The organism is Pseudomonas sp. AC463 (assembly GCF_979253585.1).
Genome location: NZ_CEEDDZ010000012.1, coordinates 114,031 through 171,701 on the forward strand (window position 1 = coordinate 114,031; position 57,671 = coordinate 171,701).

The 57,671-nt window shown below is 61.8% G+C and carries 47 protein-coding genes (1 of these 47 running past the window's edge); 14 read left to right on the top strand and 33 right to left on the bottom strand.

Annotated elements, in window-relative coordinates:
* From AC0IYH_RS16795 to AC0IYH_RS16825, 7 genes are all read left to right on the top strand, one after another.
* Positions 1 to 175: the 3' portion of a tetratricopeptide repeat protein gene (locus AC0IYH_RS16795; protein ID WP_471835235.1), read on the top strand. The gene continues 1,562 nt to the left of window position 1, outside the view; 175 of the gene's 1,737 nt are visible here — the last part of the coding sequence; the start codon falls outside the window, past its left edge; its stop codon occupies positions 173 to 175.
* Positions 172 to 1,812, top strand: coding sequence for a BatD family protein (locus tag AC0IYH_RS16800; RefSeq protein WP_116628991.1), 1,641 nt, complete (start codon positions 172 to 174; stop codon positions 1,810 to 1,812). The genes AC0IYH_RS16795 and AC0IYH_RS16800 overlap by 4 nt, the downstream gene beginning before the upstream one ends.
* A gap of 143 nt (positions 1,813 to 1,955) precedes the next feature.
* Positions 1,956 to 4,331 carry a YncE family protein gene (locus AC0IYH_RS16805; protein WP_471835237.1) on the top strand — a complete coding sequence of 792 codons (2,376 nt, stop codon included), beginning with the start codon at positions 1,956 to 1,958 and terminating at the stop codon, positions 4,329 to 4,331.
* A 364-nt stretch (positions 4,332 to 4,695) separates the two neighbouring features.
* Positions 4,696 to 4,965 carry a DUF6124 family protein gene (locus tag AC0IYH_RS16810; RefSeq protein ID WP_206222685.1) on the top strand — a complete coding sequence of 90 codons (270 nt, stop codon included), beginning with the start codon at positions 4,696 to 4,698 and terminating at the stop codon, positions 4,963 to 4,965.
* A gap of 59 nt (positions 4,966 to 5,024) precedes the next feature.
* Entirely contained in the window at positions 5,025 to 6,266 is a 1,242-nt protein-coding gene (locus AC0IYH_RS16815) for an exonuclease SbcCD subunit D C-terminal domain-containing protein (protein ID WP_122771958.1), read from the top strand.
* The gene (locus AC0IYH_RS16820) at positions 6,263 to 9,904 is read left to right on the top strand and encodes an AAA family ATPase (protein WP_471835240.1); all 3,642 of its coding nucleotides are present in this window, start codon (positions 6,263 to 6,265) and stop codon (positions 9,902 to 9,904) included. Before AC0IYH_RS16815 ends, AC0IYH_RS16820 begins: the two co-directional genes overlap by 4 nt.
* The gene (locus tag AC0IYH_RS16825) at positions 9,901 to 10,494 is read left to right on the top strand and encodes a glutathione S-transferase (RefSeq protein WP_471835242.1); all 594 of its coding nucleotides are present in this window, start codon (positions 9,901 to 9,903) and stop codon (positions 10,492 to 10,494) included. The genes AC0IYH_RS16820 and AC0IYH_RS16825 overlap by 4 nt, the downstream gene beginning before the upstream one ends.
* On the opposite strand, the gene AC0IYH_RS16830 is transcribed toward AC0IYH_RS16825, so the two are convergent.
* The 6 genes from AC0IYH_RS16830 to AC0IYH_RS16855 all read right to left on the bottom strand — a co-directional run bounded on the left by AC0IYH_RS16830 (position 10,491) and on the right by AC0IYH_RS16855 (position 16,086).
* The gene (locus tag AC0IYH_RS16830; protein ID WP_471835244.1) at positions 10,491 to 10,616 is read right to left on the bottom strand and encodes a hypothetical protein; all 126 of its coding nucleotides are present in this window, start codon (positions 10,614 to 10,616) and stop codon (positions 10,491 to 10,493) included. The genes AC0IYH_RS16825 and AC0IYH_RS16830 overlap by 4 nt on opposite strands.
* 170 nt (positions 10,617 to 10,786) lie before the next feature.
* Entirely contained in the window at positions 10,787 to 10,966 is a 180-nt protein-coding gene (locus tag AC0IYH_RS16835) for a hypothetical protein (RefSeq protein ID WP_145166200.1), read from the bottom strand.
* A gap of 156 nt (positions 10,967 to 11,122) precedes the next feature.
* Positions 11,123 to 12,298, bottom strand: coding sequence for a lactonase family protein (locus AC0IYH_RS16840; RefSeq protein ID WP_471835247.1), 1,176 nt, complete (start codon positions 12,296 to 12,298; stop codon positions 11,123 to 11,125).
* Complete coding sequence (locus AC0IYH_RS16845) at positions 12,285 to 12,581, bottom strand: DUF5629 family protein (protein WP_116628984.1); 297 nt, start codon at positions 12,579 to 12,581, stop codon at positions 12,285 to 12,287. The genes AC0IYH_RS16840 and AC0IYH_RS16845 overlap by 14 nt, the downstream gene beginning before the upstream one ends.
* A gap of 79 nt (positions 12,582 to 12,660) precedes the next feature.
* Positions 12,661 to 15,036, bottom strand: a complete 2,376-nt coding sequence (locus AC0IYH_RS16850) for an efflux RND transporter permease subunit (RefSeq protein ID WP_116628983.1) — start codon at positions 15,034 to 15,036, stop codon at positions 12,661 to 12,663.
* A gap of 15 nt (positions 15,037 to 15,051) precedes the next feature.
* Positions 15,052 to 16,086 (bottom strand): WD40/YVTN/BNR-like repeat-containing protein, encoded by a 1,035-nt coding sequence (locus AC0IYH_RS16855; protein WP_471835353.1) that lies wholly within the window; start codon positions 16,084 to 16,086, stop codon positions 15,052 to 15,054.
* Positions 16,087 to 16,388: 302 nt separating this feature from the next.
* Here AC0IYH_RS16855 and AC0IYH_RS16860 point away from each other — a divergent pair, with 302 nt between their 5' ends.
* Positions 16,389 to 17,504, top strand: a complete 1,116-nt coding sequence (locus AC0IYH_RS16860; RefSeq protein ID WP_471835249.1) for a Gfo/Idh/MocA family protein — start codon at positions 16,389 to 16,391, stop codon at positions 17,502 to 17,504.
* Between the two features lie 116 nt (positions 17,505 to 17,620).
* On the opposite strand, the gene AC0IYH_RS16865 is transcribed toward AC0IYH_RS16860, so the two are convergent.
* From AC0IYH_RS16865 to AC0IYH_RS16885, 5 genes are all read right to left on the bottom strand, one after another.
* Positions 17,621 to 19,324 carry an AMP-binding protein gene (locus AC0IYH_RS16865; protein ID WP_471835251.1) on the bottom strand — a complete coding sequence of 568 codons (1,704 nt, stop codon included), beginning with the start codon at positions 19,322 to 19,324 and terminating at the stop codon, positions 17,621 to 17,623.
* Positions 19,325 to 19,355: 31 nt separating this feature from the next.
* Positions 19,356 to 20,654, bottom strand: coding sequence for an acetyl-CoA C-acetyltransferase (locus AC0IYH_RS16870; protein WP_471835253.1), 1,299 nt, complete (start codon positions 20,652 to 20,654; stop codon positions 19,356 to 19,358).
* Positions 20,651 to 21,541: a MaoC/PaaZ C-terminal domain-containing protein gene (locus tag AC0IYH_RS16875; protein WP_122771951.1), complete on the bottom strand. Its 891-nt coding sequence runs from the start codon at positions 21,539 to 21,541 to the stop codon at positions 20,651 to 20,653. Before AC0IYH_RS16875 ends, AC0IYH_RS16870 begins: the two co-directional genes overlap by 4 nt.
* Positions 21,542 to 21,545: 4 nt before the next feature.
* Positions 21,546 to 22,889 carry a 3-oxoacyl-ACP reductase gene (locus AC0IYH_RS16880; RefSeq protein WP_122771950.1) on the bottom strand — a complete coding sequence of 448 codons (1,344 nt, stop codon included), beginning with the start codon at positions 22,887 to 22,889 and terminating at the stop codon, positions 21,546 to 21,548.
* 136 nt (positions 22,890 to 23,025) lie between these two features.
* Positions 23,026 to 25,551, bottom strand: a complete 2,526-nt coding sequence (locus AC0IYH_RS16885) for an acyl-CoA dehydrogenase (RefSeq protein WP_471835255.1) — start codon at positions 25,549 to 25,551, stop codon at positions 23,026 to 23,028.
* A 26-nt stretch (positions 25,552 to 25,577) separates the two neighbouring features.
* On the opposite strand from AC0IYH_RS16885, the gene AC0IYH_RS16890 reads away from it, so the two are divergent.
* A complete protein-coding gene (locus AC0IYH_RS16890; protein ID WP_471835257.1) occupies positions 25,578 to 25,817 on the top strand; it encodes a hypothetical protein in 240 nt (79 codons plus the stop codon).
* 2 nt (positions 25,818 to 25,819) lie between these two features.
* Here AC0IYH_RS16890 and AC0IYH_RS16895 read toward each other — a convergent pair whose 3' ends face one another.
* The 5 genes from AC0IYH_RS16895 to AC0IYH_RS16915 all read right to left on the bottom strand — a co-directional run bounded on the left by AC0IYH_RS16895 (position 25,820) and on the right by AC0IYH_RS16915 (position 31,386).
* Entirely contained in the window at positions 25,820 to 27,274 is a 1,455-nt protein-coding gene (locus AC0IYH_RS16895; protein ID WP_471835259.1) for an outer membrane protein transport protein, read from the bottom strand.
* Positions 27,275 to 27,512: 238 nt separating this feature from the next.
* A complete protein-coding gene (praB, locus tag AC0IYH_RS16900; RefSeq protein WP_116628974.1) occupies positions 27,513 to 28,040 on the bottom strand; it encodes an alkane oxidation protein activator PraB in 528 nt (175 codons plus the stop codon).
* A gap of 134 nt (positions 28,041 to 28,174) precedes the next feature.
* Positions 28,175 to 28,669, bottom strand: a complete 495-nt coding sequence (gene praA, locus AC0IYH_RS16905) for an alkane oxidation protein activator PraA (protein WP_116628973.1) — start codon at positions 28,667 to 28,669, stop codon at positions 28,175 to 28,177.
* Positions 28,670 to 28,800: 131 nt separating this feature from the next.
* Complete coding sequence (locus AC0IYH_RS16910) at positions 28,801 to 30,081, bottom strand: alkane 1-monooxygenase (protein ID WP_471835261.1); 1,281 nt, start codon at positions 30,079 to 30,081, stop codon at positions 28,801 to 28,803.
* Positions 30,082 to 30,387: 306 nt separating this feature from the next.
* Positions 30,388 to 31,386, bottom strand: coding sequence for an alpha/beta fold hydrolase (locus AC0IYH_RS16915; protein WP_471835263.1), 999 nt, complete (start codon positions 31,384 to 31,386; stop codon positions 30,388 to 30,390).
* A gap of 256 nt (positions 31,387 to 31,642) precedes the next feature.
* Here AC0IYH_RS16915 and AC0IYH_RS16920 point away from each other — a divergent pair, with 256 nt between their 5' ends.
* Genes AC0IYH_RS16920 through AC0IYH_RS16930 form a run of 3 tightly spaced genes read left to right on the top strand, consistent with a single transcriptional unit; the run spans position 31,643 to position 34,908 of the window.
* Positions 31,643 to 33,172 (top strand): flavin-containing monooxygenase, encoded by a 1,530-nt coding sequence (locus AC0IYH_RS16920; protein WP_471835265.1) that lies wholly within the window; start codon positions 31,643 to 31,645, stop codon positions 33,170 to 33,172.
* Positions 33,169 to 34,059, top strand: a complete 891-nt coding sequence (locus AC0IYH_RS16925; RefSeq protein ID WP_471835267.1) for an SDR family NAD(P)-dependent oxidoreductase — start codon at positions 33,169 to 33,171, stop codon at positions 34,057 to 34,059. Before AC0IYH_RS16920 ends, AC0IYH_RS16925 begins: the two co-directional genes overlap by 4 nt.
* A 15-nt stretch (positions 34,060 to 34,074) precedes the next feature.
* A complete protein-coding gene (locus AC0IYH_RS16930) occupies positions 34,075 to 34,908 on the top strand; it encodes a metal-dependent hydrolase (RefSeq protein ID WP_471835269.1) in 834 nt (277 codons plus the stop codon).
* Here AC0IYH_RS16930 and AC0IYH_RS16935 read toward each other — a convergent pair.
* The gene (locus AC0IYH_RS16935; protein ID WP_471835271.1) at positions 34,905 to 36,980 is read right to left on the bottom strand and encodes a PTS sugar transporter subunit IIC/EAL domain-containing protein; all 2,076 of its coding nucleotides are present in this window, start codon (positions 36,978 to 36,980) and stop codon (positions 34,905 to 34,907) included. The genes AC0IYH_RS16930 and AC0IYH_RS16935 overlap by 4 nt on opposite strands.
* 271 nt (positions 36,981 to 37,251) lie before the next feature.
* On the opposite strand from AC0IYH_RS16935, the gene AC0IYH_RS16940 reads away from it, so the two are divergent.
* Both AC0IYH_RS16940 and AC0IYH_RS16945 read left to right on the top strand, forming a co-directional pair.
* The gene (locus AC0IYH_RS16940; RefSeq protein ID WP_277420871.1) at positions 37,252 to 37,386 is read left to right on the top strand and encodes a hypothetical protein; all 135 of its coding nucleotides are present in this window, start codon (positions 37,252 to 37,254) and stop codon (positions 37,384 to 37,386) included.
* Positions 37,387 to 37,410: 24 nt separating this feature from the next.
* Positions 37,411 to 37,740: a DUF6388 family protein gene (locus AC0IYH_RS16945; RefSeq protein WP_116628966.1), complete on the top strand. Its 330-nt coding sequence runs from the start codon at positions 37,411 to 37,413 to the stop codon at positions 37,738 to 37,740.
* A gap of 8 nt (positions 37,741 to 37,748) precedes the next feature.
* On the opposite strand, the gene AC0IYH_RS16950 is transcribed toward AC0IYH_RS16945, so the two are convergent.
* Genes AC0IYH_RS16950 through tssA form a run of 16 tightly spaced genes read right to left on the bottom strand, consistent with a single transcriptional unit; the run spans position 37,749 to position 57,518 of the window.
* Positions 37,749 to 38,591 (bottom strand): serine/threonine-protein kinase, encoded by an 843-nt coding sequence (locus AC0IYH_RS16950; protein ID WP_471835355.1) that lies wholly within the window; start codon positions 38,589 to 38,591, stop codon positions 37,749 to 37,751.
* A gap of 23 nt (positions 38,592 to 38,614) precedes the next feature.
* Positions 38,615 to 39,343 carry a PP2C family protein-serine/threonine phosphatase gene (locus AC0IYH_RS16955; RefSeq protein WP_241092247.1) on the bottom strand — a complete coding sequence of 243 codons (729 nt, stop codon included), beginning with the start codon at positions 39,341 to 39,343 and terminating at the stop codon, positions 38,615 to 38,617.
* Positions 39,340 to 42,726, bottom strand: coding sequence for a type VI secretion system membrane subunit TssM (tssM, locus tag AC0IYH_RS16960; RefSeq protein ID WP_471835272.1), 3,387 nt, complete (start codon positions 42,724 to 42,726; stop codon positions 39,340 to 39,342). The genes AC0IYH_RS16955 and tssM overlap by 4 nt, the downstream gene beginning before the upstream one ends.
* Positions 42,727 to 42,741: 15 nt before the next feature.
* Positions 42,742 to 43,605: a type IVB secretion system protein IcmH/DotU gene (icmH, locus tag AC0IYH_RS16965; RefSeq protein WP_471835274.1), complete on the bottom strand. Its 864-nt coding sequence runs from the start codon at positions 43,603 to 43,605 to the stop codon at positions 42,742 to 42,744.
* A gap of 5 nt (positions 43,606 to 43,610) precedes the next feature.
* Complete coding sequence (gene tssK, locus AC0IYH_RS16970) at positions 43,611 to 44,939, bottom strand: type VI secretion system baseplate subunit TssK (protein ID WP_116628962.1); 1,329 nt, start codon at positions 44,937 to 44,939, stop codon at positions 43,611 to 43,613.
* A gap of 1 nt (position 44,940) precedes the next feature.
* A complete protein-coding gene (gene tssJ / locus AC0IYH_RS16975) occupies positions 44,941 to 45,426 on the bottom strand; it encodes a type VI secretion system lipoprotein TssJ (protein ID WP_116628961.1) in 486 nt (161 codons plus the stop codon).
* Positions 45,427 to 45,431: 5 nt separating this feature from the next.
* A complete protein-coding gene (gene tagH / locus AC0IYH_RS16980; protein WP_471835277.1) occupies positions 45,432 to 46,604 on the bottom strand; it encodes a type VI secretion system-associated FHA domain protein TagH in 1,173 nt (390 codons plus the stop codon).
* Between the two features lie 16 nt (positions 46,605 to 46,620).
* Positions 46,621 to 46,752 (bottom strand): type VI secretion protein, encoded by a 132-nt coding sequence (locus AC0IYH_RS16985; protein WP_116628959.1) that lies wholly within the window; start codon positions 46,750 to 46,752, stop codon positions 46,621 to 46,623.
* Positions 46,753 to 46,794: 42 nt separating this feature from the next.
* On the bottom strand, positions 46,795 to 48,327 hold the full coding sequence (locus tag AC0IYH_RS16990; protein WP_471835279.1) for a sigma-54 interaction domain-containing protein: 1,533 nt from the start codon (positions 48,325 to 48,327) through the stop codon (positions 46,795 to 46,797).
* Positions 48,324 to 50,756 carry an AAA family ATPase gene (locus tag AC0IYH_RS16995; protein WP_471835281.1) on the bottom strand — a complete coding sequence of 811 codons (2,433 nt, stop codon included), beginning with the start codon at positions 50,754 to 50,756 and terminating at the stop codon, positions 48,324 to 48,326. Before AC0IYH_RS16995 ends, AC0IYH_RS16990 begins: the two co-directional genes overlap by 4 nt.
* Before the next feature lie 6 nt (positions 50,757 to 50,762).
* Positions 50,763 to 51,776 carry a type VI secretion system baseplate subunit TssG gene (gene tssG, locus AC0IYH_RS17000; protein WP_116628956.1) on the bottom strand — a complete coding sequence of 338 codons (1,014 nt, stop codon included), beginning with the start codon at positions 51,774 to 51,776 and terminating at the stop codon, positions 50,763 to 50,765.
* Positions 51,740 to 53,527 carry a type VI secretion system baseplate subunit TssF gene (gene tssF / locus AC0IYH_RS17005; protein WP_471835282.1) on the bottom strand — a complete coding sequence of 596 codons (1,788 nt, stop codon included), beginning with the start codon at positions 53,525 to 53,527 and terminating at the stop codon, positions 51,740 to 51,742. Before tssF ends, tssG begins: the two co-directional genes overlap by 37 nt.
* Positions 53,517 to 53,918 (bottom strand): type VI secretion system baseplate subunit TssE, encoded by a 402-nt coding sequence (tssE, locus tag AC0IYH_RS17010; RefSeq protein ID WP_471835284.1) that lies wholly within the window; start codon positions 53,916 to 53,918, stop codon positions 53,517 to 53,519. The genes tssF and tssE overlap by 11 nt, the downstream gene beginning before the upstream one ends.
* A 14-nt stretch (positions 53,919 to 53,932) precedes the next feature.
* Complete coding sequence (gene tssC, locus AC0IYH_RS17015; RefSeq protein ID WP_116628953.1) at positions 53,933 to 55,408, bottom strand: type VI secretion system contractile sheath large subunit; 1,476 nt, start codon at positions 55,406 to 55,408, stop codon at positions 53,933 to 53,935.
* A 27-nt stretch (positions 55,409 to 55,435) separates the two neighbouring features.
* Positions 55,436 to 55,933, bottom strand: a complete 498-nt coding sequence (tssB, locus tag AC0IYH_RS17020) for a type VI secretion system contractile sheath small subunit (protein WP_116629037.1) — start codon at positions 55,931 to 55,933, stop codon at positions 55,436 to 55,438.
* Between the two features lie 31 nt (positions 55,934 to 55,964).
* Complete coding sequence (gene tssA / locus AC0IYH_RS17025) at positions 55,965 to 57,518, bottom strand: type VI secretion system protein TssA (protein WP_471835287.1); 1,554 nt, start codon at positions 57,516 to 57,518, stop codon at positions 55,965 to 55,967.
* Positions 57,519 to 57,671: the final 153 nt, after the last annotated feature.

Below are 57,671 nucleotides of genomic sequence, written 5' to 3' on the forward strand. Positions count from 1 at the left end.
ATTGGGCGATGAGCAAACCACCACCCCGCCGCTGCGGCCCACCGACGCCAGCCTCGACGGTGAACATCGCCAGGCCCTGGAACAATGGCTGCGGGAGATCCCGGACAACCCCGGCGAGCTGCTGCGCCGCAAATTCTGGTACGAACAGCAACAACATCAGGACAAGACTCGATGAGCCGCCGCACCTCCCTACTGCTTCTGCTCGCGTTGTCGGCAGGCCACGCCCAGGCGGCGAACCTGGTGGCCAGTGTCGACCGCAGCCGCCTCAATTCCGGCGAAACGGTAGAGCTGACGGTGGAATCCAGCGACGTCACCCAGTTCGGCAAGCCCGATCTGTCGCCCCTGGACGCGCAGTTCGAAGTCAGCGGCACGCGCCAGCTCAACCAGCTCACCACCCTGGGCGGCGACAACCACGCCACCACGCGCTGGATCATCACCTTGTTGCCCAAGCAGAACGGCACCGTGGTGATCCCGCCCCTGCAAGTGGGCGAGTACCAGACCCAGCCCATCAGCCTGCAAGTGGTGGAAACCACCAGCCAGAACACCAGCGCGGAGCTGGCGCCGGTGTTTGTCGAGGCCAACCTCGACCAGACCAACGTGTACGTGCAGGCCCAGGCCCTGTTGACCGTGCGCGTGTACCACTCAGTGTCGCTCTATGACGACAGCAGCCTCACACCGCTGCAAATCGCCGACGCCCGCGTCGAGCAATTGGGCGAGTCGCGCACCTACGAGAAAGTTATCAACAGCATTCGCCATGGCGTGATCGAAACCCGCTACGCGATCTACCCGCAGCACAGTGGCAGCCTGGAAATCCCCGCGCAGACCTTCAGCGCCACGCTGGTCGAGTCGCGCCCGCCGCAGGAAAACACCCTGCAAGGCACCAAGCCGGGCAAGCTGATTCATGTCAGCTCCGGCGCCCTGCAACTGAGCGTCAAACCCAAGCCCGAACTGTACCCCGCCGACGCCGCCTGGCTGCCGGCGCGCAGCCTGACCCTGAGCGAGAACTGGAACCCGGCACCCGACCATGTGCAGGTCGGCGATTCACTGACCCGCAGCCTCACTGTAAAGGCCGAGGGCCTGTCCAGCGCGCAACTGCCGGCCCTGCCCAGCACCGAGATCAGCGGCCTGCGCCGTTACCCGGACCAGCCGGTGCTCGGCAACCAGAGCAATGACCGTGGTTTGATCGGCAGCCGTGAAGACCGCGAAGCGCTGGTGCCCAACCGCGTCGGTGCGCTGGAACTGCCCGCCGTGGAAGTGGTGTGGTGGAACACCCACGAAGACCACCTGGAGCGCACCAGCCTGCCGGCCCGCACCCTGCAAGTGGCCAATAACCCGAGCCTGGTGGTCGACACCCCTGCCACGCCAACCATCATCACCGCGCCCGACGACAGCCGCCTGTGGCTGTGGCAACTCAGCACCCTGCTGCTGGCCTGCACCACCCTGCTGGGTTTTGGCCTATGGTGGCGTGCACGCCGCCAACCGGCGGTCATGCGTGCCGCGCAAACCGGCCCCAGCCCACGCACCCTGCTCGACGACCTCAAGCGCGCCACCCAGGCCAACGACCCCCAGGCCACCCGCCAGGCGCTGGATGCCTGGGCGCGCCAGCAGCCGGAAACCCTGGCCGACATGGCCGCGCGCTTCGTGCCGTTGTCAGATGCGCTTGATGGTTTGAACGGCGCGCTCTATAGCGAGAGCGGCCAGTACTGGCTGGGCGAAGACCTGTGGCGCGCGATCAAGGCCATCCCCATGGCTGAGCGCGAGCAAGACCCGGCAGCCGACAGCACCAGCTTGCCGCCGCTGTATCCCAAATAGCCTGGCCTTCTAATCAGAAGGCTGGCGGCTACCGCCTGTCGCAACTGTCAATTCTGACAGTAGATCAAACAAATCCCTCAAGCGCTTCATTGACCTTGCCCGTCGCGCGGCCCACGTGCGCCCCTACCTGCAAGGTGAAGGTTATGTCTACAGTGCCTGTTCCCTTTGATTTACTTACTGACCGTCCCCAACCTGACCCCGACCCTATCCCGCTGGGCAGCGCCCAATACCCTGAGAGGGCCAGTTGGGGTATGGGTACGAAGCATGTAAGCCCGAATTTCCGGGCTTCCCAAGAGGCTTGGTTTAATAGATCTGTCGGCGACGACTACAATATCTTCGTGGGGAACCTGACCATACCGCTGGTCAGGAGCGCCGTCAGCGGGCTGGCTGATCGTTACTTTTGGACCACCCCAGGGGTGAATGTCCCGCGGGGCGAAGTCCAGATGTTTGCCGAAGTCCGGCGCGTCGGCAGTGGCCAGGTAAGCCGCTCGGACATCGACACCTACCTGATCAAGACCGACGTGCCAGGCGGCCTCGACCCCATCGCCGGGAACACCTGGCACGATGGTTTGTCGATGTCGATTCAAGGCAAACCCCAGAATTCAGTGATCACCCCGGCCGTTGCCGCGGCCGGGATGACGGCCTTGATCAACAAATACGCGAACATCCGCGCCAACGACCTGATTGAAATTTCCGTGGGCGGCCCTAGTGTCTTCTATACCGTGAGCCCCACCGATGCCGCCGGGCCCGGGCCGATTCCGGTGTACATCCCCCCGAATATCTTCCCCCTGATCACTCAATCCGGCGCGGTAAAAATCAACTTCACCGTCACTGACGTGGTGGAAAACGTCTCTGGACCCGGCGGCATAAAAGCCCTGTATTCCACACCCTATGTGCTCAACAGTGAACTGGACCCCAGCCTGCTCGCAAGCCCAGTGTTTTACGCGGACAATACCGAGGCCCCCGTGGTGGACCTCGACACCCAAAGCCGGTCTGCCTTCACCGTGCTGGTCCCAACCCTTCGCACGCCGACCACGCCTGTTCCGCCCAATCGAATCGTAGTGATTTTGACGATTACTGCACCAGACGGTGCCATCCGAACCGTGCGTTTGCCCGCGGTTAACGACAACAACCGGTTCACGGAAATCGTTCCTGTGCCCAATGATTTGATTACGCCACTGACCGGCGGGTCGTTTCGTGTGTCGTTCGAATTGCAAAACGCCTCCGGAGTACTGCTGCGCCGCTCGGGCAGCTACTCGGTCCAGGTGATTGGCACCCCGGTAGTCGCGCCGCAAGTGCGGCCACTGATCAACGCAGTCGCCGACAACGGCACGCTGGATCTCTCTACTTTCTCAGGCGATGGCTACCTCTCCCTGGATAGATGGCCTTCGGCCGCCGCTGGACAACGGGTATGGATAAGGTGCAGCAGTGCTGGCGTACCGGACCTGGTGCTGTGGAACGGCGTGGCGATCACGGCGAGTCAGGCGATCACCGGGCTGGCAAACATACCTGTGCCTCGCACATGGCTGGAGCAGGCCACGAACAGAATCATCGTCACCGCCAGTTTCACACCCAACGGCAGTACCGATGAAGCAACGGCGATTGCGTTCCTGCCGACGACCTATAGCCTTCTCAGGGCACCTAGAGTAATCCAAACCATTGCGGTAGGCGCACAACCGCACTGGATGGTGATCACCCGCGATGGTCGCACTGCCTACCTCACCAACCACGGCAGCCACACCGTCTCGGTGATTGATATTGCCCAACGCAGAGTGGTCAACACCATTAGTGGTTTCAACCGACCGTTCCGCATCGCCATGCACCCGGATGAGTCGCGGCTGTATGTGGGCAACCTGGGTTCGCAAAGCATCTCGGTGGTCAATCTCAGCAACAACACGCTGATCCAGACCATCCCAAGCTTCCAGTACATTTGGGGGCTCTGCCTGAACCGGGCCGGCACACGGCTGTTTGTCAGCAGCAGTATCGACAACCGGGTAGCCACCTATGATGCGCTGACCGGCACACTCCTGAGCACCACCGGCGTCACCAACCCGTTCGGGTGCGCGCTCAATCACCTGGAGTCAAGGTTCTATGTCGCCGGGCCGTCTCAGGTGAACCTGCTGAATCCATCGGGTGCCTCGGGAGTGATCGGCGCAATTGCAGGCATCAATACCAATCCGGCCGGCTCTGACATCGCGTTCAATCCGTTCGATATTCCGCGGGAACGTGCGTATGTAACCGGCACAAATGCGGTGTACATCATTAACCCGCCGACCAATACCATTGCCAAAACGCTGGGCGGCTTCAGCTATGCCTACGGTGTGGCTATGAACAACCGTGTTCGGGAGTGCTATGTCACCTCCTTCAACACATTCACAGTGATCAATACCGACACAGAGACCGTGAAGCATACCCTCTACGGCTTTGCCAACCCAGCAGGCGTCGCCGTTACACCCGACGGTTCGATTGCCCTTGTGGCCAACCAGGCGAACGGGACGCTGGCTTTCATCGCGCTTTAGTTGCAGAAAACACAACGGGACTCAGTAGCCGTGGGTCCCGTTTTTTTGCGCCTGGGTAAAGGCCAGCAATCCATATCTCTTTAATTTGCGGGAAGTTTCCTAGACAATCCCACGGCCTTGCGCCTGCTCATTTCACTGGCTAGCCTTCGTTCCGTCGCTGCATATCAGCGATCGGGTGTGGAAACCTGGGAACTAGTAGGCGTCATGATCGTATGCAAACGCTCAATGGCGGCTGTACGCGGGCAGACTTCGGTCTGGCCGAGTCCTACTACTCGGTTTTCCACCCCGCGTATGGCTGCCACCTAATCTGCCGTGTGGAAACGGCACAGGATGGCTCCCCCACTTATTAGTAGGAGTTTCATTCATGAACAAAATCGTCCCCGACCCACCCCGCGAAATCTTCGAACGCGCCCTCAGCCATTACCTGAAACCCGACTCACAACCACCCTTCACCGTCGACCCAGATCTGAGCTTCGAAGATGCCCTCGCCGAAATCTGCGACCTGCTGCGCTGTGCAGCCGCCACAGCAGCCGCCAGTGGCGATAACGTCCCGATGGCCGGCGCGACCGCGCATTTGATCGATATGGCCAACACCCTGGCCAACCGCGCCCTGGATTGCCTGCACACCCCATAACCCCCTCCCACATTTACGGGTAAACTCCCCTCCTTTTCATCTCTTCCACGGAGTTCGCCTTGCGTCTGTTTCACACCTCCGACTGGCACCTCGGCCAAAACCTGCATGGCCAGGAACGCGACTTCGAACACGCCTGTTTCCTCGAGTGGCTGTTGGGCCAATTAAAAGCCCAGCAGCCCGATGTGCTGCTGATCGCCGGCGATATCTTCGACACGGTCAACCCGCCGCTCAAGGCCCAGGAGCGCCTGTATGACTTCATCATCAGCGCCCACGAACAAAACCCGCACCTGACGATTGTGATGATCGCCGGTAACCACGACTCCGGCTCGCGCATCGAACTGCCCGCGCCGTTGATGCGTCGTTTGCGCACCCACGCCCTCGGCCGCGTGCTGTGGCTGGACGACGGCCAACTGGACGCCGAGCGCCTGCTGATCCCGCTGCCCGACGCCAAAGGCAAGATCGCCGGCTGGTGCCTGGCGCTGCCGTTTCTGCGTCCGGCGGAAGTCACCGGCGCGCACCTGGGTGACGACTACCTGCGCGGTATCGGCCAAGTGCACGAATGGCTGATCGCTGCCGCCAATGCCAAGCGCAAAAAAGGCCAGGCGCTGATCGCCATCAGCCATGCGCACATGGCCGGGGGTTCGGTGTCGGAAGATTCCGAGCGCAGCCTGATCATCGGCAATGCCGAGGCGCTGCCCGCCAGCCTGTTCGACAAAAGTGTCGGTTATGTGGCCCTCGGCCATTTGCACAAGCCGCAAAAGGTCAATGGCGAGGAGCGCATTCGCTATAGCGGCTCGCCAATTCCACTGTCGTTTTCCGAAATCGGCTACAAGCACCAGATTCTCGATGTGACCTTCCAGGGCCAATGCCTGGTCAGTGTCGAACCGCTGCTGATCCCCCGCTCGGTCGACCTGCAACGCCTGGAAGCCGCACCGCTGGCGGATATTCTCCAGCAACTGGCCGAGTTGCCTGACGTCGACCTGCTCGCCGAAACCCAGCGCCATCCGTGGCTGGAAGTGCGCGTGCGCCTTGACGAGCCGCAGCCCGACCTGCGCCAGCAAATCGAAAGCGCGCTGCAAGGCAAAGCCGTGCGCCTGGTACGCATCGCCGCCGAATACGCCGGCACCGGCAGCCGTGAAAACGGCGACGAAGACCGCCTGATCGAGCTGGACCAGCTCACGCCCCACGAGCTGTTCAGCCGCGCCTGGCAAGACAGCTACGGCAGTGACGTGGATGAACAGACCTTGAAGGACTTCGCCGTGCTGCTCCAGGAAGTGCAACAGGAGGAGGAACAGCCATGAAGATTCTCGCCATCCGCCTGAAAAACCTCGCCTCTCTGGCCGGCCCGTTTGAAATCGACTTCACCGCCGAGCCCCTCGCCAGCGCCGGCTTGTTCGCGATTACCGGGCCCACCGGCGCCGGTAAAAGCACCCTGCTCGATGCACTGTGCCTGGCGTTGTTTGGCACCGTGCCGCGCCTGAACAACACTGGCCGCGATGCCAAGGTGCCCGACGCCGACGGCGAAATCGCCACCGGCGACCCGCGCACCTTGCTGCGCCGTGGCACCGGCGAAGGCTATGCCGAAGTGGATTTTGTCGGCATCGACGGGCGCCGCTATCGCGCGCGCTGGGAAGCCAATCGCGCCCGCGAGAAAGCTGGCGCCAAGCTGCAGGCCAGTCGCCAGAGCCTGCGCGATATCGACCAGAACCAATTGCTCGCCAGCCAGAAAGGCGAATACAAGACCCAGCTCGAAGCCGCGCTGGGCCTGAACTTCGAACAATTCACCCGCGCCGTGTTGCTGGCGCAAAGCGAGTTCAGTGCGTTTCTCAAGGCGGACGACAACGACCGCAGCGAGTTACTCGAGAAACTCACCGACACCGCCCTCTACACCCGCCTCGGCCGCCGCGCATTCGACAAGACCAAAGAGGCGCGCGAAGCCCTCAAACTCTTGCAAAGCCAGGCCACCGGCGTGACGCCGCTGGCGCCTGAAGCCCGCGCGGAACTGGATGAACGTTTCAACGTCGCCCAGCAGCAGCTCAAGGTGCAGCAGGCCCAGCTTAAGCAGCTGGAGCAGCAACACGGTTGGCTCAAGGACCTGCGCCTGTTGCAGGACGCGCAACAGGCCGCTGCCGAACAACTGCACGGCGCGCAACAGCAATGGCAGGCACTGAGCAACGAACGCGTGACGCGCTTGCGCCTCGAGCAGCTCGGCCCGCACCGGCACCTGTTTGCGCGCAAAACCGAACTCGACGCCTTGCTCACGCCATTGGCGGCGCAGATTGCCGCACACACCCAGCAACAGGTCGAACTGACCGAGCGCCAGGTGCATCTCGAACAGCAGTTGCAGGTAGCGAAAACCGCTCTCGGCGATGCCCAACTGCGCCTGACCGACAGCGCGCCGCTGCTGCGCCAGGCATTCGACGAACAGAGCAGCCTCGCCCGCCTGGCCAAAGACGCCACCCTCAGCGCCCAGGCCAAACAGCAGGCGCAACAGGCCAGCAGCGAAGGCCAAGCGGCCATTCAGGCCTTGCTGGACAAACAGGCCGCCGTCGCCGAACGCTTGCAGCGCATCGCCGCCGAGCTTGAACACAGCCAGCACCTGGCCCCCTTGAGCGATGCCTGGACGATCTACCGCGACCGCCTGCAACAGCTGATGCTGATCGGTAATCGCTTGAACAAGGGCCAGGCCGAACTGGCCGCCCTTGAGCAAACCGCCAGCGCCAGCGCCGAAGCGTTCGCCACCCAAACGCAGCAGTTGGAAGTGTTGTTCAAGGAAGCCGGCGCCGAGCCGGATGCGGTCGCCGAACAGATCGGCATCCTCGGCAACCTACTGCAGGACAACCGCAAACACCTGCGCGCCATCGAAGACCTGGCGCGCCTGTGGGCCAGCCAACAGGATCTGGACACGCGCAGCGCCGAGCTGCAACAACGCCAACTCGGCGCCCAACAGGCGCGCGAACGGCTGACCCAGGACGGCGTGAACACCAAGGCTGAACTGGCCGTCGCCGAGCAAACCTTGAGCGTCACCCGCGAACTGCTCGAACGCCAGCGGCTGGCGCGCAGTGCGAGTGTCGAAGAATTGCGCGCGCAGTTGCAGGACGACCAGCCCTGCCCGGTGTGTGGCAGCAGCGAGCATCCATACCATCAGCCCGAGGCATTGCTGCAAAGCCTCGGCCGCCATGATGAGAGCGAGCAAGCCAACGCCCAGCAGGTGGTCGATCAGCTCAAGGAAAAACTCACCGAGCTGCGCGCCGAGGTCAGTGGCGTCATCGTTCAGCAAAAAGAACTGCTGCAACAGCAAGAACAGTTGGCCACCCAGCAACACGCGCTGACGCCGAGCCTCACTGCGCACCCCCACGCCGAACAGCTGCTGAACCAGGACGCCGACAAGCGCGACGCCTGGCTGAGCCGGCAAACCGAGCAGTTGAACCAGAGCCTCACCCAGGACGAACAGCGTCAACGCGCCCTGCTCACCCTGCAACAGGACGCCGCGCGCCTGACCCAGCAACTGCGCCAGGCCGAAGCCGCCCAGCAACAGGCCGCGCAGCACCTGAGCAACCAGCAGCGTGAACTGAGCAGCGACCGTCAACGCCTCGATGAAGAACTCAGTGCCTTCGCGACGGTATTGCCCCAGGACACCCTGGAAGCCTTGCGCCTTGAGCCAGCGGCGACGTTTATGCAACTCGACCGCCAGATCGCCGAGCGTCTGGCGCACGTCGACCAGCAAAAGGAAGAACTCGGCGAGCAGCAGCAACGCCAGCAAACCCTGGAAAAAGAACAGGATCGCCAGCAAACCCGTCTGCAGCAATCGCAGGCGGCCGAACAGCAGTTCAATGCGCTGGCCGAGCAACAACACAGCAGCCAGGTCAAACTCGCCGAGTTGCTCGGCGAACACAGCAGCGCCGAGCACTGGCAGCAGCAACTGGAACAGGCCGTGGAGCACGCGCGCAGCGCTGAAGCCGGCACGGCCCAGGCCCTGCAAAGCGCGCACACCCAACAGGTACAAATCCGCGCTGAACTGCAGGCGCAGCAAGACCGCCTGCAGGCGCTGGAACGTGAAAACATTGAGCTGGCGGGTAAAGTCGCCGACTGGCGCGGCCAGCATCCGGAATTGGATGACGCCGGCCTCGACGCGCTGCTGGGCATCGACGACGGGCAATTCACCGCGTTGCGCGAGCGCTTGCAGCACAACGAAACCGCCATCGAACAGGCCAAGGTGCTGCTGCAGGAGCGTGAGCAACGCCTGCTTGATCATCAGGCGCAACACAACGGCAACCTCGATGCCGAGCAACTCGCCAGCGCCCTGGCAGACCTGCAGAACCAGTTCGCCGCCAGCGAACAGCAGTGCGCCGAGCTACGCGCCGAACAGGTCGAAGACCAACGCCGCCACAACGCCAACCAGGCGCTGGCCGAGCAAATCACCGAAGCCAACACCGAATACCAGCGCTGGGCAAGGCTTGACGCATTGATCGGCTCAGCCAGCGGCGACAAATTCCGCAAGATCGCCCAGGCCTACAACCTCGACCTGCTGGTGCACCACGCCAACGTGCAGTTGCGCCAGCTGGTGCGCCGCTACCGCCTCAAGCGCGGCGGCAGCATGCTCGGGCTGCTGGTGATGGACACGGAAATGGGTGATGAGCTGCGCTCGGTGCATTCGCTGTCGGGCGGCGAGACGTTCCTGGTGTCGTTGGCGCTGGCCTTGGGCCTGGCATCGATGGCCTCGAGTACGCTGAAGATCGAGTCGCTGTTTATCGACGAAGGTTTCGGCAGCCTCGACCCCGAATCCCTGCAATTGGCCATGGACGCCCTGGACGGCCTCCAGGCCCAGGGGCGCAAAGTCGCGGTGATCTCCCACGTACAGGAAATGCATGAGCGCATCCCGGTGCAGATCCAGGTCAAGCGTCAGGGCAACGGCTTGAGCACCCTGGAGGTCAAGTGAGCGAGGCGCTGCTGTATTCGTTCCGGCGCTGCCCGTACGCCATGCGCGCGCGGTTGGCGTTGCGCTATGCCGGGGTGCCGGTACGGATTATCGAGGTGAGCCTCAAGGCCAAGCCGGCCGAGATGCTCAGCCTGTCGCCCAAGGGCACGGTGCCGGTGCTGAGTGTGGACGGCGCGGTGATCGATGAAAGCCTGGCGATCATGCAATGGGCCCTGGCCCAGCATGATCCGGAGGATTGGTTACTGGGCGGCGATCCAACGGTACTGGCACTGATTGCGGAAAACGACCAGGGCTTCAAACATCACTTGAATCGATACAAGTACGCCGAACGCTACCCGGAGCAGCCGATGGAACAGTATCGGGCCGAGGGTGAGGTGTTCTTGCAGAAGCTGGACGGGTTGCTGGCCGGACGTAGCTATTTACTCGCTGATCACCCAAGCCTGGCGGACATGGCCGTGCTGCCGTTCGTGCGGCAGTTTGCGCATGTGGATCGGCAGTGGTTTGCGAGCACGCCTTACCCCCGGTTGCAGCAGTGGCTCGAGGCATTCCTGCAATCAACGCTGTTCATCGGTGTGATGGCTAAGGCTTAGCCTTGAGCCAGGTTTAATAATCGCTCGCGCGCAATCTCCGGCTCGCCGTCCGCCAGTTGCACGGAAGACAGGATCGGGGCGGAATAGAGGAACAGGATTGCTGCGGCGATTCGAAGTGCCATGCTGTCGATTCCATGAAATAAGGCGCCAATATTTGAGCGTCAAATTTAAACACATGGCAATGTGACATTACACTTCTTTATTTCCTCCAGACGCACAAACGCCAAACCACTGCAACGAATCACGCTTCGTTTCAGTGGTTTGGCGTTTAAGTGCGGGGGTTAAGTGACGCTCAGTGCTGGGTTTTGTGGTCCAGGGCAGCGTAGAAGTTAGCGCTTTGTTGCAGGTATTTCTGGGTGTAGGCACTGGTGCTGGATTTTTTACCGCTGACTTCAACGCTGGCGGCAGCAGGCAAGGCAACAGTGGCGGAAACAGCGGAAGCGGCGATGATGGAGAAGAGATTCAAGTTCATGTCGGTAACCCTTGTGTTCGTTTGGTTGAGTGGCCGGGGAAGGCCTTGGAACCAAACTTACGCCCGAGGGCTGAACCTTAGAAATGCTTTGAAACAGTAGCCGCTATTAATACAATTAATACACCAGGTCAGGCCCCGCACTGCGGGGCCTGTGGCTTATTGACGCACCAGGAACTTGAGGTCGCTGGGGGCATCGATCGGCAATTTCTGCACGGTTTTACCCAGCAGGCCGGTCTTGGGGTCGCGTTCGACCACCACAATTTCGTTGCTCTTCTGGTTGGCGATCAGCAGGAACTTGCCACTCGGGTCGAGGCTGAATTCCCGCGGGTGGTCGCCTTCCACCGAGCGACGCTGCAGTTCCTTGAGGTGCGCGGTGGCCGGGTCGATGCTGAACACCAGCATCTGGTTGGCCGTGCCACGGTTGCTCACGTAGAGGAACTTGCCATCGCTGGAGGCATGCAGCGCAGCACCGGCCTTGTCGGACACGGGTTGCCCGGCAGCAAAGTCCACCAGCTGGGTTTGGGTGAGCTTGCCATCGTTGTAATCGAACACCGCGACCTGGGCGCTCATCTCGGTGGTCAGCCACGCATGTTTGCCATCGGCGCTGAACAGCAGGTGACGCGGGCCACTGCCCGGCGGCAATTGCACAGACGCCGGATCGGCCGGGGTCAACGGCAGTTCGTGGTTGGCCTTGGGGTCGTAATGGTAGGCAAACACCTTGTCGGCGCCCAGGTCCTGCACAAACACGTACTTGCCATCCGGCGACGACACCACCGAGTGCACATGGTTGGAGGCCTGGCGCTCAGGGTTGACGCGGCTGGCCGGGTGGCCGCTCAACTGCACCGGCGTCGACAGCTTGCCAGTGGCATCCACCGGCAAAATCGCCAGGCTGCCGCCCGGGTCTTCGAGTACCGAATAGTTGGCGACAAACAGGTAACGCCCGTCAGCGGCCACGCTGGAATGGGTCGGCTCATTGCCCAGGCTCTGCACCTGGTTGATCAGGGTCAGCTGATGGCTCTTGGGGTCAATGCTGTAGCTGCTCACGCGGCCGACCGGGTCTTTTTGCCCCGGGCCGTTTTCGTTCACCACATACAGATGCTTCTGGTCTTTGGAGACCGTGAGCCACGACGGGTTCGCCGCCTTGGCCGCCAGCATAGGCTTGCCACTGAACTGCCCGGTACGGCTGTCGAATTGCAGGCGGTAAATACCCTCGCTGGTGCCGGCGGTGTAGCTGCCGACCAGCAGTTCATAGGTATCGGCTGGCGCCGCTTGCACCGACATCGCGCCGACACTGCCGGCCATCAGCAGGGGCCAGAATTTACGCATGATCATCCGCTTCATCCTCGTCGTTATTGTTGTCGCCCTTGATCGCGCTCAAGCAGACCAGGCGGTGTTCACCGTCGGCGTTGCTCAGCAGCCAGCTTTGCAAGCTGGCATCAAAGGTTGCGGCATTCAATTGTTCTGGACTGAATGTCCAACGCTTGAGTTCCCGCCCGTCCATGCTTTCGATCACCAATTGCTGATCGAACGTGAAGTCGAAGGCGTGCAGCCCGTTGATGATCAGCATGTCGCTGTCTTGCAAGGCGGTGCTCAGGTTGGGGTGTGCGTCGGTCATGATGTGAAGTCACTGCGGGGGAAAAGACACATGATAGGTCAATTCCCCCGCCGTGCCTTGCGGCGATGGTCTATAGCGGTCAGTGCGCGAACAACGAGTTGCCCTTCTGCCCCGCGAGTTTCTCGGGTTTGATCAGGAACCGCGCCAGCGCCGGCAGCAGCCACAGCGCACCGAACATGTTCCACAGCAGCATGAAGGTGAGCATCAGGCCCATGTCGGCCTGGAACTTGATCGCCGAGAAAATCCAGGTGCACACGCCAATCGCCAGGCACAGGCCGGTGAACAGCACGGCCTTGCCGGTGGACTTGAGCGTCTGGTAGTACGCCTCTTGCAGCGGCAGGCCGGCACGCAGGAAACTTTCCAGGCGGCTGTAGATGTAGATGCCGTAGTCCACGCCGATCCCCACGCCCAGCGCCACCACCGGCAGGGTCGCGACCTTGACGCCGATGCCCATGAACGCCATCAGCGCGTTGCCCAGCACCGAGGTCAGCACCAGCGGCAGCACGATGCACAGGGTCGCCGCCCACGAGCGGAAGGTGATCATGCACATGGTGGCCACGCACAGGTAAACCAGGATCAGGATGGTCAGCTCGGACTCCTTGATCACTTCGTTGGTGGCCGCCTCGATCCCGGCGTTACCGGCGGCGAGGATGAACTCCAGGCCGTCCTTGTTGTTCTCCTTGGCGAAGTCCTGCACCGCATGCACCGCGCGGTCGAGGGTTTCGGCCTTGTGGTCGTTGAGGAACACCAGCACCGGCGCCAGCGAGCAATTGTTGTTGTAGAGGCCATCGGCGCGGGCGATGGAGTTGTTGAGCACGTCCGGGTTGCGCGACAGGGTTTCCCATTTCAGGTTGCCCTCGTTCATGCCCTTGATCATCTGCTTGGACACGGTCACCAGCGAGATCGCCGACTGCACGCCCTCGGTGTTCTGCATCTTCCACATCAACTGGTCGATGGGCGCCATGGCTTCGTAGCGCGAGCAGCCTTCGGCCTTGGTCTTGACCATCACCACCAGCACGTCGGAGCTGGTGGAGTAGTTGCTGATGATGAAGTTGTTGTCTTTGTTGTAGCGCGAGTCCGGGCGCAGTTCCGGCGCGCCCTGGTCGAGGTCACCGATCTTGAGGTTCTGGCTGTACCAGAGGCCGCCACCAAAGGCCACCAAGGCCAGCAGGATCGAGACCGGGGCGACTTTGGCACTGGCGAAATTCGACAGCAGGCGCCAGAACGAATGCTCGCGGTTGGCGTCCTTCTTGCTCTTGGCGATTGCGCGTTTGCTGATGCCGACGTAGGAAATCGCCACCGGCAGAAGAATGAGGTTGGTGAACACGATCACCGCCACGCCGATCGAGGCGCCGATGGCCAACTCGCGGATCACGCCGATGTCGATGATCAACAGGGTGATAAAGCCCACCGCGTCGGCGAGGATCGCGATCATCCCCGGCAGGAACAGCTGGCGGAAGGTGCGTCGCGCTGCGGTCAGCGCATTGTCGGCCTCACTGGATTGCAGGGCGATACCGTTGATCTTCTGCACGCCATGGGAAATGCCGATGGCGAAGATCAGGAACGGCACCAGCATCGAATACGGGTCCAGGCCGAACCCGAAGAAGTGCATCAGCCCGAGTTGCCAGACCACCGCCACCAGGGTGGTGCTCAACACCGCGACGGTACTGCGCAGGCAGTTGGTGAACCACAGCAGCAGAATCAGGGTGATCACGAACGCGACGCCAAAGAACAGCACCACCATCACCAGGCCGTCGATCAGGTCGCCGACCTTCTTGGCGAAGCCGACGATATGGATCTTGACGTTGGGGTTCTGCGCTTCGAACTTGTCGCGGATCTTGTCTTCAAGCTCGTGGGAGAACTTGCGGTAGTCCAGGGCCAGCAGCTTGCCCTGGTCCTGCGGGTCCGGGTAGGACTCCAGCAGCGGAATATCGACAATGCTCGACTTGAAGTCGTTGGCCACCAAACGCCCGACCTGGCCGGACTTGAGCACGTTGTTGCGCAGCAGGTCGAGGCTGTCCTGGGAGCCGTTGTAGCTCTGCGGGATCACTTCACCGCCGGCAAAGCCTTCCTCGGTCACTTCGGTCCAGCGCACGCTGGGGCTCCACAGCGACTTGAGGCCGGAGCGGTCGACGCCGGAGATGTAGAACACCTCGTCGTTGATCTGGCGCAGGGTCTCCATGTACTCCTTCGTGAAGATGTCACCGTCCTTGGCTTCCACCGAGATGCGCACGGTGTTGCCCAGGTTGGCCAGGTCGTTGCGGTGCTCCATCATCTTTTCGATGAAGGGGTGCTTGAGGGGGATCATCTTTTCGAAGCTGGTGGACGGGCGAATCAACGTCGCCTGCCAGAACAGGAAAATGCTCACCAGCAGGCAGATCACGATGACTGCCGGGCGGTTGTTGAAGATCAGGCGCTCAAGAAAGGTCGCTTTATCGTTGTGATGACTGCTCATTCTGTCCCCGCCTTCTTATTGTTTTGTCGGTTCAGCGCCGGTGGGTGCCGCGACGCGAACACCCCCCTGCCCGGCCAGAATCAAGTTGCCATTACCTGCCGACGTGACCGCCGAGAGTGAAATACGGTCCGGGCGGTTGAACACGCTGAAGGTCTGGCCGTCGTCGTGGCTGACCACCACGCTGCCGCCGTTGCCGACCACCACGATGGAACCGTCGTCCAGCAAGGTTGCGCCTGACAAACCAAACTCCAGCGCCCCACGCGCCGCGTTCAATTCGACCTGTTCCCAGGTGCTGCCGAAATCCGTGGAACGGTAGAGGTTGCCGCGCAGGCCGTAGGCCAACAGCGTCTGAGGTTGTGCGGTGCTGATCACGCCAAACAGCGAGCCCTCGTAGGGGCCTTCGAGTTTTTCCCAGGTCTGGCCGTCGTCGCTGGAGCGGAACATGCTGCCCTGCTCGCCGACGATGAACAGGCCGGCGTCCTTGATGTGGGCAATGGCGTTGAGGTGGAACTGGTCTTCGTTGTCGAGGCGGTCGCTGACATCTTCCCAGGTGTTGCCGCCATCGGTGGTTTCGATCAGCGCACCGTAGGCACCCACGGCCAAGCCGTGGTTGGCGTCGTTGAACCACACGTCGAGCAACGGCGCTTCGCGCTTGAGGTCCTGGTATTGCTGGGTCCACGTGGCGCCGCCGTCGGTGCTGGCGAGGATCTGCGCATCATGGCCGACCGCCCAACCTTGCTTGTCATCGACGAAAAAAACTGCAGTGAGCAGTTGCCGGGTCGGTACTTTGGCCTGGGTCCAGGTGCTGCCCTGGTCATCGGAATAGAGGATGTGCCCGCGGTCACCGACCGCCACCAGGCGCTTGCCGGCGTGCACCACATCGATCATCAGGCCTTTGGCGGCCTTGGGGGATTCAATCGCAAACACTGCAGCGCCAGTGGTATCGCCGGCGGCCTGGGCGGCGTTCAAGCCGAATCCAAACAGCGAGAGCGCTGCGGCCAGCAACGCAACCTTGCGTGCGGCGCGTGGGCGGCAAACAACCCTACCCATGACAGGCTCACTCATAGACCTTCTCCCATTTATTATTTTTTGTTAGGTCGTCTCGCCTTCCAGGGCCTTGAAACCTGCAATCTAGAGCGCCTGAAGGAAGCAGGGGCCATCCTATCGGGCTTTCGAATCGTCTGACAATCGGCGCTACGTTATCTTTTGTTAACTGACGGCGTTTGGGCATGGCCTGAATATAGCGGCATTACCCAGGCTGATTAATGAATTTTTATTCCATCTCTTGAAATATGAGAATTTTTATTCCATTAATAGCCTTCCTGAAAACAATAATGCAAAGGACCACGGCTATGCGTGAACTCGGAATCGGTTTGATCGGCACAGGTTTCATGGGCCGCGCCCACGCCCTGGCGTTCAACAATGCCCGGGCGGTATTCGAACTGCCGGTAACCCTCAAGCTGGCCGCCCTGGCCGATGCCGACACCGAACGCGCCCATCGCTGTGCCAAGGCCTGGGGCTTTGCCCAGGCCCACGGCGACTGGCAAGCGTTGATCAACGACCCGGCGGTGGACGTGGTGGCCATCACCACGCCGAACCATCTGCACTACCCCATGGCCATGGCCGCGATTGCCGCCGGCAAGGCGGTGTACTGCGAAAAGCCCCTGGCCGTGAGCCTCGAACAGGCCGACGCCATGCGCCGCGCCGCCAGCAGCGCCGGGGTGGTCACGCGGGTCGGCTACAACTACCAGCACAACCCGATGATTGGCCTGGCGCGGCAGATGATCGCCAACGGTGACCTTGGCGAGATCATCAGCTTCCAGGGCGAGTTCAGCGAAGATTTCATGGCCGACCCGGCGTCACCGTGGTCCTGGCGTTGCCAAGTGGAACATGCCGGCGGCGCGTTGGCGGACCTGGGCAGCCACTTGCTGTCGATGGCGCATTACCTGGTCGGCGAGGTGGTCAGCGTGTGTGCCGATACGCAGACCGTCCACGGCCAGCGCCCGGCTTTGAAGGGCAGCAGCGAGTTGAAAGGCATCGCGGTGGATGACCAGGTGCATGCCCTGCTGCGCTTCGCCAACGGCGCACGCGGCACGGTGAGCAGCAGCTGGCTCAAGCATGGCTACAAGAACCACCTGAGTTTCGAGATCAGCGGCACTAAAGGCACGCTCGCGTTCGACCAGGAACGCCTCAACGAACTGCGCCTGTGCCGTGTGGGCCAGGATGGTTTCCAGCGCCTGCTGGCCGGCCCCGCCCTGCCCGGCTATGCCGCGTTCAGCCCGGCGGCGGGGCACCAGCTGGGTTACAACGAATTGAAGACGCTGGAGGTGCAGGAGTTGATCATGGCGGTGGCTGGCCAGGGCGCGGAGGGCACCGATTTTGAAGCGGCGTGGGCGGTGGAGCGGTTGGCGACAGCGATTCGCGTGGCGGCGGCTGAAGAGCGCTGGGTCAAAGTCGACACGGTTTAAAAATGTGGGAGGGGGCTTGCCCCCGATGGCTGAGTGTCAGATACACATTCAGTGACTGACACACTGCTATCGGGGGCAAGCCCCCTCCCACATTTGCATCTCCATTGGTTGTGAGATCAGCGCAGGGCCCGGCGCAGCACTTTGCCTACAGTGGTTTTAGGCAACTCTGTGGTTCGGAACTCCACATACTTGGGCATTTTGTACCCGGTCAAATACTCCCGGCAGTGCGCCAGGATCTGCTCCTGGGTCAGGCTCGGGTCCTTGCGTACCACAATGATCTTGACCTTCTCGCCGGTCACCGCGTCTTCCACGCCAATCGCCGCCACTTCCCCCACGCCGGGGTGCAACGCCACCACATCCTCAATTTCATTGGGGTACACGTTGAAACCCGACACCAGGATCATGTCCTTCTTGCGGTCGACCAGGCGGATGTAACCGCGCGCGTCCATCACGCCGATATCGCCGGTCGACAACCAGCCCTCGGCATCCAGCACCTCGGCGGTTTCCTTGGGCCGCAGCCAGTAGCCCTGCATCACTTGCGGGCCGCGCACTTGCAACTCGCCCTGCTCGCCGATCTCGGCCAGTTCGCCGTCTTCGCGAATAAACCGCACCCAGGTCGACGGCAACGGCACGCCGATGCTGCCGGTGAATTCCATCCCGCGCATGCGCGCAATGTCGATGGGGCTGATGCTCACCACCGGCGAACACTCGGTGAGGCCGTAGCCTTCGATGATCGGCAGCCCGGTGACTTCCTTCCAGCGTTTGGCCACCGCCGTGTGCGTGGCCATGCCGCCGGCGATCACCATGCGCAGGTCGGAAAAGTCCCGCGCGCAGAACTCCTTGTTCTCCAGCAAACCGTTAAACAGCGTGTTAACCCCGGCGATGCCGTTGAAACGCTCCTTGCGCAGGATCATCTGCACGCGCTTCACGTCCCGTGGGTTGGCAATCAGGATGTTGCGCCCGCCCAGGCACATGAACATCAGGCAATTCACGGTCAGCGAAAAGATGTGATAAAGCGGCAACAGCGTGACGTTGGTTTCCTGCTTGTTCTGGTCCAGTTGGTCGCCGACCCAGGCCTTGGCTTGCAGCAGGTTGGCGATGATATTGCGGTGGCTGAGCATCACGCCCTTGGCATCCCCGGTGGTGCCGCCGGTGTATTGCAGGAACGCCAGGTCATCGAGCTGCAGGCTTACCGGAAAATGGTTGAGGGCCCTGCCCTGCTTGAGCACCTGATTGAAGCGTACCGAACCGCGCAGGTTGAAACGGGGCACCTGCTTTTGCACCCGACGCAGGATGAAGTTCATCGCCGCGCCCTTGAAGGTACCGAGCAAGTCGCCAATGGCCGCCACCACCACGCGCTTGACGCTACTGCCGGCCACGACTTTTTCCAGGGTGTGGGCGAAGTTTTCGAAGATCACCACGGTTTCGGCGCCGCTGTCCTTGAGCAGATGTTTCAGCTCATGGGCGGTGTACAACGGGTTGACGTTGACCACCACCGCCCCGGCCAGGATGGTGCCCAGCAAGCAGATCGGGTATTGCAGGCAGTTGGGCATCATCAGCGCCACACGGTCACCCGGCTGCACGCCCTGGCCCTGCAGCCAGGCGGCAAACGCATGGCCCTGCACCTGCCAGTCGGCGTAAGTCATTTCGGTGCCGATGCTCACGTAGGCGACCCGTTCGCGGTACTTCTCCAAGTGTTCCAGGAACACCTCGCGCAACGACGGGTAGTCCTCGATAGCCGCGTCGATGTCCGCCGGTACGCCGGGCAAGTAAGCGTCCAACCAGATCCGTTCGGTTTGTTCCTGGCTTACAGCGTTCATGGCAGTCTCCTTGTTGTTGTTTTTGATAGAGCTACTTTTCGACAATTGCAGTGATGCCCAGCCCGCCGGCCGCGCAGATCGAGATCAGGCCGCGCCCGCCGCCGTTGGCGTGGATAGTCTTGGCCAGCGTCGCCAACTGCCGGCCGCCCGTGGCGGCAAACGGGTGTCCGCAGCCCAGGGAGCCGCCGTTGACGTTCATTTTGGCGCGGTCGATGCTGCCCAGCGGCGCGTCCAGGCCTAGCCGTTCGCGGCAGTAATCGGCGTCTTCCCAGGCCTTGAGGGTGCACAGCACCTGGGCGGCAAAGGCTTCATGGATCTCGAAAAAATCGAAATCGGCAAAGCTCAGCCCTTCGCGCTGGAGCATGCGCGGCACGGCATAGGCCGGGGCCATCAGCAGGCCCTCGGTGCCATCGACAAAATTCACCGCCGCCGTCTCGCCGGTGCGCAGGTACGCCAGCACCGGCCAGCCGTGTTGCGCGGCCCATTCTTCGCTGGCCAGCAGCACCACCGAGGCGCCATCGGTGAGCGGCGTGGAATTGCCCGCCGTGAGCGTGCCGTGCTGGCGGTCGTAGGCCGGGGCCAGGCCGGCGAGTTTTTCCAGGCGGGTATCGGCGCGCAGATTGTTGTCACGCGCGAGGCCGCGATGGGGGCTGATCAGGTCGTCGAAAAAACCGCGCTTATACGCGGCATCCAGGCGCTGATGGCTGGTGAGGGTCAGTTCATCCTGGGCCAGGCGTTTGATCTGCCAGCGCTGGGCCATTGCTTCGCAGTGCTCGCCCATGGACAGCCCGGTGCGCGGCTCGCCATTGCGCGGCAGCAATGGCTTGAAAAACATTGCCGGGCGCACCTTCAGCAACGTTTTCAACTTATCGCCCAGGCCCTTGGCGCGGTTGGCCGCGAGCAAGGTGTGGCGCAGGGATTCATTGATGCCGATGGGCGCGTCCGAGGTGGTGTCGGCGCCGCCGGCGATGCCCACGTCGATTTGGCCGAGGGCGATTTTATTCGCCACCAGCAAGGCGGCTTCCAGGCCGGTGCCGCAGGCTTGCTGCACATCGTAGGCCGGCGTATCGGGGGACAGCGTGGTGGATAGCAGCGACTCGCGCGCCAGGTTGAAATCCCGCGAATGCTTGATCACTGCACCGGCGGCGAACTCGCCCAGGCGCTGGCCGTGCAGGTTGTAGCGGTCGACCAGGCCTTGCAGCGCGGACACCAGCAGGTCCTGGTTGCTGTCGTGGGCGTAGACCGTGTTGGAGCGGGCAAACGGGATGCGGTTACCGCCGATAATCGCTACGCGGCGGGTGGGGGCCGGGTTGAAGCTGTAGTCACTCATTTAAGGCTCTCATTCCAGATGAACAACCCGCGCATATGCGGTTTGTCGCCAGCAAAATTACGTACCTCAAACTCACGGCGCGGGCCGCTCACGGGGCGATTCCACAGCGCGACCTGGCCGGGCAGGAAGATCGGCAGCTTGAAGTCGCAATGCGCTTCGGCCTGCGCCAACCCACCCGGCGGTTGCTGGGCGGCCAGGGCGCGGCCGAGGGTCCACATGCCGTGGGCGATGGCGCGGCGAAAGCCGAAGATTTTCGCGCCGATCACTGAGGTGTGAATCGGGTTGAAATCCCCCGATACCTTGGCAAAGCGCCGGCCCAGGTCAGCGGGCAAGACCCAGCGCTGGCTGCGCAGCAGGCCGTCTTCCTGCAAGGGCAAGGCGTCTGCCCACGGCTCGCCCACGGGATCTTGCACGTCGCGTCGCAGGTACAGGCTGTCGCTTTCCCACACCAACGTGCCGGCACTGTAGGCACGGGTGGCGATGCTCAACGCCTGGCCTTTGGGATGGGCGACCCAGCGCTCGCAATACACCTCCAGGCGCAATGCCTGGCCTTCGTGCAGGCGCTGGTGCTGACGAATGCGATTGGCCAAATGCACCATGCCGCTGGCCGGGTACGGAAAGCTCGGCCGGGTCAGCAGCATCAAGTGCAAGGGGAACGCCAGCACATGGGGATAGGACAGCGGCACACCCTGCTCGCGGCGAAAACCGCAGGCACGGCCATAGGCGGCGATGCCGGCAGCCGACAACTCCACCGCCGAGCGCACCAGGCGCTCCTTGGGCAGCAGCGGCGCGCCCTCGAACTTGGGTTTGCGCAGCGCGCGCACGCCGTCCAGCAGCAGCCGGGTGCGGGTGGGCGGCGGGTCGATGATCTGCGTGATGTAGTCCATCGGCTTAGGCTCCCAACAGGCTTTGCCCGCACACGCGTACGACTTGGCCGTTAACCGCGCCAGACGCCGGGTGTGCCAGCCAGGCAATCGTCTCGGCCACGTCGACCGGCTGGCCGCCCTGGCTCATGGAGTTCATGCGCCGCCCCGCTTCGCGGATCATCAGCGGGATTTTTGCGGTCATCTGGGTTTCGATAAACCCCGGCGCCACCGCGTTTACCGTGACCTGCTGCGCCGCCGCACGGCTGGCCAGGCCTTGCACCAGGCCGATCACCCCGGCCTTGGAGGTGGCGTAGTTGCTTTGCCCCAGGTTGCCGGCGATGCCGGAAATCGACGACACACAGACAATGCGCCCGCCGGGGTTCAGGCCGCCATTCTCCAGCAGCGCAGTGCTCAGTTGCAGCGGCGCTTCGAGGTTGACCGCCATGACGCTGCGCCAGGCGGCTTCGGCCATTTTGGCGATGGTTTTGTCGCGGGTGATCCCGGCGTTGTGCACCACCACGTCGAAGGCGCCGTATTGGCTGACGTGGGCCAGCAACTGTGAGGCGGCGTCCGGCGCGGTGATGTCCAGCGGCATTGAGGAGCCGCCAACGCTGGCGGCCGCCTGTTGCAGGGATTCGTGAGCCTGGGGCACATCCACGCAAACCACATGGGCGCCATCGCGGGCCAGCACCTGGGCAATCGCCAGGCCGATGCCACGGGACGCGCCAGTGACCAGCGCGCGGCGTCCGGCGAAAGGTTTGTCCCAATTGACCGCGACGTGGCCGTCCACCGGTTGTTCCAGGCGCACCACTTGGCCGGACACGTAGGCCGAACGCCGCGACAGGAAGAAACGCAGGCTGCTGTCCAGCGCGGCTTCGGCCCCGGGCGCCACGTACAGCAACTGCACGGTGATTGCGCGGCGCAGCTCCTTGGCCAGCGAGCGCACCAGGCCTTCGAGGGCGCGCTGGGCGATGGCCTGGGGCAAGTCCGCGCAGTGTTCGGGCGCGGTACCCAACACGACCACGCGGCCGTGTTGGCTGAGGCGTTTGGCATTGGCGTGGAAAAATTCGTACAGCTCATCCAGCTGTTGCAGGCCGGTTACCTCGCTGGCATCGAACACCGCGCCCTGCACCTTGACCGTGGACGGCGCTTTAAGCGTGGCCGGGGTGGCGACCACGGTGTCGGTGACGCTGAACACCTGTTGCACCGACGCCGCCAGGCGCCCTGCCCCGGCGATGATCACCGGGTTGGCCAGGCCCGCCTGGCCGCTGCGATGGCGTTGCAGGGGTAAGGGTTGCGGCAGGCCGATGGCCTGGGCCAGGCGTCGGCCCCAGGGGGAATTGACGAAGGAGAGGTAGTTGTCACTCATAGTAAAAATTCACTCACTGAACACGGTCAGTGTGGGAGGGGGCTTGCCCCCGATAGCGGTGGGTCAGTCACATATCTGTTGGCTGATGTACCGTTATCGGGGGCAAGCCTCCTCCCACATTTGAATCGAGTTTGTTCTAGTTGACCGGGGTGTTTTCTGCTTGGCTGGTGCGGCGTTTGGCCTTGGGTTCCAACGCCTGTTGGCGTTGCTGCAACGCCTCGAGCAAACCAAAGTCCTGCGGGAAGTCATCGACCTGGATGCCGTGGTCGGCGTATTCCACATAACGCGCCAGCACGGCCTCTTCGTCTTCGCTGATCAACGCCAGCGCGCGCGCCTTGACGCGCCAGGCGCTGAAGGCCGTGGCGGAAATCGGCATGGGTTCGAGCAAGCCTTGCTTGATTGCAGGCTTGAGCCGCGCGTCAATCAGCTCCACCTGCGGCAACAGCCGGAAGCCCAATTCGCCATAGGCCAGCTTGTCGATTTCCGGACGTGGGATGTAGGAGTTGGCCAGCAAGCGGTCGCGGGTTTCGCCCGGGGTCTGCACCACGTCGGCCACCTGGGCCAGCAGGCGATCCGAGGGTTTGCGCAGCGGGATGCCGAACGGAAAACTCAAGCCACGCACCACCGCGGCCGCGGCTTTCGAGGGGTAGTTGTCGAGCACTTCGGCCAGCGCTTCATGGGCGCGCAGCAACGCGTCCTGCGCCGCCCAGTGCACCAATGGCAGGTCGGCCTGGGGCCGGCCGTCATCCTCGAAGCGCTTGAGCACGCAGGAAACAATGTACAGCTGCGACAGAATATCCCCCAGGCGCCCGGTGATACTTTCCTTGCGCTTGAGCGCGCCGCCCAGCACGCCCATGGACACGTCCGAGATCAACGCCAGCACCACCGACAGCCGATTGGCCTGACGATAGTAGGAAGCGAGCGCCGGGTCGGTCTTGGCCGGAGCGGAAAGCAGCCGCCCGCCGGTAAGCGCATGCACCGCCGCGCGTACGGTATTGGCCAGCACAAAACTCAGATGGCCGAACAAGGCGCTGTCGAAGGCTTCCAGGGCTTTGCGCCGGTCGGGGTTGCGCGCCGCTTCCATCTCGCGGAACACATAAGGATGGCAACGGATCAGGCCCTGGCCGTAGATGATCAGGCAGCGCGTCATGATGTTCGCGCCTTCCACCGTGATGGCGATGGGGCTTTGCTGGTAGGCGCGGGCCAGGAAGTTATTCGGCCCCATGCAGATGCCTTTGCCGGCGACGATGTCCATGCCGTCGTTGACGATAATCCGCGCGCGCTCGGTGACGTGGTACTTGGCGATGGCCGAGATCACCGAGGGTTTCTCCCCCGCATCCAGAGATGCGACCGACACCTTGCGCACCGCATCGCAGACATACAAATGCCCGGCCATGCGCGCCAGCGGCGCCTGCACGCCTTCGAACTTGCCGATGGGCAGGCCAAACTGTTTGCGCATCGCCGCGTAGGCCGTGGTCCCGCGCACCGCCACCTTGCCCAGGCCGACGTTGGCTGATGGCAAGGAGATCGCGCGGCCAGCGGCCAGGCATTCCATCAACATGCGCCAGCCGTTACCGACTTGCTCGCGGCCGCCGATCACCCATTCCAGCGGTATGAACACATCCTTGCCGGTGGTAGGACCGTTCTGAAACACCGCGTTGAGCGGCCAGTGGCGACGGCCGCTGTTCACCCCCGGATGGGCCGTCGGGATCAGCGCGCAGGTGATGCCCAACGAGCCGGGTGCGCCCAATAATCCCTGCGGGTCTTCGGCGCGAAACGCCAGGCCGAGCACCGTGGCGATGGGGCCGAGGGTGATGTAGCGCTTGTCCCAGGTCATACGAAAACCCAGCACCTCCTCACCTTCGTGGGTGCCTTTGCAAACGATGCCCAGGTCGGGAATCGCCCCGGCGTCGGAGCCGGCGTACGGGCTGGTCAGGGCAAAACACGGGATGTCTTCGCCCCGCGCCAGGCGCGGCAGGTAGTAGTTGCGCTGGGCGTCGGTGCCGTAGTGCAGCAGCAACTCGGCCGGGCCGAGGGAGTTGGGCACCATCACCGAAATCGCCGCCGCCGAGCAGCGGGTCGATAGCTTCATCACCACTTGCGAGTGCGCATAGTGGGAGAAGCCTTTGCCGCCGTACTGCTTGGGAATGATCATGCCGAGAAAACCGGCGTCCTTGGTGTACTGCCAGCCTTCGGGGGACATGTCCTGCCAGACCTGGGTGGTTTCCCAGTCATTGGCGATGTCACACAAGGTTTCCACTTCGTTGTCGAGGAAGGCTTGTTCCTCGGCGCTCAGGCTCGCCGGCGCGGCTTGCAGCAGGCGCTGCCAGTCGGGTTTGCCGCTGAACAATTCGGCGTCCCACCACACGGTGCCGGACTCGATGGCGGCGCGCTCGGTGTCGGACATGGCCGGCATGATCGTGCGAAACAGACCCAGGGCCTTGCTGGTCAACAGACTGCGGCGCAGGGGTTTGATCGTCAGCAACAGCGCCGGCAATACCACCAGCACAGCCGCAACCGTGGCGCCGAAACCTTCGACCACGTTGAACAGGTAACCCGCCGCCAGCCAGATCAGGCCAGCGCCCAACCACAGGGTCGCGGCGGCTTGTCGATACGCCAGGGCAATCGCAGCTGCGAAACCCACCAATAACCAGATAAGCATGGGGATACCTCTACTCGATTCAGGGCGTGGCCTGTACCTGGCAAGTCGAAATAACCTGCGATGTAAAACCACACTACAAACTTGGAAAGCCAAATTCAAATTTTGTTTTGAAATTATTGTTTAATGCTTTGGCGAAAAAATACCGGGCTGAAGGGGTCAGCCTGTTCAAAAGATTCGAAGGCGCTTTTAACCGCGTAACTGAAGGTGGATGGATGGGTGAAGGCAACAAGATGCGCTTGATACCTTCCCCATCAGCGTCGGTATAACGTCAGAACGCGTAAGTGGCCGACAGACTGACCACATCGCCCGACGACTCGGCCTTGCCATTCAGGCTCGCCCCGCCAAGACGATCGACGTTCTGGGTTTTCAGCTTGACCTCTTGAACGAACTGATGGGAGTAGGCAACGTCAAGACTCAAACCCTTGACGGCCTTGACGTCATAACCGGCACCCAGTGACAGAAAGGTACGGTCGCCGTCTGGAATCCGCGGGTCACGGGTGGAATTGCGCGTGGGTGTCTGGTCAATGGCTACACCCGCACGCAGCGTCAGTTCATCGGTGGCGCGGAAATCACCACCCAGCGAGTACATCCACGTGTTTTTGTAGTTGTAGGGAATGGAGACAATGGTTGAACCACCGGAATTGAGCGTCAGGTCTTTAAACGACGACCACTCTGTCCAGGCGATACTTGCACCCAGGGTAAAACGCTCATTGAACTGGTGCACCCAATCCAGGCCTGCAGTGGCCGGAATGTCCAGGTTAACGCTGGCATGGGCACCGTCGGGATGCAGTTCCAGCCCCGGATACGCCGTACTCACCAACGTACCGCTGCCGCCGAACGGGTTGGGTTGTGTCATGAGATTGTAGGAAAATTGATCGGCATAAATGTTGTACTTGCCGGTCATCTTGTTTTTGATTTTGGCGTGATAGTTCAAGCCCAGTGTGTCTTTATCCGTAGGCTTCCAGACAATACCGGTAAACCAGCCGGCCGAGACGTTATCGACCTTGACCCGCATCAGTGCACTGCCGACATCCGAAGGGAACGTGATACCTCCCAACTCGGAATCAGACACCGCGGCCGCTGACAACAAGTCGATATTCTGGCTGACGAAGCCCTTGCTGTGCTGCACGATTACGCCGCCACCGATGGAAAACTGGTCGTTGACCTTGAACGACAAGGACCCGGTCAAACCTACGGTCTCGATTTTGGTATCCACTGCAAAATCCCGCAGTTTCGAATCTTGATCCCACGTGGATCGCATGCCTTGGGGCACAACCTGGCTCAAACCAAAGGCAAACCGGTCGCCTATAGGCATCACCATAAAGCCGGTCGGCAGCCAGGCAGTAAAACCACCTTCGCCACCGTCGTTGTTGTTCACGGTAGTCGCCGTCCCATCCGGGAAGCCATCAGGCCCCAGTGGAGTACTGGTGATCGGGTTACCTTGATAATCGTTGGCGTCGCCCTTGTACTTGATTTTGATGCGCGCGTAGTCGACGGTAAATTGCGCAACGTTACGGTCTACAAACGCCATGGCCGCCGGGTTGTTGTAAGCGGAACTGGGGTCGTTCTTAAACAATGAGCCCCCCGCAAATGCCCTGCCCCAACCGGGGGCACCGTAGGTGGGCGTTGAAAAACCACCAGCCTGTACAGGCGCGGCAACCATCACCCCTCCCATCAATGCCAGCCCCAGCAGAACCTGTACCTGTTGTTTCTTATTATTCATACGGCACTCCTTATTGTTATCTCACTGAGCCGGACCCAGCCGGTTCGTCTTGCTGCTCGGTTCATCTCGGCCTGCAGATATCGCCTAAAAGGGGAAACTTGCGCCTACGAGGGTTTTCAGCGGTTTCACGGTTTTCCTTTTCCTTCTTATGAAACCTGCAACCCTGCCGCCTTAAACAAGCGCCTCACGTGAGGCGCGTGTTTATTACGGGTGATCAGCCCTTTCTGGAGTTATTGCCTCACGGAACGATTGTCAGACCCGGCACCGTGACGTTCAGGGTCTGAATGGTGCAGTTTTGACTGCCGGAACCGGTGGTGTGGCCCGTCAAGGTCTGACCGGCGATGGCCAGTGAGTTGGTGCTGTTATTCCAGGTCCCGTTAATGGTGTTGGCACCGCAATCGGTCGCTGGGAACAACAGGCTTTTCGCGATGGTGTAACCGACGCCGGATACGGTGCCCGTTGTCAGGCTAGTGGCCGTCAGTACCCAACCTGGGCTCGGGATGTTTTTCAAGGTGGGCAAGCCGCACAGCCCGCCACCGGTGAGCGACGCGGAGGAAATAGTCGCCACCCCACCTGCCACGGTACCGGAGAAGGTAATGCCGCAAGTCACCGCCGCACCAAAGGAAGAGGGAGACTGCACAACGATAGTGCCGGCCGATGTAGTGAATGGGCCATTGGGAGAAATGCTCACGGCATTCGCCATCGAAGCAGCGCCCATGCAAACAGCCAAAGCAGACAACGATACGAGGGTTTTCAAACTTTTCATTGTTATTCCTCACATGTTATGGCGAATTCATTTCGCCGGGGGTAATGGCCATGAACGAGAGGTCACGGTGAAACACAGCAGAACTTCCCTTTCCAGCCAAATCTCAATGCATTTACCGCACTAACATTTATCGATTACTCAACCACTTTGAAGTTGGGCGGCATCTTGATCGACACCGTCTTGATCTTGCAGTCTTCGCCAATTGGCACATTCGCGGCTTCCAACTTGCCGGTGGCGTTATCCCACGTGCCGTCGGCGGTGGACGGTCCGCACTTGCCGCCTAAACCAAACGCATGAACATCCACGCTGATCTTCGACATAGAGCCGCTCTTGGTATCCTTGGCAACTAATACCCACGGCAAATTGATGGCTTCGACCCGGCTGCACTTTAGGCCGCCGTCGAACTCAACTGTGTCGACATTCACGGATGAGCCATCGGCCGCGACTTTGCCGGCCACCTTGATGGTGCAGTCGGCGCTGATCAGTGCGCCTTTGGAAAAACTGATCGGGCCTTGGGCGGTAAACGCGCTGCCGGCCGGCTCGATGCGGGCGGCCTGGGCCTGGTGATAGGCGATCAGGCCCAGTGCGGCCAACAGGATATGGCTGGTGAATTTGGCAGGTGCTTGCATGGTGTACGTCCTTCCCTTTAATTATTTTTGTTCGGGTCAAACAACTTTCTTGCAACTTTTTCAGTAAATTCGGGGCGAAACAGTCCGCGTAGCACATAGGCCCCGGCACACCGATAACGGGTTACTTCAGATCAGAATGGTTTGGCGCTATTGCTGTACTTCTCCAAATACTTTAAACGCTGGGAAGGTTGAAGATTGGTCAGGCTGATATCCCCGGCGTAGTGGTTCAACACTCTGTGGTCCATGCGTCGGCGCCATAAGTAAGGTACATAGGCCCAGACAATCATGCTCGCGTAGCCATAGGGAAGTTGCGGCGATTCATCAAAGTGGCGCAACGACTGATAACTACGCGTGGGGTTGGCATGGTGATCGGAGTGCCGTTGCAACTGGAACAGAAAAATATTGGTGACAATCCGGTTACTGTTCCAGGAATGCCGTGGCGAACAGCGTTCATAACGTCCGTTGGGCAACTTCTGGCGTTTAAGCCCGTAGTGCTCCACATAGTTCACCACTTCCAGCAGCGAGAACCCATAGATGCCCTGGACGATCAGGAATGGAATGACCGCCGCCCCGAGCCACGCAATCATCGCGCCCCACAACACTACGCTGTACAGCCACGCACTGAGCACGCCGTTCTGCCAGTGCCAGGCCGGCAGGCCAAGTTTGCGCAGACGCTCGCGCTCCAGGTTCCAGGCCGAGCGCGCGCTGAACCACACCGAGCGCGGCAGAAAGGCCCAGAAGCTCTCGCCCAGGCGCGAGCTGGCCGGGTCTTCCGGGGTGGCAACGCGCACGTGATGACCACGGTTGTGTTCGGTGTAAAAGTGCCCGTAGAAGGTCGGCGCCAGGGTGACCTTGGCGAGGAACACTTCGAATGCATTGGGCTTGTGCCCCAACTCATGGGCGGTATTGATCGCAATGCCGGTGGCGGCGCCGGTGGACATGGCCATGCCCAGGTAGGTAAACCAGCTCGGCTCGCCGTGCAATTGCGTGCGGGCGGTGATGTAACTGGCCGCGTGGGACAGCCAGCTCGACGGCTCCAGGTTCGCCGCCGCCTGCACCAGGCCACCCTGGATGATCCAGTCGATACCGCCGGCGGCCAGCCAGCCGGTGATCACCACCGAGGAGATCACCAACACCACGCCGGTGTAAACGATCCAGCGGTAGTAGCGTTGCGATTCCAGGTGGCTCACGGCGGATTCGGGTGGGTTGCTCACGTCTTCCCCGAGCAGGCCGTCGATCAGCGGGATCAGGCCGAAGATCACCAGTACGCCGACCCACCACAGTTGCTGGATACCGGTGCTGATGGCCAGGGCGCCGGACAACAGCGGCGTGGCCAGCGGCATGATGCCCAGCCACCACAGGTGGCGCTTGCCGTCGGTCCATACGCCTGGCGCTGCCAAGGTCTGATTCATGGCAGCCTCCGGATGAGGCGGCTTGGCAGGGACACAAAAAACAGGTTCAGGGAGCGCTGAATGCTCCGGGAATTCAACCATGCGATAAAAGGCGTTGTTTTCATTTTTATTCGCTCTTAGGCATTTCAAAAATCATTTCAAAACAAATATTGAAATATTTTTTTAAATAAATAGCGCGGAATCGTTAGGTCGTCAACTACTTTTTCGAGGCCTTTTTGCCGTGACCGAGCAGTCTCTTTTTCAGCCGTTTGGTCAGGTCTCTAGGGCAAGCATTTCGGACGTACGAACCCGCAATAGGGCCCAGGATTATTTGCTCGCCAGGGCAAACGGTGGGTGCAGCAGCGTGGCGGTTTCCGTAGGCCGCACCCGCTTGGCCAGGTGCTGCACCGCCTCCACCACACGCGCCGTGGCGGTGATCGGCAGCATATGCCCGCGCCCCTCCACCACCTGCAGTTTCAGGCCTGGCACCTTGTCAGCCAGCGCCTGGCCGTGCGTGCGAAAGTCCAGCACCCGGTCCTGCGCGCCATAGATCAGGCCGATGGGCAGGGTCAGTTGCGGATAGCGCTTGACCATGCCCGGCAGGTCATCGTTGACCAGGGCGATCTCACTGGAGGCGGCGTAGAAATTATCGGGCCGCATGCCCAGCAGCCCACCGCCACGGGTGGCGAAATCCTCGGGGGCGGGGTCCGGCGCGAACACGCCCTTGACCACCGCGCGGCGCGTGAGCAGGCCGATGGGCACCGTGAGTGTGTGAGCCACCCAGCGGCGCAACCAGGCCGGTCGCACCGCCAGCGACCAGAACACCACTGGCAAGGTGGGTTGGGGATGGGTCAACGGCGCCACCAGCACCAGGCCCGATACGGCGTCGGGATGGTCGAGGGCCAGTGCCAGCGCAATTGCCCCGCCAAGGGAATGCCCCAGCACCAGCGGTTTATCCAGGCCCAGGGTGTGGATGAAGGCCGCCACTTGCCGCGCCTGGGCCGGCAGGTCCGCCGCGGTGCGTTTATGTCGCGTGGAATAGCCCGACCCCGGGCGGTCAAGGGTGATCACCCGAAACTGCTCACGCAATTGCCCGGACAAGGCATAGGTCAGGTTGCGACTGCTGCCCATCAGCCCGTGGATCATCACCAGCGGTGGGCCTTTGCCCTCGTCTACATAATGAAAGCGCTCGCCGTTGACCTCGACGAAGCGCCCGTTGCCGGGAACCCTGGCTTCAATGCGCCGCGTCATCCAGCGACTGAACCCCCACAGCACAGCGCTGACGCCGATAAATACCGCCGCAGCAATCACCCACTCAACAGCCATAGCTCGGTCCTCTGCTTCCCTGCCGCTGGCGGCCTGACCGGTATTGATCAAGGCCTCAGCACATCGCCCAACCCTGGACCTAAACTTCGTGCATGCCCTGCTATCCGTCGGACAAGTCGCACATGAGGAACCGTTGACTAGCGTAGGCGATATTTTCAGGTAGATTATTTAAAATCTTTTTTAAAATAATTAATTCATTTTTCCTTTGCAATGGTGTTCTATCTAAAAGACACAACAAAAACCGGAGGCACACTCGATGCCCGATTCAATCGACATCGCCATCATCGGCTCAGGCTTTGCCGGCCTGTGCATGGCCATCAAACTCAAGGAGGCCGGGTTCAGCGACTTCTTCATCGCCGAGCAGGCCGACACCCTCGGCGGCACCTGGCGCGACAACCACTACCCGGGTTGCGCCTGCGATGTGCAGTCCCACGTGTATTCGTTTTCCTTTGCGCCCAACCCGCACTGGACGCGGCAGTTCGCGCCGCAAGCGGAAATCCGCGCGTACCTGGAGCAATGCGCAACGCGCTATGCGCTTTCGCCCTACCTGCGCTTCGGCATGGGCCTGCAGCGCGCGGTGTTTGATGAGCTGCAGCAACGCTGGCAATTGAGTTTCAGCGATGGCCGCCAGGTGAGCGCGCGGGTGCTGGTGTCGGGCATGGGCGGCCTGTCGCGCCCGGCGCTGCCGGATATTCCGGGGTTGGAGAGTTTCAAGGGCAAGCGCTTTCATTCCCAGCAGTGGGACCATGACTATTCCTTGAAGGGCAAGCGCGTGGCGGTGATCGGCACCGGCGCCAGTGCCATTCAGTTCGTGCCGCAGATTGCGCCGCAGGTGGCGCACCTGGACCTGTTCCAGCGCACCCCGCCGTGGATCATGCCCAAGCCCGACCGTGCGATTTCGCCGGCCGAACGCTGGCTGTTCAAACACCTGCCGTTCACCCAGCGCCTGGTGCGCGGCGCCTTCTACTGGGCGCTGGAAGGCCGCGTCGTCGGGTTTGCCTTGCACCCTCGGCTGATGAAAATGGTGCAGAAAATCGCCCTGCGCCACCTGCGCAAACAAGTGGCCCGTCCTTCCCTGCGCAAGACCCTGACCCCGGACTACACCATCGGCTGCAAGCGCGTGCTGATTTCCAATGACTACTACCCGGCGCTGTCACGCAGCAATGTCGCGGTGGTGACCGACGCCGTGGCGCGCATCGAAGCAGACGGCGTGATCACCGCCGACGGCATCAAGCACCCGGCCGATTGCCTGATCTTCGGCACCGGCTTCCAGGCCACCGATCCCCTGCCCCGCGACTGCATCATCGGGCGCAATGGCGTGGACCTGATGGACACATGGCACGACGGCGCCCACGCCTACAAGGGCACCACGGTGCCGGGTTATCCCAACCTGTTTCTGATCGTGGGGCCCAACACCGGCCTGGGGCATAACTCAATGATCCTGATGATCGAAGCGCAGGTGACCTACATCCTCGACGCGCTCAAGCAGATGCAGCGCCATCGCATCACTGCCGTCGAGGTCAAACCCGACGTGGAAAACGCCTACAACCAACGCCTGCAAGAACAGCTCAAACGCACCATCTGGAACACCGGCGGCTGTCAGAGTTGGTACCTCGACCCGCGCACCGGCAAGAACACCACCCTGTGGCCCGGTTCCACCTGGCGCTTCAAGCAGGTGACCCGCCAGTTTGCGCTCAAGGACTATGTCGCCAACCTGCTGCCGATCGACTCGCCCGCACGTGCGGCGCCGGTCCCCCACGCCAACGCAGAAGGAAGCCTGTCATGAAGTCATTCAACGGTCGCGTTGCGGCCATTACCGGCGCCGCCTCCGGCATGGGCCGCGCCCTGGCGCTGGCCCTGGCGCGGGAAGGTTGCCACCTGGCGCTGGCGGATAAAAACCGCCAGGGGCTGGAACAGACCCTGGCGCTGATCAAGTCTTCGACCTTGTCGCCCGTGTTGGTTACCACGCAGGTACTGGATGTATCCGACCGCCAGGCCATGGAAGACTGGGCCGCGCGCTGCATGGCCGAACATGGCCAGGTCAACCTGGTGTTCAACAATGCCGGGGTGGCCCTGTCGAGTACCGTCGAAGGCGTGGACTACGCCGACCTGGAATGGATCGTCGGCATCAATTTCTGGGGCGTGGTGCATGGCACCAAGGCCTTCCTGCCGTATCTGAAAGCCAGCGGCGACGGGCATGTGGTCAATACCTCCAGCGTGTTTGGCCTGTTTGCCCAGCCCGGCATGAGCGGCTACAACGCCACCAAGTTTGCCGTGCGCGGCTTTACCGAATCCCTGCGCCAAGAGCTCGACCTGCAACGCTGCGGCGTCTCGGCCACCTGCGTGCACCCGGGCGGCATCCGCACCGATATCTGCCGCAGCAGCCGCATCGACGCGAACATGACCGGCTTTCTGATCCACAGCGAGCAACAGGCCCGCGCCGACTTCGAAAAGCTCTTCATCACCGACGCCGACCACGCCGCCAAAGTGATCCTGCACGGCGTGCGCAAAAACAAGCGCCGCGTACTGATCGGCCGCGATGCGTACTTTCTCGACCTGCTCGCCCGTTGCCTGCCGGCGGCCTACCAGGCCCTGGTGGTGTTCGCCAGCAAGCGCATGGCGCCCAAGCCGCGCACGCCAGTGTTTGAAACCAACGACGAGCCCCGCCTCTGAACAGGAGCACGCACTATGTTGCCGATTCGCCGCGACATTCATTTCGACCTGCCCGCCGAACGCATCAAGAATTGGCACGAGCAGGGTCCGTTCATCACGCATTTCTTCAACGCGCTGTCGCTGTTGTTTCCCCAGGGCGAGCTGTTTTTCATGGACAGCGTGCGCCACTACCGCCAGCGCATCGACGATCCCGAATTGAAAAAAGAGATCCAGGGTTTTATCGGCCAGGAGGCCATGCACAGCCGTGAACACGTGGCCTACAACGACCTGCTGCAAGCCGCCGGCCTGCCCGCGCATACGCTGGATCGGCGGCTGAAATTCATCCTCGACCTGCAGAAAAAACACTTCGCGCCATCGTTCAACCTGGCGATCACCATCGCCCTGGAACACTACACGGCGATGCTCGCGGAAATCCTGTTGAGCGACCCGTCGCGCTTCGGCGATTCGCTCAAGGGTTACCAGCAAATGTGGTACTGGCACGCCCTCGAAGAAACCGAACACAAGGCCGTGGCCTTTGATGTGTGGAACACGGTGATAGAGCCCGGACCCAAGCGCTACCTGCTGCGCACCGGCACCATGCTGACCACCACGGTGTTCTTCTGGCTGGTGGTGCTGGACTTCCACCTGCGCCTGCTGATTGCCGACCGCAAATCGGGTGGGCACCTCAAAGGCTTCTGGCGCATGCTGAAATTTCTGTATGGCCCAAAGGGCGTTTTCCCACGAATGCTGCGGCCGTGGCTGGACTACTTCAGACCCAGCTTCCACCCCTGGGACCACGACAACCGCGCGCGCCTGGCACGCATCGACAGCCTGGTGGCCGACATCGAACAGACCCGGCGCAGCTACTAAGCCTGCGCCAGCGCCGCGCGTTCACGCACGAAGCCTTGCACCTGATCGCCCGGCAGCGCCTTGCTGAAATACCAGCCCTGGATAATCAACTCGGCGCCGGTATTGAGGAAGGCCAACTGCTCGGCGGTTTCCACGCCCTCCACCACCACGCCCAGGTTCAGCGCCTCGCAAAAGCGCAGGATGCCGGTCATCACCTGGGCGCCCTTGGGGTCGTGCTGGGCCACCACGAAACTGCGGTCGATCTTGATAAAGTCCACCGGGAATTGATGCAGGTAACTCAAGGCCGAAAAGCCGGTGCCAAAGTCATCGATATACACCTTGGCGCCGATCGCTTGCAGCTTCTGGATGATCCGGCGCGTGGCCTGGCTGTCGCTGACCAGCGCGTCTTCGGTGATCTCCACCGACACCTGCCCATGGGCCTGGGCCAGGATTTCCACCAGGCGCTCGCCATAGGCGGCGTCGGTCAGGGTGGCGCTGGAGATATTGATGGTCATCGGCAAGGCAAAGCCGAGTTTCTGCCACTTCAGGTATTGGCGAACCGCCTCGGACGCCACCCACACATCCACATCCGGCATCAACCGCGCCTGGGCCAGCCACTGCAGGAATTCCCAGGGCGAATGCACCGTGCCGTGGGCATCGCGAGCGCGCATCAAGGCTTCACAGCCGGTGCACAGCCCGGTGCGGGTCGACACCTGCGGCTGGAATTCGAGGTAAAACTCATAGTCGCTGATCTGCTGGATACGGCTCATTTCGGTGGCCTGGCGCGCCAACGCCTTGTGGGAGGCGAGCACCGGGTCCAGCTCGCGCAGCCGGCCCTTTTCTTCAAGGCCACGGAAGGTCATGTCCAGGGACTTGAGGTAAACCGTGCCGCCCTCGGTGGCCTGGCGATGGATCGCTCGCACGTAAGGCGCATACACCAGGGTGCCCAGGCCCAGCAGCGCCACTTGCAGCGCCACGGCCGCCAGGTCACCGTGGGTACTCAGGTAAGCATTGAGCAGCACCGGCGAAGTAAACGGCACACTGGCCACCGCCGGCGACACCCAACCCATCTGCACCACCGTCAACGCGAGCATGGCGTTGATCGCCGGCACCAGTAGAAACGGGATAAACAGACGCGGGTTGAGAATGATCGGCAAACCGAACAGCAGCACCTCGCTGACGTTGAACAGCGACAGCGGCAAACTGGCGATCGCCAGCAGGCGCATGGGCTGGCTCTTGGAAAACAGCAGGATCGCCAGCAACAGGCACAACGCCCCGCCCGACCCGCCGATAAACGCGAAGCTGCCCAGCAAGCCGCTGTTCAACAGGTATTTGATCGGCTCACCCGCCGCCAGCGCCGCACCGTTGAGCACCACCGCCTGATCCAGCACATCGAACAACGGTTGCATCGCGTACACGCCGTGGATCCCGAAAAACCACAACAGCGAATTCATCAGCGTCACAAACAGCCCGCTGCCATAGGGCGAATCCAGCGCGCCCAGCACCTGCGGCCCCTGCAACTGCGCCACGTAAGGCACCTGCAACAGCAGCGACAGCACCACCACCAGCGCCAGCGCAGTGATGGCCCCAGGCACCACCATGTTGATCGTGCCCCGCAGGTTTTGCCCCACAAGGTCCTCATTGACCAGCCGGGTCCAACGGTAACGGTGCAACCAGGCGATGGCCGGCACATTCAGCAGCGGCGACGCAATGGCGATAAACAGCACGAAGGTCGCCGACGCCCTTGGGTATTCACGCAGAATAAACGTCGCCACCACCACATGGGCCAGGCACAGGAACGCCACCGGCAATTGCGGCAAGCGATACTGGATCGCCAACATGTAGCCAATCGAAGCCGCCACCAGCAACGGGATCACCGAACTGATCTGGTTGTGCAGCCCGGCCAGAAAGGTCACCACCGCAGGGTCGAAGCCCAGCACCCGGGCGAATTCGGACAGGATCAGAAAACCCGCCGACACCAACAGGCACGGCAGGATCCACAACAGCCCCTCGCGGATCGCGCGCAACGATTCGGTGCTGGCCAAGGCGGCCAGGCGTTGCGTAAAGAAAAGCTTGAACAGCGTTTGCGCCATGACCGTCCCTCTGCCCATCGCACTCTGCCTTGGTAGGCAGGGTCGGAAACACCGGGGCTAACGCTACACGTCCTGGCACCGGGAGCGAAAGCCTTTTGCCACCTGCCACAGTGAATTTTCAGCAATGGATGACAGATGATTCGCCTGTTTCTCCAAATAGTTGGATTTTCTGACCTGGGCCACTGCTTGAATCTGCTTCAATAAGTACTATCGGCGGGTTAAGACGCACCCGAACCCTACCGTCAGGAACCGCCATGGAGGCCACCTCGATATGCAAAACAGCTCGCTGGAACTGGCCTGGGTACTGGGTGCCTATCTGTTATTGTTTTTGCTCAAGCCGATACGCGCCGGGATCGACCGGCGCCTGCGCAAACGCGCGCGTCGCAAGGCCACAAACCGCGCCTGAGCCCACTGAATCTGGAGTACACATTTGTCACCACCTGGCGATAACCACCAACTCGCGCTGGACCGCTTCCTCACTGAACATCCCGAGGTGGCCAGCGAACTCGACAGCCTGAACCCGCTGGCCGCCCAGGCCCGTGGCGAGACTCTGGCACAGTACCGCGCCGAACGGCTGCATGAAGCCTTCGAAGCCCACGCCGAACGCCAAGGCCTGTTTGCCTGGGAACTGACGCTCAAGCTGACCGCTGAATCCCCCGCAGCGTTTGCAGCCCAGCGCCTTGAAGTGCATAGGGAAGTGGCGCAGATGGCCGGCTTGAGTTGGGAAGAGTATTGCGAGTTGCATGATTTGCCCCGCTGAGCCCTGGGCTAAAGGAACCAGCGGCGTCGCGGTTCGCCCAGTGCTTCGCGCAGCTCGGCGACGGTAATGCATCGGTGTTCCGGGTCCCGGACCAAGGCCGAACGCAACGCCGGCCAACGGTGCCTGGGCAACTGACGCGGCCTGGGCAATGCCTGGTTAGGCGACGGCTCTCCGGGGCGCCCGCCTTGAGCCAATTCGTACAGCACGCAGGCTGCGCCATACAGGTCGGCGCTGGCCGACAGCGCCCCGCCGGCTATCAGCTCCGGCGCCGCATACGCAGGCGTCCAGGCGTTCAAGCGGTTGCGGCTCAGGCCCGGTAACCCGGCCGCCGCCTGTGCCTGCGCATGACCCAGGCCAAAATCGAACAACCGTAGCCCTTGCTCGCCCAGCAGCAGATTGGCGGGTTTTATATCGCCATGGAGCACGCCTTGCCGATGGGTGCAGGCCAGTGCATCGAGGAGCTGCAAGGCCAGCGGCTGCAACTCGTGCCAGGGCAACCCTTGCGGGCATTCCATGAGCAAACGATCCAGGGTCATGCCATGCATCAGTTCCATGGTGAAGAACGCCAGCTGGTGCTCGATATCGACGTCGAAGGAAAACGCTCGCACCACATGCGGGTGCTGCACGCTACGGGTCAGGGCAAATTCGCTGTACAGCAACACATGGGCGTCGGGAGACGCGGCAAACGTTGCACCCAACAGCTTCAGCGCCACACTGGCATCGGGTTCGCCGAAGGCTTCATGCAGCAGGTCCCGGGCCCGATAGACCACGCCCATGCCACCCGTGCCAAGTATCCGCTCCAGCCGATAGCGCCCGCCAAGCAGCGTCGGCGGGCTCGCCGCCGGGGTCATGGCGGGTGCCTCATTGCGCGCGCTCATTTCTGAATCACCACGGCCGTCAGGTCGTCCCGCGCCGGCCCGTGCAGCACGCTGGCAAACAACCGGTCCACCACCTGCCTGGGCGTTCCCACGCTCATGGCGATTCCCAGTTCGCGATGGCTGAGGCCTTGGTAAAGACCGTCGCTGCACAACAAAAATACGTCCCCGGGGTGGACACTCAACTCCAATACCTCAAGGCTCAGGGGCTGCGGCGCGCCAATCGCGCGGGTCAAGGCCTTGGCACTCGGGTGCGCCCGGGCCTGCTCCAGGCTCAACTGCTGCTGGTCCATCAGTTGCTGCTGCAGGGAATGGTCACGCGACAGCTGGTACAGACGCTGCCGTCGCCACAGATAACAGCGGCTATCCCCCGCCCAAATGCACGCTGCGCGGCGATCCTCCAGCAACAGCGCAACCACGGTACTGCCCATGATGCCCGCCAGGCGGTCGCCGGGCTGCAGCTGCCCCAGGCCCAGTCGAGTGTCCAGCCCGCGCAGGCAGCGGCGAACGGCCTCGATGCGTTGATCGAAATCACCGCCGCCAGGCAATGCGGCCAGGCTGCTGACCACCGATTGGCTGGCGACATCCCCCGCCTGGTGCCCGCCCATTCCATCGGCCACGGCCCAACAGCCGCGCTGCGGGCAATCGAGGAACGCGTCTTCGTTGCGCGCCCGCCGCGTGCCTTGCAGCGTGCGCCCGGCACTGCGCCACAGGCGTAGCTGGCTCACAGCTGCTCCGGCAGGCGGAAGGTGCGCCATGTCGCCATCTGGAACGGGCTGGGGTTGCGTTGGCTGGTGAGCAGGTAATTGGCCCGCAGGCCGGCGAGGTCAGCCTTGAGGATGTACGCATCGCGGCCGCTTGCCGCCTCGCTCTGCATCAGGTCAAAGAAGCGGAACAACGACCAGTCGCCGCTGTTTTTCTCGATACCCAGCGGCCGCTGCTCTGCACTGCGCTCCAGCACCAGGCTGCTACGCCCGTTGCCCGTATCGCTGGGCCACTGAAAGGCCATAGGCACGATCGGGCCATGCCGGTATTCCAGTTGCTGATCGCCCACTTGCAGGATCGACCGGCTGACCGCCTGATCCAGGCTGTAGGGCGCCAGCGTAAAGCGCACGGCCCACTCGCCCTGGTCCTCGGTGAAGAACCCTTGGCGAATGGTCTGGGCCTTGGTCAGTTGCTCCAGCAGCACGCGCGACATCGGCAAGCTGCGGCCATCCAGGGCACGCAATCGATAGCGGTTGCCTTCGGCGCTGACAAACGGTCGCAGGTACGCCTCATAAAAGCGCGCCATGGCGCCCTGAGGTTTGAAAAACGCCTGGAAATCCCCGAGGGCGACATCACTTGGCGCATGCGCCTCGAACGGATAACGCCGCTGGATCGCCTTGTTGTAGAAACCATACACCTCACTTTGGTAACGCTGGTTCACATGCACATAAGCGTCATCGAGCAACTGGCGCCAGGTGTCGTCGGCGATCCCTTCGAACCAGCCCTTGAGCGGCAACGGCAAGCGCGCAGCGGCATTGCGCAGGTTGCTCAATACAGGCTGCTGGCCCTCCATGCGCGCCTTGACCAGCCTGAACGCGGCCTGCTCAGGGGGACTTTCGCGGTTCAGCGCGAGCAATTGCAGATGCAACTCATCAAGCACGCGCATTGCCTGGGTCAAGTCGGCGCCGGGGTTCTGTTCTTCATCGAGCAATTGATGCAAGGGTTCGAAGCGACGCTGTAACGCTCGGCGAGCACCATCCGGCGCCGCCTGGCCCGGCAACTGCTTGATCAACGCGCCGACGGCCGCCACACCGGCCTCGCCGACTTCGCCGGCCTGCTGGCCCAGCGCCTCCAGCCGGCCCTGGGTGGGTACCAGCCGGGTGTTTTCACGAATCTGTTGCAGCAATTGCACCAAGGCTGACTGGGCCGACGTCAAACCCGCAAGGCGGTCGGCCCCCTGCTCCAGGCTGTCACTTTCCTGCAACCGGACGCGGCCCAGGGCCTGGCTCCAGGCCTCGGCGTAATCACTGAAATAGCGCTGTTCCAGTTCCTGCATCAAGCGGCGCAAATCCATGGCGCTGAGGTCAGTGCCTTCCCCAAGCACCCAGTTGTCCTGGGCAATATCGTTGACCAGACGCGGGCCCTGCGTTTCGAAATACTGCAGATATTTCTTGGTGTAGAAACCCGGGATGGGCGGTTCAATCCGCGAAAACACCTGCCCCTCTGCCAGGCGAAAAGGCTCCAGGCTGCGGGCTTGTTCGCGCAGCGTCCGATAAACCACCTCGGCCAACGACTCCCCGCGCAGCACCTGCCGAGCCTGGGCCACCAAGGCATCATTCAAAGGCGCCACGAACGGCTGCTCCAGCAAGCGCGCAAGGTGGTTGCTCAAACGGCTTTGCGCCGAGGTATCCGCAGCAAAACGTGTGGACCAGAGGCCCGCCATGTGCTCCGCCAACCAGGTGTTGTCGCGACGTTCGCGAAGGTTGAGCATCAGGTACGCACGCAAGGTATCCAACAGCCGTCCACGGTCGCCAAGGTGGGCGCGAACCTGTTCTTCGAGCAGCGTTTGCACCTGCGGCAGCAACTGCTGGCGCAGGCTGTCTTCATAGGCGTTCGCCAGCGACGGGCGACTCACCTCGCCCTGATACAAACCGGCCCGATCCACCCAACGTACCTGCGCCTCTGGCGCAAACACCCGGGTGGCTGCCAGGCGGTTGTCCAGCGCCGGCAACAGCGCCAGGAGCGCGTCCGCACCGGGTTGAGCCGGCGGCTGGGGGTTGATCAATGCCTGCAGTTGCACCAACCGTTGATGATTGAACGAATAGCTGTGCGCCCATAGCCCCGCCGCAGTCCCGATGACCAACGTGGCAGCCAGCGCCAACAGCCCCTGGCGGCGCCGCAGGCGTTGGCGCTCTGGCGTCTGCAGGCCGGCAAGGTCGGCCTCGGCAAAAATCACCCGGCTGAACAAGCCCTGGACGAACTGCGCGCCAGTATCACCGGCCTTCGTACTCGTCAGGTAAAACCCTCGCAAACCGTTGATACGCTGATAGCGATGGGCAGAAAACGCCGACTCGACAAACAGGCACAAGCGCTCACCGATACCCGCTGCCTGGCGCGGGAAGTCGAGCATGCGGCCACGGCGCTCGACGTTGCGTTCCTGGTGCAGGCGCGGAATCAACTCCACCCCCAGGCGTTGCAGCAACGCCTCGAAGGCCTCGCGCACCTGGGCAGTTTCGGCGTCGACCTTGCCCACGACCAGACGCCCTCCCAGCACTTCCTCGGCGCCGTCACCCTGCTGCGTGTCAAAGAACTCGGCGAACCCGGCCAACCGGTCAGCCTGGGTCAATACCAGATACACCGGCACATCCACATGCAGCGTCTGCTGGATGTCCTGCAAGCGGCTGTGCACATGCCGCGCGTGGAGTTCCAAGTCATGTTCGTTACCGGCCAGCAGCGTCTCCACCGACAGCGTCACCACCACGCCATTGAGCGGGCGCATCCGGCGCCACGACTTGAGCAGCCCGAGCAAGGTGGTCCACCCCGCGGCGTCCACCGCTCGGTCAGGCTGCACCAGGTAACGCCCGGCAGTCTCTACCAGTACCGCTTCGTCGGCGAAATACCAGTCACAGTAAGCGGTTGCGCCCGCAGGTAACGCCTCGACCCGGTCGAGCGGGAACTGCAAGCCGCTGGCCGCCAACAACCGCGTCTTGCCACTGCCCTGCTGCCCAATCAACAAGTACCACGGCAACTCGCTGCGCCAACGCTCGCTTCGTTCACCGTAGCGGCGTGAGGTTTTCAGGGTCTGCAGCGCTTCCTTGAACCGCCCCCGTACCTGCCGTTGTTCGTCGTTGACCAGGCTTTGGCGTTGATGCTGCGCCTGGTGTTCAGGTTGGTCGAGCCGCGCGGTACGACGCGCGCCCACGACCACCATCGCCAACCCCCACAGCAGGAACAGGCCGCTGATGGTCAGCAAACGGGCCGTTGCACTTTGCCAGAATCGATAGTCATCCACCGCCAGCAACGGCCCGAAAAACCACACCAGCAACGCGCTGGATAACACCAGCAACAGGCTCCATACCCAAATTTTGCGCAGCATCGTGCCCGCGCCCTTGAAGAATGCGTTCATTCATTGCTCCCAGCGTTACAAGGGCGTCTGAGCCTGGTCCGACGCCAAAGGTTGAAAAGGTTGCAGCACCGTCATGCGCTCGTTGCTCAATACCCAGGCAAACCCTGAGTAAATCGCCAGCACACAGGCCAGTCCGAGAATGACCACCCACGTGACGGAAAGATTGCGTATGCGGGTACGCCGCGTCTTGCCCGGGCCTGGTGGCGCAGTCATCGACAGCCGGTCGCCGCGCACATGCCTGATCTGTCGGTACAAGGCATCGCGTACCCCTTCGAGTTGCACCCCGCCGCGCTCCATGACGCGGTATTTGCCTTCAAACCCCATCGCCAGGCACAGGTACATCAGCTCCAGCATGGCCACGTGTTTGACGGGATCGCGGGACAGACGCTCCAGCAACTGGAAGACCTTTTCGCCGCCAAAGGTCTCGTTGTGAAAGCGGCTCAACAGGCTGGTCCTGGGCCAATCGCTGCGACTGCCCCACGCCGTGGTCACCACTGCCTCGTCAATCACGCTGCACAACACGTAACGCGCCGACATCACCTGCCCCGCCTCGGCCCCCTGGTGCTGGGCCTGGGCTTCAAATGTGGTAATGCCGGATGACAACCGGTCATTGAGCGCCTGCAGGTTTTCACGACCGGAACTGGACTTGAGCTGGACCACCTGCGACAAGAGTTCCCAGGCCGCCGCCACCAGGATGTTGGGGCCCATGTTGAAGCTGTGCGCGCCCTGCAATCGGGCGGTGTAGATCATGCGGTCTTCCAGCTGCTCGAACCGCGGCGGCGACGGGAAGTCAGTCACCGCGCCCTGCGCCGGGGCGAACCCGTCACGGTCAAGCAGCACGGTTTTCTCGTCCTGCGCGTATTCACTGTCCATGGTCATGGCGTTCAGTTCCTGATAGCCCAGAAGTTGAGTTGCAGCTCGGCAAATTCGCCGCTGGCATGGAAGGCAAAACCACCCGATTGCTCCAGCTGCGTGATGTCACGGGCACTGAGTTCGAGCATGAAATAGGTTTTGCCGGCGTGGAATGGAATCTGTCGCGGCGCCACCGGCAGTGGCTTGACCCTGATACCCGCGAGATGCAGGTTGACCAGCTCGCGGATGCGCTCCACGGTGCCGATCTTGAGATGCGCCGGCAGGCGATGGCGCAGCTCTTCGGAGTCACACTGCGCGGTTGCTGCGAGAATGAACGTCGCCGCTCCGAGCAGTTTCAGATCACTTACCGGGCAGACCAGCACGCCGTACTGGCGCTGCTGCAGCGGCAATTCAATGGCGTGCTGCTCCAGCACCAACGACAGCACGGTGCGAATGCCGCCCATCAACCCGCGAAAGCTCGCGCCCTGATCACCATGCTGGTAATGCACCGCAAGTTGCGCGCGTTTGTTGTCGGTGGCGAACGTCGACAATTCGCCGAGCACCGACAGCAGCGCCCGAAACACGGCTTCCGGGCGCACCTGGGCCTGGCTCAGGTAGTGACGCAACGTCAGTTCGACACGGTTGATCAGTTGCAGCATCAGCAGGTCGCCGACCTGCGCCCCAGCAGACGTGCCGGTGCCTTGGATGCGCGCGGCAATCGCATCGCCACGGGTGGCCAGCAGGCTGGTCACTTCCTTGACACACGACGACACATACCCCGAACCCTGGAGGTAGATAAACGTCGGCACGAAATCCGAATCCAGCTTCACCCCGCCTTCACGGGTCGACTCCAGCACCTGGGCAAGCTGCAGTTTCACGTAGTAGGGGTCATTGGGATGCTCGCCCACTACCAAGCGTAGATCCGGGCGCGCGCAGTTGACCTGGCAACGGGAGTCGGCACCAGCGTTGGAATCGCCAATTTCGGTTTCATACGCCACATAGCGCGCGAGCACGTCGCTCTGTTCCGGCCGGCGCGCTTCAACCTGATGCTCGGTGGCCAACGGCAATGCCAGGTAGACGGCCTGCCCCCCGGCGTTAACGGGTACCTGCAGCACCAGCGGCTCCATCGCGCCGCTCAGCTCGAACAGGCTGCCGTCCGGTAACACGCCGCTGGCCTGGGTGACCACCACCTTACCCAGGTTGAGGTACTGCACGTCGACTTCAAGGGTCAGAAACCCCCAGGCGTCGCTGCCCAGAAGGCGACTGCGGTTGAGTTGCTGATGGTAGTAGCGGTCGTTGTGCTGCAAGTGCTGGGGGCGCAACAGCATGCCTTCCTGCCAGATGACGTTATGGGCTTGCATTTCAATCCTCCGCCTTGCGGGTGTCCGGGTCGGCAATGCGAATACCGGTCTGGTCCAGTACCAGGTTGGCTTGTGTGCGCTGCCCGGCGGTGACCGGCAGCACCAGCCGCCATTGAACCTGGGGCAGATCGCGGTAAGCCGCCAGCACACCGACATAACGGCTTTGCGGTTCGACACTGAGCTTGAACGCCAGCCGGTCGCCGGGGCGCATCTCCAGTTCTTCGCTGCTGACCCAATCCTTGGGCAGCGTTTGCTCGGCCCGTGCATAGAGGCTGAAAAAGTCGGCGTTCTCGAAGGCCACGGGGTGGCGCAGCTCAAGCAGGCGCACTACCACGGGCGAGGGGCGGCCATGCAGGTCCGGGTTGACCTCGTCACTGGCCGTCAATGTCAGGTCCAGCTTGGTCAGGGACGAAAACGGTGAAAGGCTGCTGCAACCGACCAACAGGCCCAGCGCTACCAGCATTGATGCAACGGTGATTCGATACATGAACATCATCCCGGGTAGGCGGCGTGCAGGGTGGAGACCAGGCGCACCTGCTCCTCGTAGGCTCTGGCAAAATCGTCGCGCAACAGCTGCTCGCTCAGGGACGCGTCGTCATTCAACCGGCGGTAGTGACGCTGGTACGCACGCCAATGGGCACCGTCGCCAGCGAACCGGCGCGGCTTGCCCTCGCGCTCGAAGCAGAGCAACAGATGGCCTGGGGCAAAGGCCGCCAGCGCGCTGCGCACAGCAGCACGGCAGGCCACCACCAGGGCCAGTTGATGGACCTGCAAGTCCCGACACGCCTGGGCGACCGCCCGTTCGGCGCAAAGCGGGCCCGACGCGTCGGCCGCCAGCAGTGACGTCAAGGCCACTTGGGTATCGACGCAATCCTTCAATGGGTTCGGGCTGCTGAGTGCCGAGGTACTCCAACCCAGGCCCACCTCGCTGTTCAGTTCGTCGCGGGTTCTAAGGCTTTGCTGCAAACCTTCGACGGTTTGCCTGAACAGGCCCGCCACCTTGATCGCCAGGGCTTCGCGAGCCGACATATCAAACGTGTCCAGGCCCATGCCCAGCGCTTCGCCGAACTGTGACCAGAAGGTTTCGGGGGCTGACGGCGCAGCCGCGACGGGAGCAGCAGGCGCCCCCTCGCGGACCGGCTCGGCCCACTCCGGGACGACCACATGGTCGCGGTCCACCGTCGCGTGATACAGGGACTGGTCGCTCGCATGCGCCGACGTGTTCAACGCGTCCAGTGCTGGCGATGATTCGCCGCGTCGTTGTTCGTGATCCAGTGCCTCAAGGGGGTCAAGCCCCAGAAATGCATCATCGGGAATCGTGTCACCGGGGGCGAATCGATGCCGCTCATGCGTCAACACTCGGGCACGGATATCCATCGAACCGAGTTGGTACACCTCACCGTCACTGATCAAGCGGGCCTGGCCTTTACGCAGGCGTTCCGCACTGCCTGAGACACCAATGCCATTGCTGCTGATATCGGTCAGAAAGTAGCGGCCGTCCCGGTAGCTGACCAGGCCATGGTGGCTGGAAACCAGGCGCCGGGGATCGGGGATGATCCAGTCACACCCCATCCCACGGCCGATGACGCCGCCGACGCCATCAAAGACCTTGCGCGCCGATGGCTCACCAGGCGCGCAGTCACACACTTCAAAGATTAATTGCATCGCAGGGCTCCCCTGTTCACTGGCCGCGACGGGGCGCCTGGGGGTCACCCAAGGGTCGGTAGTCAGCATCATCAAACACGTAATTGGCGTTACAGCCACCCAGCAAACACAGCACAAGCAGCACGGCGTGCCACGGACGAAAAAACATCAGGTATCTCCCAGGAAAATAAGGTGTCCACGCGCGCGTCATTCAGCCCCCCTCGCGAACATCGCCAAGGGGGATCTTTAAGTGCGACAGGCGGTAGAGCAGCGTGCGGCGCGCAACGCCCAACTCACGCGCGGTGCGGGTTCGATTGCCACGGTTCTTGTGCAGGCAGTCGATCAGGAACACCCGCTCCACCCGCTCCAGGCGTTGCCGCAAGGTGGCATCGACCGCTTCAGTGGCGGGCGCCGGCGCCAACGAGAGGTGCACCGGCAGGATCAGCGCGTCATCGCAGAGCAGGACAGCCCGCTCCACCAGGCACTTGAGTTCGCGCACATTGCCGGGGAAACCATGGCTCGAGAGTTGATCCAACGCCGCACTGGACCAGCCCACCGGTACGCGGCCCAGGGCCACACAAGCCTCCTGAGCAAAATGCCGCGCCAGCAACAACACATCGCCGTCGCGCTCGCGCAAGGCCGGAAGCTCAATGGGGAATTGCGCCAGGCGGTAATAAAGGTCTTCGCGGAAACTGCCCTGGGCCACCATTGCGGCCAGGTCGCGGTGGGTCGCAGCGATAATGCGTACGTCGACCTTGTGCGCCGTACTGGCGCCCAACGGACGAATTTCACCTTCCTGCAAAACCCGTAGCAACTTGGCCTGCAGCGACAGCGGCATATCGCCAATTTCGTCCAGCAGCAACGTACCGCCGTGAGCAGCATCGAACAGCCCGGCATGGTTGCGTTCGGCACCGGTGAATGCACCTTTGCGATAGCCGAACAATTCGCTTTCCAGCAACCCTTCGGGGAAGGCTGCACAGTTTTGCACCACGAAGGCCTTGGCGCTGCGCGGCCCTGCGGTATGGATCGCCCGCGCCACCACTTCCTTGCCGGTACCCGTCTCGCCGCGCAGCAGCACGGTGTAAGGGGTATTGAGGATCTTGCTGATCAGGCGGTAGGTTTCGTCCATGGCCGTGCTGCTGCCGATCAACCCAAATGCCGCACGGCTGACCGGCGCGCCGCACAAAGGCTCGACGCTGCTGAGAGCGGGGCGCATACCTCCCAACAACGCCAGTTGAGTCAAGGCAAAGCTGCCCAACCGGGCCAGGGAAGCGGCGTAGTCCTGCAAGGGTTTGGGGCGCTGGCTGGCAAGCAGCAAAACCCCCGCGAGGGTCTTTTGCCGGTTGAACAACGGCACGCACGACAACGAGCGCCAAGGCTTGGCCATTGCTGGCAGAAAACCGCATTCATAAGGGCTGTTCTCCAGGTCATCCAGGCTGAGGGGGCTGCGATGGGCGAGGACATAGTGCAACATCTGCTCATGCTGGAAGTCCGCGCCTGCCACCGGCTCGCCGACCGGCAGCGCCCCGGGCAGGAACTGGGCAATAAGGTCGAGTCGGCCTGTGGCCGCATCGCACCGATACAACTGGCTGAGTTCGCACTGGCTCAATTGCGCCACCGCTGCCACACACAGCGGCGGCACAGCACCTGCCTCGTCCTCGGCGCCCAGGCGGGTGAACCAGCCCAGCAACGCATCCGCGTAAGCCAGCGGATGGGGCAACGGGGTAAACAGGTTATCCGTCATTGGCTGAACTCACAGGTGGGATCGCCGTTGCCATCGAGGCCGGCATGTACCTGCGACAGCGACTCGCCGCTGGCCATGGCATCCAGCAGCCAGTCCGCCAACTGCGCCAGCAAGTGGGTCTCGATCCACTGATCGATGTAGCGGGCGCCGCTGTCACTGTGCGCACAGCGCTCGGCCATGTGCACAACCAGCTCGGGGCTGTAGCTGAACGCAAGCTTGCGTAACAGCAACCGTTGCCCGAGGCGTTCCAGCTTGAGCCTGGCCATCCCATGCAGGATTTCACCGGTGATCGGGTAATACGGTACCACTCGCATCCGCGCCAGCAGTGCCGGCTTGAAATGGTCGCGCAGCAGTGGGTGGATTGCCTCCTGCAGCAGCTGCACAGCCGGTCGCCTCGCGCCTGCGCAGAGTTCGCCGATGCGCTCGCTGCCGAGGTTGGAGGTCATCAGGATCAGCGTGTTGCGAAAGTCGATTTCCCGCCCTTCCCCATCGTTGGCCAGGCCCTTGTCGAAAATCTGATAGAACAGGTTCAACACTTCCGGATCGGCCTTCTCGACCTCGTCGAGCAGTACCACCGAATACGGACGTTGGCGTACGGCCTCTGTCAGCACCCCGCCCTCGCCATAGCCGATATAACCGGGTGGGGCGCCAATCAACCGGGACAGCGCGTGTTTTTCCTGGAACTCCGACATGTTGAGGGTGGTGACAAACCGCTCGCCGCCGTACAGCAGGTCACCGAGGGCAAGGGCTGTCTCGGTCTTGCCCACGCCACTTGGGCCCACCAGCAGAAATACGCCGACTGGGGCATCGGCCTTGTTGAGCCCACTGGCGACCGCGCGCAGGTTGCGATCAAGAGCTTGCACCGCCTGCTCCTGCCCAAGGATGCGCAAGCGCAGCGCATCGGCAAAACCCAGCACCCGTTCACTGCGCTCAAGGGCCAGCTGTTCAACCGGGATACCGGTCCAGCCGCTGATGACCTCCGCCACCAGGCGCGGGCACACAGGCTGTTCCACCGCGCGCTGTTCAAGCCAGCGTTGCTCCAGGACCTGACGCTCGCCCTCAACCGCAGCCATGCGCAGGCTCAACGCGTGCAAGGCGGGCGCATCCGCCGGTAGCCCGGCGTCCCGATCACGAGTCAAGGCCCGGCACTGACGCGCGCCCTCCGCCTGTTCGGCATGCAGCCGTTGCAACGCCTCGGGCGGTGTATCTCGGTTAGTTCGCACACGGGCGCAGGCGGTATCCAGCACGTCCACTGCCTTGTCGGGCAACTGCCGCCCGGCGAGGTAACGGGCGCTCATCTGCGCCGCGGCAACGACCGCATCGTCACGCACATACACGCCATGGCTGCGCTCATACACCGCCACCAGCCCGCGCAGGATCGATACCGCCTGTTCAACGCTGGGCTCGGGCACCTTCACCGGCTGGAAACGCCGCGCCAATGCGGGGTCTTTTTCGAAGTATTTCTTGTATTCGGACCACGTGGTGGCGGCGATGGTGCGCAACTCGCCGCGAGCCAGGGCGGGCTTGAGCAGGTTGGCAGCATCGGACGCGCCCGCCTGGGCACCCGCCCCCACCAACGTATGTGCCTCGTCGATAAACAGGATCACCGGTTTTGCAGATAGCTTGACCTCATCGATCACGCCTTTGAGGCGCCGTTCGAATTCGCCCTTGATGCTCGCTCCGGCCTGCAGCAGGCCCATATCCAGGGTCAGGAGGCGGACGTCCTTGAGCGGTTCGGGTACCTGTGCACCAGCAATAAGCAGGGCAAGCCCTTCCACTACCGCGGTTTTACCCACGCCGGCTTCGCCGACCAGAATCGGATTATTCTTGCGACGGCGTACGAGTATGTCGATCAGTTGGCGGATCTCCCCATCGCGGCACAACACCGGGTCGATACGCCCTTCATGGGCCTGGCGGGTCAGGTCATGAGTAAAGCGCTCCAGCAACGATTCGCCACTCGCCACTGGGGTACTCCGGGGCACCTGACTCAACAAAAACTCGTGCACGCGCTCCACGTTCAAGCGGCTCAACACCCCCTGATAACCACTGCCTGCGTGGTGCAACGGATGACGCAACAGCGCCAGCAAAAGTGCGCCGTGATCAACCTCGGTTTGCTTCAGCTCAAGATGGGCAACCATCAACGCTTGTTGCAGCCATTGCACAAGCGCCTGGGAAAACACCGGATTGCGCGACTCGCTCGCCTCGCCCTTGGGCTGCAATACAGCTTGCAGCTCACCCGCCTCGACGCCCGCGTCTGCCAGTGCCCGCACCAGCAGGCCGTCGTGGTGTTCGAGCAAGGCCAGCACCAGGTCTTCGACCAGGACTTCCCTACCGCCCCGGGTCACACAGCGCTCGGCAGAGCGTTCAAGATCTCGACGCGCCTGGACGGTCAACGTCTGGATCAGTTGTTGCAGATCCACATTCATCATAACGATTCATCTCTCATGAGCGTTGCTGGCCACAATGACCACGCCGTCAGCGCACTCATGCGCCAGCCAACTGGTCCAGCCGAGGCGGCAGACGTTGCCGGCGCCGATATGCAAGGGCTTGATCTGCGCCGGGTCCAGCACCAGGCGCAGATCAAATTCCAAAGGGTCACGCACCGTCAGCCGCACCAATGAACACAGCGGCGGGTAGTCCGTGCCGGTGGGCAGAAACCGGTGAAACCGTTGCCAGCTCAGGCCCTGCACATGCACCCTGAACTTGCCGCTGCGGTCGCCGACCTGGCGACCGAGGACCTGGTCCTGGCCAAGCACACTGTTGGCAACGCCCAGGCGATTTCGCTGCGGTTCGGCAATGACGACCCTGCGCTCCACGCATTGCTCGACAAACAGGCGGTTGTACGTGAAGTAGTAACGCAACACCTTTTCGATCAAGGCTGCCGAATGCGCCCGAAGGCCCAGCAACCCCAGATAGGGCAACAGCCGCTTGCAGTCCAATTGCGCAGCAGTGCGGATTGGCCGCCCCCGCAACCCGATCAACGCGAACATCTGATCGGAAAACACATCCCGGGCCCCGGCCTGGAAACACACCCGGTAGCGGTATTTGCGCCATATCGGCAGCATCAGCCGCTGCAGTCGATGGTGAAACAGGTCCAGGAAGTCCCGGGTGGTATTGCCGCCTATACCTTCGGCAAACGCCTGCTCGCCATAAAACGCCGGCAATGGAGATCCGGCACCACATAGGCCCAGCACGTTGAGGCGAAGACGCGCGCGCAATTGATCGTGTTCAACAAAAAACTCCACCCGGTCGATATCGTGACCCGGGAAACCAAGACCCGGATTGGCCTGAAACTCCAACCGGTCGTAAAGCGCGTCGGCATCCAGCAGCGGATGGGCGTCGCGCAAGCGCTTGATCACCTGCAAAACCGCCTGGAACAGCGAGTATTCGCGGATGACGCAGGCCAACTGCGTCAGAGCAGGGGCTGCTGGCCTATCCGAGGTGGCCATAGGTACACATCTCCTTGTGTGCTGGTGACACGTAATTCGTGATAGGCATTGAGGCTGGCGTAGAGCGCAAAAAACTCGTTGAGCACCGACGCGAACACGAACACTTCGCCCTGGCCCAGGAACCCCTGGGGATCAATCGTGAGGTCTATCCGTAGTCCCCGAATCGGCAGGCCACGCTGCAATCGGTCGATGGCCGTATGCTTGACGGACCGCAACGCACCCAGCCGCCGCTCGCTGACTTTTTGCGCTTGGCGGTCGTGGTAACGCGGCAGGTCGTAGGTTTCCAGGATCAACTTCAACGCTTTGATATCGCTCAGTGACAGGTAGTTGAGCGACATGTTGCTGATCAGCCGCCAGAGAAAGTCGTGATCCAGCGGCGGTGAATAACTCGCGGTCGGCGCGCAGATATTGCGAAACGACAAACCTTCCGGTGTCTGCTCGCAAGGCTGGTTTATCGCGCCTATCGCAAGCTGCCGTGGCAGGTTGTGGTTGGTGCAGGTCAGCTCGACCGAGACTGTTTGCTGGCCTGCCTCCAGACCGTTGTTGAACCCAAGCCAGGTATCGAGCCCGGCGTGCTGCGCCGACGACCGTTGGCGAATGCTGTAGCTGGGCGGGCCTGCCGCTACGTCGGTATCGCCGTCATGTTCGAACGACTCGAACGCTACGTACGCCTGGTAACCCAACCCGCCAGGGTGCCAGCCGGTGACGCTATCCACGGAAAACACACAGGCGTTTTCCCGCGAGTACTCGCCGGGTATCAGCAGGTATTCATCCTGCTTGCCATCCAGGCGAATCGGCACCGCGTCGTGCGTGAACAGGTTGACGATCGGCGTGCAGTAGAGTTTCACGTTGTCCAGGGTCGGAAGTTGAGCTTCACGCCATGGGTTGCGCAGTTCGAACCGCATTACGGTCCCGCATACCTGCTTGAGCTGTTCAGGGCGCAGGCTGTGCAGCACATCCAGCCCCCCGACATCGACAAACAGGTACTTCTCAGGAAAGGCAAAGTACTCCTGCAGATGGCGATAGCCGTCGAAAGCATTGGCCGGATAAGGAATCAACGCATGTTCCTCGCCAAACCCCACCGGCCGCACCTGTTCAGCGCCAATCCGCAGCGAGAGGGGCTGCCCATCTGCGCCGTCGATCGGCAGGCCATCGTGGCCGAACGGCAGCAACTCGATCCCTTCAAGATGACGCAACAGGCTCAGGTACAAACCTTCGCCGACAGGCTGATCGCCTGTCAGATGCAGGCGTAACTGATCGAAAACGCACTGGCTGAAGTCACCTTCTGCACTCATTTCCAGGCGCAGGTTCAATATGCCCCGCTCGCCATGCACGCTGTATTCCACGGCACTCAGTTGCAGTGGAAGGACCTGTGTGGCGTAGCAGGTGCGAAAGCGGCAGCGTTCACTATTAACCGCAGCACTTTCGACCTGCGTATCCCGCGCGACCTGCACACCAGGGCCGGCATGCTTCAACGGATCAAACTGCAGGATGCTGAACGCGGGCACCGGCCGCATGTAGTGGGGCCATAGCAAATGCATCAACGAGTGGGTCAGTTCCGGCAGTTCGTCATCCAGTTTCTGGCGCAAGCGGCCGGTAAGAAACGCAAAGCCCTCCAGCAACCGTTCCACGTCCGGGTCCTGGCCGGGCTCGGCAAGAAAGGGGGCGAGTGCCGGATTGCGCTCGGAAAACCGACGCCCAAGCAGGCGCAACGCACCCAACTCGCTCTGGTAATAACGGTTAAAGGACATCCGGCAAAACCTCTACCTGCCCAGCGCCGCACAAACGCGCGGTGAAAACCACCGACTGCCTGACACCCACGACCATCAGCGTGGCCTCGATAACGAACGCCTGGGCCAATGGGTCGTGATCCCTGGGCAGAGCCGTAACCCGCACTCCCTTCAAGCGAGGCTCATAGGCGCGGATAAATCGCTCGATCAGCAACCTCGACTGGCTCTGTGATTCATGCAGGCTCAGGCTCATGTCATTGAGGTCGGGCAAGCCATAATCCGGCAACGTCTGAACGCTGCCCGCACGAATGCTCAGCATCTTGCCCAGGTGCGTGGCGACCGATGTCACACCACACGCAGCAGGCGTTGCCGGGCGTTCGAGGCGCTCGAAAAGGCTTTGTTTGTGGGGCATCCCCTGGCCTCTGCTCATTCTTTATCGAGCTTGCCAACAAGGGACAGAGTGAAATCGGCACCCATGTACTTGAAGTGCGGACGCACACTTAGGTTGACGCGGTACCAGCCTGGCTCGCCCTCGACATCACTGACGACAATGCGTGCCGCCCGCAACGGGCGCCGCCCACGTACTTCGGCGCTGGGGTTTTCCTGATCAGCGACGTACTGGCGAATCCATTTATTGAGTTCCAGTTCCAGGTCGGTACGCTCCTTCCACGACCCCAGTTGCTCGCGCTGCAGGACCTTAAGGTAATGGGCCAACCGGTTGACCACCATCATGTAGGGCAACTGGGTACCCAGGCGGTAATTCAGTTCGGCTTCCTTGCCCTCGGCGCTGATACCGAACTGTTTGGGCTTTTGCACCGAACTGGCGGAAAAGAACGCGGCATTGTCACTGCCCTTGCGCATCGTCAAGGCAATGAAACCCTCTTGTGCCAGCTCATATTCACGGCGGTCGGAAACCAGAACTTCGGTTGGAATCTTGGTTTCGATTTCGCCCATGCTGTGGAAGTGGTGCAGCGGCAGATCTTCCACTGCCCCACCGCTTTGAGGGCCGATGATGTTAGGGCACCAGCGGAACTTCGCGAAGCTGTCGGTCAGGCGGGTGGCAAAGGCGTAGGCCGTATTCCCCCACAGGTAGTGTTCGTGGCTGTTGACCACGGTTTCCTGGTAGGCAAAGGTCTTGACCGGGCATTCAAGAGGATCGTAGGGCGTGCGCAACAGAAAACGAGGTACGGTCAAGGCGATATAACGTGCGTCCTCGCTCTGGCGAAAGCTCTGCCATTTGGCAAATTGCGGGCCTTCGAAATGGTCTTTGAGATCCTTGAGGTCCGGCAAGCCGGTGAAACTCTCCAACCCGAAGAAGCCCGGCCCGGCTGCCGCAATAAAAGGCGCATGGGCCATGCAGGCCACGCTGGAAGCATATTGCATCAGCTTCACATCGGGCGCGCTCGGGGAAAGAAAATAGTTCGCGATGATCGCACCCACAGGCTGGCCACCAAACTGGCCGTATTCAGCGCTGTAGATATGTTTGTACAACCCGGACTGGGTCACTTCCGGTGAGTCCTCGAAATCATCCAGCAGGTCTTGCCGCGAGACATTCAGCAGCTCGATCTTGATGTTTTCGCGAAAATTGGTGCGATCGACCAGCAGTTGCAAGCCCTTCCAGGACGCTTCCAGCGCCTGAAACTCCGGGTGGTGCAGAATCTCATCCATTTGCCGGCTGAGCTTGGTGTCGATCTCGGCGATCATCCGGTCGACCAGGCGCTTCTTGACCGGCTCCCCGCTGTTGTGTGGCTTGATCAGTTCTTCGATAAACGCCGAGACGCCACGCTTGGCAATGCCGTAAGCCTCGTCATCCGTACTCAGTAACGTTTGGGCAATGATAGTGTCGAGAATGCTGGATTCGTCAGCCGCGTGAGCCGGCATCGGCTTCTGTTGGGTGCTCATGGTGTCAGTGTCCTTCTACTGAAAATGTCAGGCGGTGGGGCTGTTCAGCCCCAGCTCGGCCAATACCCGGGCGCGGGATTCGTCATCGGCCAGAGCCTGTTCGATGGCTTTGCGAAAGCTTGGCGTATTGCCCAGCGGGCCCTTGAGCGCCATGAGCGCCTCGCGCAACGCCATCAGCTTGTGCAGTTCGGGGATCTGCTCCACGAGGTTCGCTGGGTTGAAATCCTTCATGGAATTGATGCGCACCTGAATGGCCAATTCCTCAACGTCAGCATCCTCCTGCAGGCGGTTGGGTACGCTTAGCGTCAGGCTCAGTGCCTGCTTGGCCAAAACATCATCAAGGGTGTTCTTGTCGATCGCGATCGGCTTGCGATCCTCGAGCTTGCGCACATCCTCGCGCTGGGTGAAGTCGCCCAACACCAATAGCTTCAACGGCAGTTCGACTTCTTCCTGCACCCCGCCGATAGCGGGCTTGAAGGTGATATTGATGCGTTCCTTGGGTGCTACCGAGCCATCTTTGGCCATGGTTTTTTCCTTTTCAAAGTGGCTCAAAAGCCTATTCAAGTACCGCTTCAAGATCGAAGAGGCACAGCCTGCGATGGGTTTCTTCCTTACGCTCGCGCACGGCATGGTTTTGTGGCAACAAGTCGCAGCAGCGGTGCAGAAGCTGGGTCACTTGAAGGGCCAGCTCCGGCTCCCAGCGCTCCAACCCCAGGCGTTGCAGCTCATGGTCCAAGTGCTCGAGCTGGATCTTCGCCACCTCATGCTTGCCGGCCTGTACACACAGACGCGCCTGTGCGAGGCGCCAATGAAAACGCACACGGTCGCCGCGCGCGGCGTGCATGCCCTGCGTGAGTGCATGCATAACCGACTTGAGTCCGTCCTTTCGTAACCGGGCAGCGGCATCCTGCAAGGCCATCTCCCAAGGTTCGGGGTCGGCGTCGGCCACCATTGCCGGTGACTCGGGCCGCTGCAGGTGACGGGTAACCTGCAGCGCGATCCAATTACGGGTATCGGCGTCGGCGAACGGCGTGCCGTCGTGAAAGCAAAACTCCGGCAGGTTTGGCAAGCGTTGCAGCAACAGGGCAAAGCTCACTTCCAGCTCAGTCATTGCCAGGTCGGCCTGCAGGGCCTCAAGGCATTGCCAGACCCTGTACAGCCCGTCGAACCAGAACAACGCTCCGGCAAGGCTGGCCTCCAGCTCCAACAACAAGTCGGCGTAATGGCCTTGGGCAAAACGCTCCTGGTAGCGCTTGAGTTTGTCGGCTGCGGGCCCGCGCAAGGTGGTGACACGCTCGTTGTCGGCATCCGGATAGCTGACCAGCGCCAGCCATGCCAGCGTTCGGTTCAAGCGCAATGCGCGCAGGTCGGCAGCGTTCTGGCGCAGCCACCAGGCGCATAACGGACGGGCCTGATCCTGCAAAGTGCGCAACACTTTGTGGGCGTCTTTTTCGTTAGCCACCACCGCCTCGGGCTTGAGCAACTGAGTGGTGACCTGCTTGACCTGCGCAATCACGCCGCTCATGCCCGAGGCGGGAAGATCACCTTGCGCAGCCCGCTCCAGGCGTTGAGCCAGTTGCCTGCGAATCGGCAATAACAGCGGAGCGTCGTCCAGCAAGTGCTCCGTCCACAGCTCATCGAGGCGTGCCAGGTGTTCAAGTACGGACTGGAACAAAGGCTGCTGACTCTGCAGCGACAGGCTCTCTGTAAACAACGGCTCCAGGCGCAATACCAGCCAACTGAATGCCGCGCCACGGGTGCGCGGTTTTTCGGGATAGAGCGCAGGCCAATGCTGCTCGCAGAGATAGCGCAGCAAACCGAGGCCGGCCAGCAGCCCAGCGAAAGACTCGCGCTGGTGCAGAGCCCAGGTCAACCAGACAGCCACCCGCAGATCCTTGGATTGCTGACGCAACACCTGCTCACTGGTTTCCAGAACCTTATGCCAGTCGGGCTGGCTGGAGCCGTGCATCGATTGCGCCTTGCCCAACTCGCTTTCAAGAAATTCATACTCGCTCGAAAAGCGCATATCGCTGCCGGCAAAACGGGTCTGCGAGCACGGTAACTGTGCAAGTTCAAGATAGTAATCATAGAGCTTGTCTGAATAAGCCATTCGGCACCGCGGGCAACTACCAAAAGCAAATAAGGGCCAACTAAGCACATTTAAATTGCGCATCAGATTGCCATCTAAACTTCGTTCGACCTCCCACGAAGTTCGCAAACCTTAGCCACGTCTAAAACATTCAGCAAGCCACAAACCAATACT

What these genes read in the sequence shown, in the direction of transcription:
- AC0IYH_RS16870 (WP_471835253.1), bottom strand. Translation starts at nt 20,654, where the DNA reads ATGAGTGACTACAGCTTCAACCCGGCCCCCACCCGCCGCGTAGCGATT.
- AC0IYH_RS16865 (WP_471835251.1), bottom strand. Translation starts at nt 19,324, where the DNA reads ATGAACGCTGTAAGCCAGGAACAAACCGAACGGATCTGGTTGGACGCT.
- tssG (WP_116628956.1), bottom strand. Translation starts at nt 51,776, where the DNA reads ATGGCCACCTCGGATAGGCCAGCAGCCCCTGCTCTGACGCAGTTGGCC.
- AC0IYH_RS16920 (WP_471835265.1), top strand. Translation starts at nt 31,643, where the DNA reads ATGCCCGATTCAATCGACATCGCCATCATCGGCTCAGGCTTTGCCGGC.
- AC0IYH_RS16800 (WP_116628991.1), top strand. Translation starts at nt 172, where the DNA reads ATGAGCCGCCGCACCTCCCTACTGCTTCTGCTCGCGTTGTCGGCAGGC.
- tagH (WP_471835277.1), bottom strand. Translation starts at nt 46,604, where the DNA reads ATGCAATTAATCTTTGAAGTGTGTGACTGCGCGCCTGGTGAGCCATCG.
- AC0IYH_RS16985 (WP_116628959.1), bottom strand. Translation starts at nt 46,752, where the DNA reads ATGTTTTTTCGTCCGTGGCACGCCGTGCTGCTTGTGCTGTGTTTGCTG.
- tssB (WP_116629037.1), bottom strand. Translation starts at nt 55,933, where the DNA reads ATGGCCAAAGATGGCTCGGTAGCACCCAAGGAACGCATCAATATCACC.
- praB (WP_116628974.1), bottom strand. Translation starts at nt 28,040, where the DNA reads ATGAAAAGTTTGAAAACCCTCGTATCGTTGTCTGCTTTGGCTGTTTGC.
- AC0IYH_RS16860 (WP_471835249.1), top strand. Translation starts at nt 16,389, where the DNA reads ATGCGTGAACTCGGAATCGGTTTGATCGGCACAGGTTTCATGGGCCGC.
- AC0IYH_RS16885 (WP_471835255.1), bottom strand. Translation starts at nt 25,551, where the DNA reads ATGCTTATCTGGTTATTGGTGGGTTTCGCAGCTGCGATTGCCCTGGCG.
- tssC (WP_116628953.1), bottom strand. Translation starts at nt 55,408, where the DNA reads ATGAGCACCCAACAGAAGCCGATGCCGGCTCACGCGGCTGACGAATCC.
- AC0IYH_RS16810 (WP_206222685.1), top strand. Translation starts at nt 4,696, where the DNA reads ATGAACAAAATCGTCCCCGACCCACCCCGCGAAATCTTCGAACGCGCC.
- tssA (WP_471835287.1), bottom strand. Translation starts at nt 57,518, where the DNA reads ATGGCTTATTCAGACAAGCTCTATGATTACTATCTTGAACTTGCACAG.
- AC0IYH_RS16940 (WP_277420871.1), top strand. Translation starts at nt 37,252, where the DNA reads ATGCAAAACAGCTCGCTGGAACTGGCCTGGGTACTGGGTGCCTATCTG.
- tssJ (WP_116628961.1), bottom strand. Translation starts at nt 45,426, where the DNA reads ATGTATCGAATCACCGTTGCATCAATGCTGGTAGCGCTGGGCCTGTTG.
- AC0IYH_RS16995 (WP_471835281.1), bottom strand. Translation starts at nt 50,756, where the DNA reads ATGATGAATGTGGATCTGCAACAACTGATCCAGACGTTGACCGTCCAG.
- AC0IYH_RS16910 (WP_471835261.1), bottom strand. Translation starts at nt 30,081, where the DNA reads ATGAATCAGACCTTGGCAGCGCCAGGCGTATGGACCGACGGCAAGCGC.
- AC0IYH_RS16805 (WP_471835237.1), top strand. Translation starts at nt 1,956, where the DNA reads ATGTCTACAGTGCCTGTTCCCTTTGATTTACTTACTGACCGTCCCCAA.
- tssE (WP_471835284.1), bottom strand. Translation starts at nt 53,918, where the DNA reads ATGCCCCACAAACAAAGCCTTTTCGAGCGCCTCGAACGCCCGGCAACG.
- AC0IYH_RS16830 (WP_471835244.1), bottom strand. Translation starts at nt 10,616, where the DNA reads ATGGCACTTCGAATCGCCGCAGCAATCCTGTTCCTCTATTCCGCCCCG.
- AC0IYH_RS16835 (WP_145166200.1), bottom strand. Translation starts at nt 10,966, where the DNA reads ATGAACTTGAATCTCTTCTCCATCATCGCCGCTTCCGCTGTTTCCGCC.
- AC0IYH_RS16915 (WP_471835263.1), bottom strand. Translation starts at nt 31,386, where the DNA reads ATGGCTGTTGAGTGGGTGATTGCTGCGGCGGTATTTATCGGCGTCAGC.
- AC0IYH_RS16950 (WP_471835355.1), bottom strand. Translation starts at nt 38,591, where the DNA reads ATGACCCCGGCGGCGAGCCCGCCGACGCTGCTTGGCGGGCGCTATCGG.
- AC0IYH_RS16820 (WP_471835240.1), top strand. Translation starts at nt 6,263, where the DNA reads ATGAAGATTCTCGCCATCCGCCTGAAAAACCTCGCCTCTCTGGCCGGC.
- AC0IYH_RS16845 (WP_116628984.1), bottom strand. Translation starts at nt 12,581, where the DNA reads ATGACCGACGCACACCCCAACCTGAGCACCGCCTTGCAAGACAGCGAC.
- AC0IYH_RS16880 (WP_122771950.1), bottom strand. Translation starts at nt 22,889, where the DNA reads ATGAGTGACAACTACCTCTCCTTCGTCAATTCCCCCTGGGGCCGACGC.
- tssF (WP_471835282.1), bottom strand. Translation starts at nt 53,527, where the DNA reads ATGTCCTTTAACCGTTATTACCAGAGCGAGTTGGGTGCGTTGCGCCTG.
- praA (WP_116628973.1), bottom strand. Translation starts at nt 28,669, where the DNA reads ATGCAAGCACCTGCCAAATTCACCAGCCATATCCTGTTGGCCGCACTG.
- AC0IYH_RS16990 (WP_471835279.1), bottom strand. Translation starts at nt 48,327, where the DNA reads ATGACGGATAACCTGTTTACCCCGTTGCCCCATCCGCTGGCTTACGCG.
- AC0IYH_RS16840 (WP_471835247.1), bottom strand. Translation starts at nt 12,298, where the DNA reads ATGATCATGCGTAAATTCTGGCCCCTGCTGATGGCCGGCAGTGTCGGC.
- icmH (WP_471835274.1), bottom strand. Translation starts at nt 43,605, where the DNA reads ATGACCATGGACAGTGAATACGCGCAGGACGAGAAAACCGTGCTGCTT.
- tssM (WP_471835272.1), bottom strand. Translation starts at nt 42,726, where the DNA reads ATGAACGCATTCTTCAAGGGCGCGGGCACGATGCTGCGCAAAATTTGG.
- AC0IYH_RS16925 (WP_471835267.1), top strand. Translation starts at nt 33,169, where the DNA reads ATGAAGTCATTCAACGGTCGCGTTGCGGCCATTACCGGCGCCGCCTCC.
- AC0IYH_RS16935 (WP_471835271.1), bottom strand. Translation starts at nt 36,980, where the DNA reads ATGGCGCAAACGCTGTTCAAGCTTTTCTTTACGCAACGCCTGGCCGCC.
- AC0IYH_RS16930 (WP_471835269.1), top strand. Translation starts at nt 34,075, where the DNA reads ATGTTGCCGATTCGCCGCGACATTCATTTCGACCTGCCCGCCGAACGC.
- AC0IYH_RS16875 (WP_122771951.1), bottom strand. Translation starts at nt 21,541, where the DNA reads ATGGACTACATCACGCAGATCATCGACCCGCCGCCCACCCGCACCCGG.
- AC0IYH_RS16895 (WP_471835259.1), bottom strand. Translation starts at nt 27,274, where the DNA reads ATGAATAATAAGAAACAACAGGTACAGGTTCTGCTGGGGCTGGCATTG.
- tssK (WP_116628962.1), bottom strand. Translation starts at nt 44,939, where the DNA reads ATGCAAGCCCATAACGTCATCTGGCAGGAAGGCATGCTGTTGCGCCCC.
- AC0IYH_RS16855 (WP_471835353.1), bottom strand. Translation starts at nt 16,086, where the DNA reads ATGGGTAGGGTTGTTTGCCGCCCACGCGCCGCACGCAAGGTTGCGTTG.
- AC0IYH_RS16850 (WP_116628983.1), bottom strand. Translation starts at nt 15,036, where the DNA reads ATGAGCAGTCATCACAACGATAAAGCGACCTTTCTTGAGCGCCTGATC.